Annotated in this window: 45 protein-coding genes (1 of these 45 running past the window's edge); 33 read left to right on the top strand and 12 right to left on the bottom strand. The window is 58.4% G+C overall.

What is annotated here, in order from left to right:
* The 8 genes from Q0K10_RS07550 to Q0K10_RS07515 form a co-directional block, all read left to right on the top strand.
* Window positions 1–259 carry the end of a radical SAM protein gene (locus Q0K10_RS07550; RefSeq protein WP_294505361.1) on the top strand. It extends 1094 nt beyond the left edge of the window, so only the last 259 of its 1353 coding nucleotides appear in the window; the start codon falls outside the window, past its left edge; the stop codon is at window positions 257–259.
* A 101-nt stretch (window positions 260–360) separates the two neighbouring features.
* Entirely contained in the window at window positions 361–1131 is a 771-nt protein-coding gene (locus Q0K10_RS07545; RefSeq protein ID WP_294505358.1) for an IclR family transcriptional regulator, read from the top strand.
* 2 nt (window positions 1132–1133) lie between these two features.
* Window positions 1134–3041, top strand: coding sequence for an FAD-dependent oxidoreductase (locus tag Q0K10_RS07540; RefSeq protein WP_294505355.1), 1908 nt, complete (start codon window positions 1134–1136; stop codon window positions 3039–3041).
* Between the two features lie 86 nt (window positions 3042–3127).
* Window positions 3128–4957, top strand: a complete 1830-nt coding sequence (locus Q0K10_RS07535; RefSeq protein ID WP_294505353.1) for a hypothetical protein — start codon at window positions 3128–3130, stop codon at window positions 4955–4957.
* 106 nt (window positions 4958–5063) lie between these two features.
* Window positions 5064–5924, top strand: a complete 861-nt coding sequence (locus Q0K10_RS07530) for a hypothetical protein (RefSeq protein WP_294505350.1) — start codon at window positions 5064–5066, stop codon at window positions 5922–5924.
* 21 nt (window positions 5925–5945) lie between these two features.
* The gene (locus tag Q0K10_RS07525; RefSeq protein ID WP_294505325.1) at window positions 5946–6347 is read left to right on the top strand and encodes a secondary thiamine-phosphate synthase enzyme YjbQ; all 402 of its coding nucleotides are present in this window, start codon (window positions 5946–5948) and stop codon (window positions 6345–6347) included.
* Window positions 6348–6439: 92 nt separating this feature from the next.
* Window positions 6440–9511: a hypothetical protein gene (locus tag Q0K10_RS07520; RefSeq protein WP_294505322.1), complete on the top strand. Its 3072-nt coding sequence runs from the start codon at window positions 6440–6442 to the stop codon at window positions 9509–9511.
* A 90-nt stretch (window positions 9512–9601) separates the two neighbouring features.
* On the top strand, window positions 9602–12322 hold the full coding sequence (locus Q0K10_RS07515; protein WP_294505319.1) for a glycosyl hydrolase-related protein: 2721 nt from the start codon (window positions 9602–9604) through the stop codon (window positions 12320–12322).
* Window positions 12323–12325: 3 nt separating this feature from the next.
* On the opposite strand, the gene Q0K10_RS07510 is transcribed toward Q0K10_RS07515, so the two are convergent.
* The gene (locus Q0K10_RS07510) at window positions 12326–12550 is read right to left on the bottom strand and encodes a hypothetical protein (protein ID WP_294505317.1); all 225 of its coding nucleotides are present in this window, start codon (window positions 12548–12550) and stop codon (window positions 12326–12328) included.
* A gap of 190 nt (window positions 12551–12740) precedes the next feature.
* Here Q0K10_RS07510 and Q0K10_RS07505 point away from each other — a divergent pair, with 190 nt between their 5' ends.
* From Q0K10_RS07505 to dgoD, 5 genes are read left to right on the top strand one after another with little or no spacing between them, the layout of a single operon-like run.
* Window positions 12741–13478, top strand: coding sequence for a helix-turn-helix domain-containing protein (locus Q0K10_RS07505; RefSeq protein WP_294505314.1), 738 nt, complete (start codon window positions 12741–12743; stop codon window positions 13476–13478).
* Between the two features lie 4 nt (window positions 13479–13482).
* Window positions 13483–14235 (top strand): SDR family NAD(P)-dependent oxidoreductase, encoded by a 753-nt coding sequence (locus Q0K10_RS07500; RefSeq protein ID WP_294505310.1) that lies wholly within the window; start codon window positions 13483–13485, stop codon window positions 14233–14235.
* A 22-nt stretch (window positions 14236–14257) separates the two neighbouring features.
* A complete protein-coding gene (locus Q0K10_RS07495) occupies window positions 14258–15670 on the top strand; it encodes a beta-galactosidase (protein ID WP_294505308.1) in 1413 nt (470 codons plus the stop codon).
* 18 nt (window positions 15671–15688) lie between these two features.
* Entirely contained in the window at window positions 15689–17857 is a 2169-nt protein-coding gene (locus Q0K10_RS07490) for a beta-galactosidase (protein WP_294505305.1), read from the top strand.
* A complete protein-coding gene (gene dgoD / locus Q0K10_RS07485) occupies window positions 17854–19023 on the top strand; it encodes a galactonate dehydratase (RefSeq protein WP_294505302.1) in 1170 nt (389 codons plus the stop codon). Before Q0K10_RS07490 ends, dgoD begins: the two co-directional genes overlap by 4 nt.
* Window positions 19024–19097: 74 nt before the next feature.
* Here dgoD and Q0K10_RS07480 read toward each other — a convergent pair whose 3' ends face one another.
* A complete protein-coding gene (locus tag Q0K10_RS07480) occupies window positions 19098–20240 on the bottom strand; it encodes a GntR family transcriptional regulator (RefSeq protein ID WP_294505296.1) in 1143 nt (380 codons plus the stop codon).
* A 170-nt stretch (window positions 20241–20410) separates the two neighbouring features.
* Here Q0K10_RS07480 and Q0K10_RS07475 point away from each other — a divergent pair, with 170 nt between their 5' ends.
* From Q0K10_RS07475 to Q0K10_RS07465, 3 genes are read left to right on the top strand one after another with little or no spacing between them, the layout of a single operon-like run.
* Window positions 20411–21133 carry a type II secretion system protein gene (locus Q0K10_RS07475; RefSeq protein WP_294505293.1) on the top strand — a complete coding sequence of 241 codons (723 nt, stop codon included), beginning with the start codon at window positions 20411–20413 and terminating at the stop codon, window positions 21131–21133.
* Window positions 21134–21138: 5 nt separating this feature from the next.
* Entirely contained in the window at window positions 21139–23553 is a 2415-nt protein-coding gene (locus Q0K10_RS07470) for a right-handed parallel beta-helix repeat-containing protein (protein WP_294505291.1), read from the top strand.
* The gene (locus Q0K10_RS07465; protein ID WP_294505288.1) at window positions 23550–27002 is read left to right on the top strand and encodes a hypothetical protein; all 3453 of its coding nucleotides are present in this window, start codon (window positions 23550–23552) and stop codon (window positions 27000–27002) included. The genes Q0K10_RS07470 and Q0K10_RS07465 overlap by 4 nt, the downstream gene beginning before the upstream one ends.
* Window positions 27003–27460: 458 nt before the next feature.
* On the opposite strand, the gene Q0K10_RS07460 is transcribed toward Q0K10_RS07465, so the two are convergent.
* A complete protein-coding gene (locus Q0K10_RS07460; protein WP_294505287.1) occupies window positions 27461–28882 on the bottom strand; it encodes a lipopolysaccharide assembly protein LapB in 1422 nt (473 codons plus the stop codon).
* Window positions 28883–29164: 282 nt separating this feature from the next.
* Between Q0K10_RS07460 and Q0K10_RS07455 the strand changes: the two genes are divergently transcribed.
* Window positions 29165–30160: a glycoside hydrolase family 130 protein gene (locus Q0K10_RS07455; RefSeq protein ID WP_294505286.1), complete on the top strand. Its 996-nt coding sequence runs from the start codon at window positions 29165–29167 to the stop codon at window positions 30158–30160.
* Window positions 30161–30843: 683 nt separating this feature from the next.
* A complete protein-coding gene (locus Q0K10_RS07450) occupies window positions 30844–31224 on the top strand; it encodes a hypothetical protein (RefSeq protein WP_294505284.1) in 381 nt (126 codons plus the stop codon).
* 49 nt (window positions 31225–31273) lie between these two features.
* On the opposite strand, the gene Q0K10_RS07445 is transcribed toward Q0K10_RS07450, so the two are convergent.
* The 5 genes from Q0K10_RS07445 to Q0K10_RS07425 all read right to left on the bottom strand — a co-directional run bounded on the left by Q0K10_RS07445 (window position 31274) and on the right by Q0K10_RS07425 (window position 33962).
* A complete protein-coding gene (locus tag Q0K10_RS07445) occupies window positions 31274–31642 on the bottom strand; it encodes a DUF3192 domain-containing protein (RefSeq protein ID WP_294505281.1) in 369 nt (122 codons plus the stop codon).
* Between the two features lie 26 nt (window positions 31643–31668).
* A complete protein-coding gene (gene rd, locus Q0K10_RS07440) occupies window positions 31669–31830 on the bottom strand; it encodes a rubredoxin (RefSeq protein WP_294480857.1) in 162 nt (53 codons plus the stop codon).
* A 25-nt stretch (window positions 31831–31855) separates the two neighbouring features.
* Window positions 31856–33067 (bottom strand): FprA family A-type flavoprotein, encoded by a 1212-nt coding sequence (locus Q0K10_RS07435; RefSeq protein ID WP_294505277.1) that lies wholly within the window; start codon window positions 33065–33067, stop codon window positions 31856–31858.
* 120 nt (window positions 33068–33187) lie between these two features.
* Window positions 33188–33565, bottom strand: a complete 378-nt coding sequence (locus Q0K10_RS07430; RefSeq protein WP_294505275.1) for a desulfoferrodoxin — start codon at window positions 33563–33565, stop codon at window positions 33188–33190.
* Complete coding sequence (locus tag Q0K10_RS07425) at window positions 33552–33962, bottom strand: transcriptional repressor (protein WP_294505272.1); 411 nt, start codon at window positions 33960–33962, stop codon at window positions 33552–33554. Before Q0K10_RS07425 ends, Q0K10_RS07430 begins: the two co-directional genes overlap by 14 nt.
* Before the next feature lie 190 nt (window positions 33963–34152).
* Between Q0K10_RS07425 and Q0K10_RS07420 the strand changes: the two genes are divergently transcribed.
* From Q0K10_RS07420 to Q0K10_RS07355, 14 genes are all read left to right on the top strand, one after another.
* Window positions 34153–35490: a hypothetical protein gene (locus tag Q0K10_RS07420; protein ID WP_294505269.1), complete on the top strand. Its 1338-nt coding sequence runs from the start codon at window positions 34153–34155 to the stop codon at window positions 35488–35490.
* A gap of 439 nt (window positions 35491–35929) precedes the next feature.
* A complete protein-coding gene (gene dnaA / locus Q0K10_RS07415; protein ID WP_294505267.1) occupies window positions 35930–37315 on the top strand; it encodes a chromosomal replication initiator protein DnaA in 1386 nt (461 codons plus the stop codon).
* A gap of 129 nt (window positions 37316–37444) precedes the next feature.
* Window positions 37445–38614 (top strand): aminotransferase class V-fold PLP-dependent enzyme, encoded by a 1170-nt coding sequence (locus Q0K10_RS07410; protein WP_294505264.1) that lies wholly within the window; start codon window positions 37445–37447, stop codon window positions 38612–38614.
* Between the two features lie 263 nt (window positions 38615–38877).
* Complete coding sequence (gene nusA, locus Q0K10_RS07405) at window positions 38878–40116, top strand: transcription termination factor NusA (protein WP_294505261.1); 1239 nt, start codon at window positions 38878–38880, stop codon at window positions 40114–40116.
* A 29-nt stretch (window positions 40117–40145) separates the two neighbouring features.
* Window positions 40146–42242 carry a translation initiation factor IF-2 gene (gene infB, locus Q0K10_RS07400; RefSeq protein ID WP_294505258.1) on the top strand — a complete coding sequence of 699 codons (2097 nt, stop codon included), beginning with the start codon at window positions 40146–40148 and terminating at the stop codon, window positions 42240–42242.
* Between the two features lies 1 nt (window position 42243).
* Window positions 42244–42615 carry a 30S ribosome-binding factor RbfA gene (gene rbfA, locus Q0K10_RS07395; protein WP_294505255.1) on the top strand — a complete coding sequence of 124 codons (372 nt, stop codon included), beginning with the start codon at window positions 42244–42246 and terminating at the stop codon, window positions 42613–42615.
* On the top strand, window positions 42608–43621 hold the full coding sequence (locus Q0K10_RS07390) for a DHH family phosphoesterase (protein ID WP_294505253.1): 1014 nt from the start codon (window positions 42608–42610) through the stop codon (window positions 43619–43621). Before rbfA ends, Q0K10_RS07390 begins: the two co-directional genes overlap by 8 nt.
* Before the next feature lie 6 nt (window positions 43622–43627).
* Window positions 43628–44389, top strand: coding sequence for a tRNA pseudouridine(55) synthase TruB (gene truB, locus Q0K10_RS07385; protein WP_294505251.1), 762 nt, complete (start codon window positions 43628–43630; stop codon window positions 44387–44389).
* On the top strand, window positions 44382–45869 hold the full coding sequence (locus tag Q0K10_RS07380; protein WP_294505248.1) for a hypothetical protein: 1488 nt from the start codon (window positions 44382–44384) through the stop codon (window positions 45867–45869). Before truB ends, Q0K10_RS07380 begins: the two co-directional genes overlap by 8 nt.
* A 29-nt stretch (window positions 45870–45898) precedes the next feature.
* Complete coding sequence (locus tag Q0K10_RS07375) at window positions 45899–47479, top strand: thiamine pyrophosphate-dependent enzyme (protein WP_294505246.1); 1581 nt, start codon at window positions 45899–45901, stop codon at window positions 47477–47479.
* Window position 47480: 1 nt separating this feature from the next.
* A complete protein-coding gene (locus Q0K10_RS07370; RefSeq protein WP_294505242.1) occupies window positions 47481–47954 on the top strand; it encodes an indolepyruvate oxidoreductase subunit beta in 474 nt (157 codons plus the stop codon).
* An 18-nt stretch (window positions 47955–47972) separates the two neighbouring features.
* Window positions 47973–48401, top strand: coding sequence for an ACT domain-containing protein (locus tag Q0K10_RS07365; protein WP_294505239.1), 429 nt, complete (start codon window positions 47973–47975; stop codon window positions 48399–48401).
* 24 nt (window positions 48402–48425) lie between these two features.
* Complete coding sequence (locus Q0K10_RS07360; RefSeq protein ID WP_294505236.1) at window positions 48426–49748, top strand: phenylacetate--CoA ligase family protein; 1323 nt, start codon at window positions 48426–48428, stop codon at window positions 49746–49748.
* 14 nt (window positions 49749–49762) lie between these two features.
* A complete protein-coding gene (locus Q0K10_RS07355) occupies window positions 49763–50569 on the top strand; it encodes a M48 family metallopeptidase (protein WP_294505234.1) in 807 nt (268 codons plus the stop codon).
* 151 nt (window positions 50570–50720) lie between these two features.
* On the opposite strand, the gene Q0K10_RS07350 is transcribed toward Q0K10_RS07355, so the two are convergent.
* Genes Q0K10_RS07350 through Q0K10_RS07340 form a run of 3 tightly spaced genes read right to left on the bottom strand, consistent with a single transcriptional unit; the run spans window position 50721 to window position 54655 of the window.
* The gene (locus Q0K10_RS07350) at window positions 50721–51296 is read right to left on the bottom strand and encodes an rRNA adenine N-6-methyltransferase family protein (RefSeq protein WP_294505231.1); all 576 of its coding nucleotides are present in this window, start codon (window positions 51294–51296) and stop codon (window positions 50721–50723) included.
* 15 nt (window positions 51297–51311) lie between these two features.
* Window positions 51312–52994 carry a phospholipid carrier-dependent glycosyltransferase gene (locus Q0K10_RS07345; RefSeq protein WP_294505229.1) on the bottom strand — a complete coding sequence of 561 codons (1683 nt, stop codon included), beginning with the start codon at window positions 52992–52994 and terminating at the stop codon, window positions 51312–51314.
* Window positions 52991–54655, bottom strand: coding sequence for a glycosyltransferase family 39 protein (locus Q0K10_RS07340; protein WP_294505226.1), 1665 nt, complete (start codon window positions 54653–54655; stop codon window positions 52991–52993). The genes Q0K10_RS07345 and Q0K10_RS07340 overlap by 4 nt, the downstream gene beginning before the upstream one ends.
* A gap of 301 nt (window positions 54656–54956) precedes the next feature.
* On the opposite strand from Q0K10_RS07340, the gene Q0K10_RS07335 reads away from it, so the two are divergent.
* The gene (locus Q0K10_RS07335) at window positions 54957–56228 is read left to right on the top strand and encodes a phosphatidylserine decarboxylase family protein (protein ID WP_294505224.1); all 1272 of its coding nucleotides are present in this window, start codon (window positions 54957–54959) and stop codon (window positions 56226–56228) included.
* Window positions 56229–56959: 731 nt separating this feature from the next.
* Here Q0K10_RS07335 and Q0K10_RS07330 read toward each other — a convergent pair.
* Window positions 56960–57671: hypothetical protein (locus tag Q0K10_RS07330; protein WP_294505221.1), on the bottom strand; the 712-nt coding region annotated here is incomplete at its 5' end.

Raw genomic sequence — 57671 nt, 5'->3', positions numbered from 1 at the left:
CACGCGCCACGCGGTGATCCGCCACGACCACCTGTCTCCGGAAGAGCTCGAAGCGGGATACTGGCGGAGCTACCGGGAGTTCTACCGCTGGCGCAACATTCTGCGCGGCGCGTCGCACCAGCCGTCGTGGCTGAAAGCGCTGCGCCACGCGGGCTACTCCGCCGCCTGGAAAAAGGTCGATCCGCTCTGGAATCTGCTGATCCGCCTCCATCGGCTCGCGCCCGCCTCCCGGCTGCTCGAAAAAGTGCTCGACCTCTAACGGGGAAAGCGGATTTTTTCGCCTTTCTCTCGTTTTCACTATTGATATTGCACTTCATATGTGATATCTTAAAACAAAACATTTCCGGCAAGGAGAAAACGATGTCTTCGGAAACACCCTATCTGGTTCCGGCGCTCGAACGCGGATTACGGCTTCTGGAATATCTGGCGGCCCATCCGGGCGGAGTCACGACAGCGGAACTGGGAACGCTTCAACTTCCGTCTGCGAGTCTCTACCGGCTGCTCTCGACGCTCGTGCATCTCCACTACGTGGAAAGAGAAGAGGGTGACCGCTACCGGCTGAGCCGCAAACTGCTTTCTCTCGGCTACCGTTCGATCGACGAAGCGGGACTGACGCAACAGGCTTCCGGGCAGCTGCGCAAACTGCGCGACCGGACCGGAGAAACAGCGTTTCTGGCCGTACTTTACGGGCGGGAGGGAGTCGTGATCGATGAAGTGGTGTCGACGCAACCGGTCAAGGTGACGGTGCAGATCGGCCACCATTTTCCGCTGCACACGGCGGCGCCGGGCAAAGCGATTCTCGCATTTCTGCCGGAACGCGAACGGGAAGAACTCCTGCGCGATTATCCGTTCACGCGATTCACCGCCGCGACTCTTGACAACGCGACCGCTTTCGCACATGAACTGGAAACCGTGCGGGCAAACGGAGTCGCCTTCGACCGGGGCGAGGAGCTCGAGGAAATCCGCTGTGCCGGAGCTCCGGTTTTCGACCGCAACGGCCGCCCGGTCGCGGCGATCTGGATCAGCGCCCCCCGGTCCCGGCTCGGGGATGAGAAACTCGAACAAACCGGCAGAGAGGTTCGCCGCGCGGCGGACGCGATCACCCGGAATTTGGTCACGGAAGGAGTGTGAGTATGGCGGAAATTTTTCTGGAAGCGGAAGAGTTCGAAGAACCTGGCGGCTGGGTCGTCGATCCGCAGTCGTATGCGCAGGTCGGATCGGCCTATCTCATGGCGCATGGAATGGGCGTGCCGGTCGCAGATGCGCGCACGCGCTGCCGCATCCCGGAATCGGGACTCTGGCACATCTGGGCACGCACACGCAACTGGGTGGCGGTCTGGAAGCCGGACAAGGCGGCGGGGCTCTTCCGGGTGGCCGTCAACGGGATGGAACTGCCGGCGACGCTCGGGGACGGCTCCCCGGACTGGAGCTGGCGGAAAGCCGGTTCACTGCGGCTCGACGCCGGGGAGATCGAACTCTCGCTGCACGACCTGAACGGCTTCAACGGCCGCTGTGACGCACTTTACCTGACGACGGCGGAAACCGTTCCGCCGGACGAGCCGGAGGAGCTCGCGGTTTTCCGGCGCCGTCTCTGCGGGACGGTCGTTGCGGATGCGCCGGAGGAGTATGATCTCATCGTCGTCGGCGGCGGCATCGCGGGAATCTGCTGCGCCATCGCGGCGGCGCGCACCGATTCGCGTGTGCTCCTGATCCAGGATCGTCCGGTTCCGGGCGGCTGCAACAGCTCCGAGATCCGGGTCGGCATGGGCGGATTCGCCAGACTCGAACCGTATCCGGAAATCGGCTGGATCGTCTCCCAGATCGAACCGGTCGCGGGTTCGGGCGCAACCTATCCGGCCGAGTGGTACGAGGATGCGCGCAAGACGATTGCGATTTCACACCTGAGCTGGAACAAGTGCAGACTGCTGCTCAACACCAGGGTCGTCGGGCTGGAGATGGATCCGGAACACCCGAAGCGGATCGCCGCAGTCATCGCGCGCGACCTGCGCAGCGGAACGGAGACCCGTTACCGGGCGCCTCTCTTCGCAGACTGTACGGGAGACGCCGAACTTGCGCGCCGGGCCGGGTGCGAGGTCATGTACGGCCGTGAGGCGAAAAGCCGGTTTCACGAATCGCTCGCGCCGGAACAGGCCGACCGGCTCGTGATGGGTCACTCGGTGCTCTGGTACTCGGAAAAGCGAAAGGAGGAAGCCCCCTTCCCCGAACTCGACTGGGCGCTCGATTTCGATGAATCGAAAGTGCTCTATGTCCGCGGCGGCGACTGGGAGCAGGAGACCGGATTCCGGCGCGACCAGATCGAGGAGATCGAACGGATCCGCGACTACGGGCTGCTCGCAATCTACTCGAACTGGAGTTATCTCAAGAACCGCTCGAAGCGGAGCGCCGAATGGTCGCGGGAAGCGCTCGCGTGGGTTTCCTCCTGCGGCGGCAAGCGTGAGAGCTGCCGGGTGATCGGCGACCTCGTACTGACTCAGAACGACATCGAGAATCACGTGCCCTACCCGGATGCGACCGCCGCGATGAGCTGGAATCTCGATCTGCATCTGCCGGAACCGGCGAACGAGGAACAGTTTCCGGAACCGTTCCGCTCGTGCGCATACCATCGCGGCATCGAAGCGCCCTACCCGGTACCGTACCGTTGTCTTTACGCGCGCGATGCGGAAAACCTCTTTCTCGGAGGGCGCCACATCAGCGTCTCGCACGTGGCGTTTTCCTGTGTCCGGGTCATGCGGACGCTCGGAGCGCTCGGCGAGGTGATCGGCCTGGCCGCGACGCTCTGCCGTGAAACAGGTTCGCTGCCGCGCGGGATTTACGAGCATCACTTTTCCGAGCTTCAGGAGAAGATGCGGCGCGGACTCCAGCCATGGCCGTACCACGCCTACCGGTGCGACGATGTCGAGCAGTACCACTTCAAGGAGATCGGTTTCGTGCAGGTGTGGCCGCGCGACGACCGGCCGACGGCGGATCCCGCCGCAGTGGAGAAGATCCGCCGCCTCGGCATCCCGCACCGCCACGAGTGAAAATCTGAAGAGGGAAGTTTGACAACCCCTTCCCCGCATGCTATCTTATCCTCGGGAAATACATAACAGCGGCAGGGAGGTGGAAGATGAAGTTCCTGAAAGAGATCCTCGAAGTCTGGAAACGCAATCTCATTCCGGTGATCGTCGGCCTTGTGCCGCTGCTGGTGATAGTCATCCTGCTCCTCGCGTGGAATCCATCCCTGAACGTCCGTACCAATCTTCTCATTCCCGGGCTCGGAGTCGCGGCGTGGGTGTTCGGCGTATTCTTCTCCCGGGAGGCGCCGGAGCGGAGCACGGCGAAATGTCTTGCCGCACTTCTTCCGCCGGTGGTCCTCGCCATCGGGCTCGGAATCTGGTGTACCCATGTCCCGAACGATTACCGTTTGCTTTGCACCCTGGAGGGATATGGAGAGTTCCTGCGGCTTTATCACCTGGTCTACATCGGCTGCCTCCTGGCAATCACGCTCTACTTCTATCTGTCGGGCCTGGCGGGGCGCGCGATCGGAAAAACCACCGGGCGTTCGCTGCTCGCGGGCTTTCTCGTATGGCTGTTCACCGCCCCGGCGCTCAGCGGACTTTCGGCGGCGATCGCGCTGGCGCTGCCCGTCCCGGAAACGCTGCTGTACATCCGGCCCGGGCTCGCCTACTGCTGCGGTTTTCTCCCGGCGATTCCGCTGCTCGCTGGCTGGATCGTGATTCTCCGGCGGCGCGGCGAACGCAATACACCGCTGCGGGCGCTGCGCGACTTCGCCGTCGGAACGGCGGGTTCGTTCCTGCTCTTCGGCATCGCCTGCGGAGTGACGCTCCTCCGCGCGAACGGAGCGCTCGAACTCGCGAAACAGACGGGTCGTCCGCTCGAGTTCCAGGCTCCATACGATCCAGCCGGAGCCGAAGCGTTCCAGACGCTGCTGCGGAATTCGGAAGCGTGGTATCAGCACTACGACAAACACGAGCCGCGGATCGAACTGCCGCTGGAATCGATCTATTCCTGGACCGCGCCGGACTCCCCGGTCACGCCGGAAATGCGGAACATGGCCGCGGCGGAACTCGATTCTCAGGAGGCGAAAGCGTATTTCGCGGCGGCGGCGGCATTGAAGCCGCACAGCAGCTTCTTCCCGGAACAGTATGACCTGCGGGGTTTTCTCCCCATGTTGAACACTCTGCGCAGCGCGGCACGCCAGCTCGGCGGCACTGCGGCGGTCTATCACTGGCAGGGGAAACACGACCGGATTCTGCCGTTCCTGCGGCTCGAACAGGAGGTGGGGCGAACGCTCGATTCCGCGCCGAAGCTCACGCTCAGCGGGCTCGTGCGCATTGCCATCGACAGCGTACTGGCAAAAAATCTCGTCCAGCTCGGGCCGGACGGCCCGCAGTACGCGGAGGAGTATCGCCGCTATCTCGATTATTTCCGCAACACCGATTACACGGTTTCGGACGAACTGGAGTTCACGGCGAATTATCTCGCCCAGGCGCTCCGGTGGCCGAAAGAGCTCGGCTATCCGTTCCACAACCAGCCGCTGCCGTTTTTCCAGCGGATCTTCGTCATCTCGCTGGTGTCAAATCAGGTGCGGGAGCGGGTCGCGGCACAGCCTTTGATCGCGGAACTCCGCGCCGCCGCGAAGATCGGTGAGACGAAACAATCCGATCACTTCCCGGGAAACTATCTGCCCAGCCTCAAGCGGGAGAAGGTCGCACACACTCTGTTCCCGACGCTGCTCGCGCTGAAGCTGTACCGGTCGCTTGAAGGAAGCTATCCGGAGACGCTCGAAGCGCTCGTGCCCGGGCTGCTGCCCGCGCTGCCGATCGATCCGGAGACCGGCGAGGTGTTCCCTTACACGCGGACACCGGATGGATTCACGCTCACCTACCGCAACGGGAAACACACGATCACCACCGGGAGCAAACCGGATTATTGACGGGAAATCCCCGGTTTTTCCGGGGAAGGCCTTGCTTTTCCTCCGTTCCGGGGTATTGTATCCCGAAAACAATGGTGCGGAACATTCCGGAGAAAAGGAGGAGAGTATGTCATACGGGCTGATTCTGGCCGTCGTCGGGGGATTCTTTTTTCTGATCTTCCTGCTCGTCCTCGTACTGGCGGCGATGACGCGGCGGCGCGACCTCGGCGGCGACTATTACCGTCCCGAAATGCCCGATGCAAAACACCCGACGCTGCCGCCGATGCCGACTCTCGGAGACGCCTCGGTCAAAATTCCGGCGAAAAAACCCCGCTTCGAAGAGCCGCCACCCGAGCCGCCGAGCCCGGCAATTCCCTCTCGGATCGAACCCGTGCCCGACACCCCGATCCCGCCGCCGGCTCCTGTGGAGAGAACAGAAACGCCGCAGAAGCCGCGCCCGATCGAACCCGTACCGGACACCCCGATCCTTCAGCCGACTCCGGACAAATCCCGTCCCGCGCCGCGTCCGTGGGCGCCCGGCCGGGTCGCCGATCAGAAACGCCCGCGCCCGCCGGAACCGGAAGAACCGCTCTACGAACTTAAGCCGCGCAGGCCGAAACACGAGACCGTGAAAGCACCGGATGAGAATGACGCGGCATTCCGCTACGCCGAAATTCCCGACGGGGTGTTGAACTCCGCCGCGCGCGAAATGGCTTCCACCGGAATCCATTACGACGTATCGAAGCGGATCCTTGAAATCTTCTGCCGGATCGAAAGTACCCATGAGATTCCGCCGCCGATGCTTCAGGCGTTCGGGCGGGCCGGCATGACCCCGGAGGTCATGGCCGAACTACTCTCGATCGCGCGGGCCGCACGGGAAGGCTCCGCGTTCAACTTTTCGAAACTTCAGACACTCAAGCCGCAGACCGGATTCACGGTCTACCGTTCGATGCAGAAGGTCATCAACGCCATGAAAGAAGAATCATAACCGATTCAGGAAGAAAACATCATGCCTCAACTGACCGTAACAACCCGAAACCGCTGCGAACTCGTCGACATCAGCGGCATGGTCGCGCGTCTCGTGCCCGCGAATTTAAAGTGCGGAATCTGTCATCTGCACAGTCTGCACACCACCGCGGCGCTGACCGTGAACGAGAACGCCGATCCGGACGTCAGGCACGACCTGCTCGCAAAACTCGCCGCGCTCATCCCGCACGACGAGAGTTTCTATCGCCACATGGAGGGGAACAGCGACGCGCATTTGAAGGCGTCGCTCATGGGCTTTTCGCTGACCGTTCCGGTGCGGAACGGCGAACTGCGCCTCGGCACATGGCAGGGGATTTATCTGTGCGAATTCGACGGGCCGCGCACACGAAGAATCGAAGTCTGTTTTCAGGAGGCGTTCGAATAAACGCTCTTTTTTACGACTGTCCGCTAAGAAAACAGCTCTCCGGATCGTCTTATCCGGCAAACGACATTCCACATCGACTCGGGGAGAGTATCATGATTGTTTCAGTTGCCGGAACGGTGCGGTTCCGGTTTTTCGCACTCCTCTGCACTCTGGTCACCGGACTGCTCTGCATGGGGAAGGAACCGGCCTTCGCCATTTTCGCGGAGGACCACGCCTCGCGCCATTTCTGCGAGCTGCTTCTCGCCGACCGGAGCGGAGAGTATCTCTTCCTCGAACGTGAGGAGATCAACCGTATCCTCCGGGAACGGAAACTGCAGGGGGGCGACCTCGCCAACCGGAACACGCTCGCGCGGCTGACCCGGGCAGATCTCTTCATCATTGTCGAAAGCGGTCTCACGCAGCAAACGAAGAAACGGTATCCGTCCAGACTCGTCATCTTCAACCAGATCAACGGGTTCCGCCTGCTGAACCGTTCGCTTCCGGAAAAATCGGACGAAGCGCTGAAAGTCGCGGGAAATGCGCTGGAAGAGGCGGTTCGCGCGGTGAAGGCTCCGGAAAAGCGGCGCACGCTCGCGTTTCTCGCCGCGCGCAATGACGACGTGCGCCCGGAATTCTCCCGCGAGCTCAAGCACCTCGTCGCACGGCTCGAACTCGAACTGCACCATCTGCCGGACACGACGGTGATGGAGCGGGAGTTTCTGAACCGGCGGCTCGACGAGGAGCGTCTCACCGGCCCGGAAGCGCCGCTGCCTCCGAGCAGCACACTCATCCGGCTCGAATTCACCCCGGTCTACGGGGAGAAACCCGGCTACACCACAACATTGCGGCTGACCGACACGGCCGACAAGATCCTCTTCACGCGCACCTTCGAAGGGAAGGAACGCAATGATACGCAGGCGATTGTGCGCGCAATCGGTGAATTTCTGAAGCTCCCTCCCCCGGAGAAGCTCCCCGACGTGAAGGAGGAGGCGCGCCGCTGCTACAACGAGTTTTTCTACCTGAAGCGGTACGGCGACCCGCGTGCGGCCATGCGGCGCGTCTACGCAGCAATCGCGCTCGATCCGGGCAACGTCCTCTACCAGACCTGGGCGCTCGACACGATGCGGTTTGAACTCTCGAAAGACGCATCCGTCCAGATGCAGTTCGCACTCGTTCATGAGGCGCTCGCGCTCATGGAACGCGGGGTCGACACCTACTATTTCAAACACTTCGCCTCCTACACAATCCTCTGTCTGCTCGACAACCTCGATTTCGAAAAACTTCCCCCCGAACTGCAGGAGGCGGCCCGCCGCCTGGTCAGTGAATACCGCCCCAAACTGATTCCGTACCTGACGGAAGCCAAACCGAAAGATCCCCCGACCAATGAAAAGGAACTCATCGTCTACGCCCAAAGCGCAAACTTCCGCTGTGCACCATCCCTTTACTTCGACCGGAGACTGCAATTGTCGATGCTTGAACCCACGCTCGACCTGCTGCAGAATTACGCGGCACAGTATCCTCACACCAATCTCTGTTTGCTGACGGGTCTGCCGGAACCCGACGAGCCGAATGAGCGGGCTTGTTATCAGAGACTCGCCGACCGGCTGGTTCGCTCCCCGAATTTATTTCAGGAGGCGCAGGGGCGGGCGATGCTCTCTCGCCTTCAATACAAAGTCATCAGCACTCCCGAAGAACGGCGTATCCCCAACCTTCAATATGCAAAGTGGGTGGTCGAACAACCGGAAAAGTACCGCAAGAAACTGCGGGAGATCGGACGATTCATCTCTCAAAGGGATGAAATCCAGCAGCTGATCGAAGAGCTCGAAGATACCCGGCGACCAGCCGATGATCCGCGTGCGGCGGCAAATGCCTCCCCGGAACGCCTCTTTGAGCTGTTGAAAAAACAGAATGTCGATGCGCTGACCATGCACACCCCCGGGTGGGCCGTCCCGCTCTCGCGGCAATTCTGGCTGCTCGACCCGCCGGAACTGGCGAAATGGAATCCCGACTACGTGATCCGGCCGATTCACACCGGCTGGCGCAGCCGTGAAGATTCTTTTTCCTATGCCAGCCCGAGTTCGGACTCTCCCTGCCCGCCGGAGACTCCCGTTCCCTGGTACAAAGACAAACTGATCGCGGTCGCCTCCGACGCCGATGGCGGCAAAGACGGCTGTCTTCTCCGGTTCTCGGGAGACACTCGCGTTCACACGCTCGAACACTGGGACGGCACCCGGCAGCGGCTCCGCAAGATCCGGACGTTCATGAGAAAGGAACTTCATCTTACAGAATATCGCCGCAAGACCTACGGCGGGGCGGCGCTCTACTGCGACCGGGATGTGATTCTCATCGGCACCGACGACCAGATCATCGTCATCAACCGCCACAGCGAAGCAATGACCGTTCACTCCGATTTCGTCTCGGGGCGCGTCCATTCGCTGCTGCGGCACAAGGGGAGGATCTACGCATTTCTCGGGGCGGGAGAATACTTCGGAGCGGAGTTCACGCGTCTCATCTCGTTCCGGCCCGACGGCAGGGACGTCCGCACCCACATCTCGACGCTGCGCGACGGAACGGAAAGTCCGCTCGAAAAGGTCGCCAAACCCTATTACGTCTGGGGGGTCGCCGCGAATGGCGAGAATCTCTTTTTCCCTGCCATCACGAACGGGTACGGCATGTCAGCCTTCTGGAAATTCAATCTCAAAACCGCTGCGCCGGAGAAACTTCTGAATCTCGCAGAAGGACGCTGGCCTATCATGAATTGCATCCTGAATAAAAACTTTTTCCATCAAAGCGGCTCCATTGTCGACTTCTGCATCAACGGGAGTGTCCGGAGGGGCGACCGCCAAATGCCTCCGCTCGTCCTTTTCTTCCGTCTCAATACCGCCACCGGTAAGATCGAAGTGATGGGGTGGGGAAATGCGGAAGGAGCCAAGCCATTCAATCTGAAGCAGTACTGGGGGGAACATCTGAATTTTTCCGGTCCCTTCCTCGTTGAAAACGGCAACTTCTGGTGTGCGGGCGGAACCGACAGATACGGAATGATGACCCATCTCCGGCTCGACGCGCCGGAAAAATCTCCACGCCTGATTTTTCCGAAAGTGCGGGCTCTTCTGCCGGGACGGACTCCGAACTCCGTCATCGCGGTTCACGACCTCTGGATGGCCGAGATCCGTTGGCGGAAATGACAAAACAATATCATTTTTCTCGTTTTCTCCGTTTTCGATTGGAAAAACGGTTGTCCCGGAGCTATCTTTCTCAAAACCACGGAGGAAGCGATGAAGTTCTACTATTTCAATTCGACCCACTGGGATCGGGAATGGTACCAGCCGTTTGAGGAGTTCCGCAAATACCTGATCGACGCCACGCGCGAACTGTTGAAAATCTATGACACAACGCCGGAGTTCCGGAAATTCACCTTCGACGGGCAGACCGTCGTACTCGAAGACATCTGCGAGATCCGCCCGGACTGGAGACCACGGCTCGAACAACTGATCCGCACAGGAAAACTCAACGTCGGCCCGTGGTACGTCATGCCGGACGAGTTTCTCGTCTCCGGAGAGGCGTTGATCCGCAACCTTCTGACCGGAAGGAAGATCGCAGCGGAGTTCGGCGGGAAAGCGTGGCCGGTCGGTTACGTCTGCGACATCTTCGGACACATCGCACAGCTGCCGCAGATTCTCGCGGGATTCGGCCTCAAGGGCGCAGTCGTCTGGCGCGGTTTCACCGGAGGAGCGGGCAGCCACATGATCTTCTGGGAATCTCCGGACGGGACCAGGATCAAGACGCTGAATCTCTCGAAGCGTTCCGGTTACGGCGACTTCACGATGAACGTCCGCGGCATCCTGCCGCTGCCGCTCGACGCGGAGGCGTTCAAGCGGAAATTCCACGAATGGGTGGAGGAGGATTACGACCAGTGGGGAGAGTGCTTCGTTCTCTCCGACGGCTTCGATCATGCCACACCGTTCGGCGAAACGGAGAAGATGTTCCAGTGCATCCGCGAGCTCTATCCGGATGCTGAAATCATCCATACTGACTACACGGAACTATTTGATAAAGAATACAGTGCGCCTTTTCTTCCTGTCGTAACCGGGGAGCAGATTCATCCCGCCGACGGTCCGAAGAACGGCGCCTGGCAGATCAGCGCGACGTTGAGTTCCCGCGCCGACGTGAAACGTGCGAACGATCTCTGCCAGAACCTGTTGGAGCTTCTCATCGAGCCGCAAGCCGCGATCCGTGCCGCCTCGGGCGATGTCGAATCGCTGCCGCTGCTGCGCTACACGTGGAAACACCTGCTCAAAAACCACGCGCACGACTCGATCTGCGGCTGTTCGATCGATCAGGTCCACCGCGCGGTGCTCGGCCGTATGGAAGAGGTCGGCAACCTCGCGCGCACACTCGACGAGGAATTCAGAATTCTCGACCGCACCCGCGTTACCGGCAAACCGTTCATTGACAGCATCCGCCAGAGTTTCACCGACAACAAGGAGCGCGAAGCGGTCGCCGCGGACGGGCGTTACACTATGCGTCTCTTCAATCCGCTGCCGCATCCGGTTACACGCACGGGGGAGATCGAGATTCTCTTCCCCGCCCGCGATATCGGCGCCTACCCGAAACTTCAGTACGAGCCGTTCGGCTACGAATTTCTGAACAGTTTCCGCCTCTACGGTCCCGATGGGACCGAGATTCCGTACCAGCTCAAGTCACTTATCCGCAACCAGAACCGATCCTACTACCGGCAGGACAACCGTCGCTACGACCTCTATACCGTCGTCTGCAAACAACAGCTTCCGCCAACTGGATGGGGAACGCTGGAAATCCGCCCGTCAGAGGATTTTGTCCGGAGCTTTGAGACCATGACGACCTCGCAGACTTCCGCCTCAAACGGAATTCTTTCGCTTGTGATCCGGCCGGATGGAACGTTCGACGTAACCGATCTGCGAAGCAATCGTAAGTACTCCGGACTGAATGATTTCCGCATCGACAGGGAGATCGGGGACGGCTGGAATCACGTCCGGCCGACCGGCAACCGCCGCATCTGCGGAAGTTCCTCCGCCCAGGTCACGCTCGTTCAGGACGGGCCGGTCAGAACCGAGTTTGAAATCCTTCGCCGTTATGAGGTTCCGCGTGAACTTTGCTTCAACGGAACGCTGGACGAACAGTATGCGGGCATCACCGAAAGCAAAGAACCCGTCACACTCGAAATCGTCACCTCCGTCTCCCTCGACCGTGGCAGTGAAGTTTTGAACTGCCGCACCGTCGTGCACAACAATGTTCGCGACTACCGGCTTCAAATGGTGCTGCCGACCGGTATCGGCGGAAATTGTTTCGCCAGTCAGGCATTCACGTTCCTCGAACGTCCCGCCGGACGTACGCGGGGTCGGGAAACGGAGTCCTTCCCGGAACCGGAGATGATTGAGAAAAACTTCGACGGCATCCTCGGCAAACGGGATGAAAAAGGCGGGATCGCCCTTCTCACCCGGGCGGGAATCCATGAGGGAGGAGCACTCGATGACGAACAGAACTCTCTTGTGGTCACACTATTGCGTGCATTCCGCCGAACGGTTCAGACCAATGGGGAAACGGAAGGGCAGCTCCCGGGCGAACGGCCGTTCGAGTATGCACTCGCATTCTTCCCGGCAGAACGCAGCCGGACGGATCTTTATGAAAAACTCCAGGAGCTGCGCGCGCCCGTCTCGTTTCATCTGGTCAAAACATCCGATGTTTCGGAAATCGCTTCGGCAAGCTTCCTGCGCATCACCGGGCCGTTGGCCGTAACGGCGCTCAAACCCGCCGACAACGGGGAACCGGGCAGCGTCATTCTCCGTCTTGTAAACCTTGAGGAGTCAAGCTCTTCCGCTGTCATCCGCACGGACAGGCCGCTGAAGCGGGCAGTCAAATGCCGCCTCGATGAGACCGAACGCGAAGCGCTCGACCCGGCTGATCTGAACATCGCGGCACGGCCGCAGGAGATCGTGACCATCAAACTTGTCTTCTGAAAATCAACACCACCGGTTAAGCCGGTGGTGTTCACCTCCCTTCCGGGCGATACTGCCGGCAGCCCAGCCCGGCACGGGCTCTGAAAAAATTCGCCAATTGCAGCAGAAAATCACACCGTCACCGGAGCGTGGATCGATGTACCCGGGAACGTTTCCCGTTTCCGGTTCAAGATGGGCGGGCAGCAGCGACAGTCGCCGTTCGATCTGCGTCCGCTGAATTTTGTTCAAATACGGCGAGCTCTCTCCTGGCCGGAAAAAGACGGCAGGCTCCCGTCATTCGCCGTAAAACTTCATGAAAATTTCAAGTTGATTTCCCATCCGATTTTTTTGCAAATTCAGCATTTCCCCACTTGAATCATTCATAATAGCATAGTATAGTTTTATATAACGAAATATTAATTTCATAATGTGAAATAATATGATCAAAGTTCTCGACAAAACATTTGCTATTCTGGAAAAACTGGCACTGGAGTCTCCGCATCCGTGCCGGATCGGGGAACTGGCGGAAGCGTTCGGCCTCAATGACGCGACCTGCGCACGCATCCTGAAGGAGCTTGTCGATGCCGGATACGCAATCCGGATATCGCGCCGCGACGGTTACGCGGCCGGTCCCCGGGCGTGGACGCTCGCCTCGCATGTCCGCTACCGGGAGAAACTCATTCGAGCCGCCGAGCCGGTCATCCGGCACGCTTCCGCCGAATTCGAGGCCTCCGTCCTGCTCGCGGAACGACTTGGAACGGAACGGTATATCCTTCTGCACCACAACGGGTGTCGCAAACTCGACATCGTTCTGGGACAGCTTTCGTTCCACGACCTCATCGATACTGCGACCGGACTGCTGCTCACCGCCTTCGCCCCGGAGGCGGAACAGAAAGCGATCATCGAACGGTACCGGGCAGAGGGATTCGATCAGCTGCCCGCCGACGCCCCTTCTCTCGCGGAAATCCGTCGCAGGGAGCGGTGCGTATTCCGGAAATCCAACCAGGGAGTCATCGCCTTTCCGATCCGGCAGAACCGGGAAGTCACCGCCGTTCTCGGAGCCTCCGTTGCGGTCGACGATTTCACGGAGCCGTTTGAGAGCCGTCTGATCGAAGGCATCAATCGTGCGGCACGGCAGATTTCGCAATCCATATCCACCATACAAACAGCAGGGTGAAATCATGACAGATCTCAAGAACAAAATCGCACTCGTCACCGGCGGGTCCCAGGGAATCGGCCGGGCAATCGCACATGCGCTGGCCGGCTCCGGCTGCCGGGTCATCGTCAACTGCGCTCACAATTCGGCCAACGCCGAGCGGGTTGTCGCAGAAATTCATGACAATGGCGGCCTTGCCGAGCCGCTGCTCTGCGACGTCTCCGATGAAGCCGCTGTCGAGGCGATGTTCGATCATCTCGAATCACTCGGCGGCGCGGAAATCCTCATCAACAACGCCCGTCTCGATCCGTGGCAGAGACGCCCCGGCATGAGTGAGGGAGAATGGTTCGACCGGGTCATGGCGGTGAATCTCAAAGGGGCGTTCCTCTGCTCTGAGGCGTTTTTCCGCCGCGCAAAGGCACGCAAATGGGGGAGGATCGTGAACATCGCTTCCGTCCGCAGTTTCCGCCCTGCCGAACCGAATATGATCGCCTATGGCGTCTCGAAACTCGGCATGCACGCACTGACCCGCGCCTACGCCAACAACGGCGCCCCCTTCGGCATCACCGCCAATACGGTCTGCCCCGGCATGGTCATCACGGAAAACATCGGGAAAAGACTGACTCCGGAAAAGTATGCGGAAGAGTCCGCCGCAATCCCGCTCGGCCGCGGCGCAACCAGCGAAGAAATCGCCGATGCCGTCATGTTCCCCATCCGCAACGGCTACGTGACCGGCGAAACCATCAACATCAACGGCGGCATGTACTACGCACCGTAAGGCATCAACGGGGAAAATCATCATGGATAATTACAAAAGAATCGGCGAGGTCCCGCCCGTCTCAGCCAGGGAGGCCGGCAACACGGTCTGGGGACTCGGGTTTGAAAAACTGGATCGGGCTGTTTTCGATCCGGAAAAAGCATATGACAAGGTCGCAAAACTCGGAGTGCGCCATATCCGCATCCAGTCCGGCTGGGCCCGCTCCGAAAAAACCAAAGGCATTTACGAATTCGAGTGGCTCGACGAGATTGTCAATAACCTGATCCAGCGTGGCCTTCAACCATGGATTTGCCTCTGCTACGGAAATGGACTCTACGATGAAGCGGCCCGAAAAGTTTTTGGTGCGGTCGGCTGTCCGCCCATTCAGACGGAACAGCAGCGGCAGGCATGGAGCAATTACGTTACGGCACTGACTGCACACTTTCGCGGCCAAGTATCCCGGTATGAAATCTGGAATGAACCGGACGGCCGCTGGTGCTGGAAACACGGCGTTTCCGGTACAGAATACGGCGAATTTGCCAAGGCGACCGCCGCCGCAATCCGCAAAGGCGATCCGGATGCCGAGGTGATCGGAGGAGCCGTCTGCCTCTACGATTTCGACTGGTTGACCGAAATGTTCGAGACCGGAGCTGCGGAGAGCCTCGACGCGATCAGTTATCACGGCTATACGCCGGACGAATTCCGTGGAATCGCCAACGTCCGTAGTTTGAAATCTCTCTCGCTGCGCTATAATCCGAAGTTGCGTTTCATTCAGGGTGAGACAGGCACACAATCTCGGGAAGGAGGCGCCGGAGCCCTGAACGAAGGCGCCTGGACGCCGGAGAAACAGGCAAAATTTCTGGCGAGAATGCTGCTCGTCCACTTTTCGGAAGGGGTCGAAATCAACTCCTACTTCTCCTGTCTGGACATGATTGAGGCACTCAATGGCAAAGTGGGAGAAAAAGCAAGTTACCAGGACTACGGCTATTTTGGGGTACTTGGAGCCGAGTTCGACGCAGATGGCAGGTCGACAGGGGAATACCGTCCCAAACCAGCCTACCGGACCCTGCAGACCCTGGCTGCGATCTTCCGCGGAGAACTGATTGCGGAAGAGCTGCCGGTAAGGCTCCTCTGCGACCTGCCTTCCCCCCGGCTTATGCGAAATGACGATTCGGAAAAAAACGAGCTTCTGACTTTCGGATACCGAAAAAAACAGGGAGCTGGATTCGTCTACTGGAAACCGGTCGAACTGCTGACCACCACCTACGCATCGACCATTTCTCTGGAAGTCGCAGGGGTGGAGGGGGAACCGCGTCTGGTCGATCTGCTGGACGGTTCCATCTATGCGATTCCGGAATCCGCAATCGAAATCACCGGAAAAAACAGTCGCCGCTTCCTTCATTTGCCGCTCCGGGACTACCCCCTGCTGCTGAGTTTTGGAAACTTCATCGGATAATCATAAGGAACAATCAGTATGATGCAAGAAATCTTTCCGGTCGGCGCGACCTATGCGCCGCTGCCCAAAGCGACGGAAGTCGACTCATCCGAATGGCCGCGTGATCTCGAAAACTTTGCGAAACTCGGACTCAACACGTTCCGGCTCTTCCTCTGCTGGGACCGGATCGAGCGCGAACCCGGGAAACGCGATTTCTCCCGCGTCGACCTCGCGTTTGAACTGGCGAAAAAAAACAAGCTGCGCGTGATCGTCAACGTCGGCGGAACATTCACGAATCTGCAGGCGATCTACCCGCCGCGTCATCTGGTCTACGACGAACACTGCACGCTGCTCAAACCGAAACCGGATTCCGACGAGGAGCTCCGCTTCAACCGGTTCAAGCTCTGTTATGACGATCCGCGCTATCAGGAACTCGCCCGGGAATTTCTGCACGAGGCGATCGCCCGGTACAAGGACCGGCCGGAACTTCTCGCCTGGTCCGGCTGGAACGAACCGCGCCTCGCGGAGTGTTACTGCCGCCACACCGTCGCACTTTACCGAAAATGGCTTGAACGCAAATACGGCGACCTCGAAACCCTCGCAAAAGCGTGGAGCACCGAGTTTCCGGTCCGCTTCCGCACATGGGAGGACGTCAATCCGCAGCCGGAGGCAAGTTTTGAAGCGGGCGGATACGCGCCGTTTCTGGATTGGCAGAAATTTCTCGCAGAGAACCGCACCGCCAAATTCAACCTCGTGCGGAGCTGGATCCGCGAAGTCGATCCGGTCACGCCCGTCATCTCCCACCTCTGCGGTCCGTACGATGCGGATATTTTCGGCGAGGAAGAGATCCTCGGAACGAGCGTCTACACGATCCATGCACAGGGAAAAAGTTCCACGGGATTCACCCCTTACGAATTTGTCACACGTCATAATCTCCCGCTCATTGCCGAAGGACGTCGCCGGGAACGCCGCGATCCGGAAGGATTCTGGGTTGTCGAAACCGAGGCAGGTCCGGTCAGCTGGGTGCATGATCTCGTGCCGCGCAGCTACTCCCCGCGACAGATGAATGCACGCGACCTCTTTTTCACGGCTCACGGCGCACGCGCCATTCTGCGCTGGCTCTACCGCAGCCGGATCTCCGACGCGCAGGCGGGGGAATTCAACCTCGTCGGCTGGGACGGGCGGATCACGAAACGTGCGGAGGAGTTCGGTCGACTCGCCCGGTTCCTGCAGGAAAACAGTGCGATTTTCTCCACCCATACGGCGGAGTTTTCCGGAGTCGCAATCCTCGATCCGCGCGACTGCGACGCCATCGCGTTCGCCGAGGGTTACCGCGGACGGTACAACGATGCCATCTTGAGACTTTACAACGCGCTGCTCCACATCGGGATACGCGCGGAGTACCGCAATGTGCGTCAGCTCCGGGAAGACGCCCTGGAGCGCGACGGAATCCGTGTGCTCTTCCTCCCGTTCCGTCCCTGCGTCGACCCGTGGATGGCGGAGAAGCTGCGCGCATTCGTCGAAGCCGGCGGCGTCGTGATCGCCGAATCGCCGTTCGCCCTCAAAAATACAACCGGGATCCACTATGAAGTCACGCCGGGACTCATGACCGACCTCTTCGGAGTCCAGGTGTTCGACCTCGAAAAGCTCAAGGAATCCACCTGCGGGGCGTTGCCGGCCTATGATTTCAAAGCCGTTGCCGAACCCAAAGGCGGGAATGTCGAAGCCACATTCGCAGACGGAACTCCGGCGATCATCACCAATCGGTACGGCAAAGGGGGAACCGTGCTCTACCTCTCGCAGGTATCGGCCGCATACCAGATCGAAAAGCCGTTCTACCCGAACGACATACCGGTCATCTCGTACGAGGATGGGCAGACGTTCCGGAACGAACTGTCGCGCCGACTCTCCGCCGCCGGAATCGCTCCCGGCTGGGAATTCGAGGAAATCGACCGGGAGGAGACCCGGAAATACCTGCAGATTTTCCGGCGAAACCTCCCGGACGGTCGCAAACTCCTCTTCATTCTCAACATGGATGAAAATCCGCATCAGTTCACATTGCAATTCCCTGGAATCGAATGCTTTGAAACCATTGGTGCCTCCTCTCCCGAAGAGCAGCCCGTCACCGGAAACCGGGTGGAATGCGCCCTTGCCCCCTGGGGCTGGGCGGTTCTGACCGGAGTTGCCGCGACAGGAGGAGAAAAATGAAAATCACTGCCGTTAAGACCTTTCTCTGCAACTGTTACCGCACCAACTGGGTTTTCGTGAAAGTCGAAACCGACACCGGCCCGTGCGGCTGGGGGGAAGCGACGCTCGAATATCGCGAACCGACTGTCGCCGCCGCGATTCACGACCTTGAATCATGGCTGATCGGCAAAGACCCCGCCAACATCGAACTCTTCCGCCACGACTGCTACCGGGACGCATACTGGCGCGGCGGCCCCGTGCTCATGAGCGCTCTTGCCGGCGTCGAAATCGCCCTCTGGGACATCAAGGGGAAAACGCTCGGCGTTCCCGTCTGGCAGCTTCTCGGCGGCAAGGTCCGCGATGCGATTCCGGTCTACGTGAACGGCTGGTTCGCCCCGGCGAAAACGCCGGACGAATTCGCGGAAAAAGCCGCCGCCATCCGCGATCTCGGGTATCCCGGCTGCAAGTGGGACCCGTTCGGCAAAGCGTGGCAGGAACTCGGGAAACGGGAACTTGACCAGGCCATGGAGTGCGTCCGCAAAGTCGCCGCCGCCGTCGGAAACGATATGAAACTCATGATCGAGGGGCACGGCCGGTTTGACATCCCGACCGCCGTCCGCATCGCGCAGCATCTCGAAGAGTTTGACATCCACTGGTTTGAGGAGCCCCTGCCCCCGGACGATCTGCCCGGCATGCGCGAAGTCCGCGAACGCACGCGGGTGCCTCTCTCGGCAGGCGAACGTCTGTACAACCGCTACGAGTTCCGGAGATTCTTCGAACTTGGTTGCGCGGACTATGTCCAGCCGGATGTCTCACACGCCGGAGGGTTGCTCGAAATGCGTTTTCTCGCCTCCGAGGCGGAAACGCGTCACCTCGGCTTCTGCCCGCACAATCCTTCCGGCCCGGTCGCAAACGCCGCAACGCTTCAGCTTGCGGCCTGCGTGCCGAACTTCCGCATCCTCGAAATGATGATGACAGATGTTCCTTATCGCGCCGAAATCTGTGACGAAAAACTCGTCCTGCGCAACGGATGCATGGAAATTCCCGACCGCCCCGGCATCGGCGTCGAACTGGATGAACGCGAACTGCTCAAACATCCGTTCATCCCGACTCAGTTGCGTCACTATCGCGGCGACCTCACCGACATCCGTCCCGTCGATGCGGTTCGCTACTACAAACTCGTTTGACCGGCGCAGGATCACGGGAGGCGACGGACGTGTCCGCCGCCCCCCGGAATCCTGTGCGAGAACCAACTGGATCGTCATTGCAGGCGGCGGACGGTCGCCCCCGGTTTGATGTCCATGGAAATCAGAAGCCGATAAGTCCGCTTTGCCACATCCGGAATCATCAGCCGCCGCACCATCGCTACCGTCTCCCGCGCCAGAACCGAAATCGGAATGGAGGCCACAGCCGTATCGGTCCGGCTTGAAACGATCATCCGTTCCTGAAACGAGATGAAGCTGAAAATATCGGAAAGATCCCCGACTCCAAACTGTTCACGGGCAAAGCGGCACATCTCTTCGGCCATATTCAGGCTGCCGATGCCGACAGCGGTCGGGCCATTCTGTGGAGCAGCCAGAAGCGCGGCAATATCGGCGCGTCCGTTTTTCTCCCGCACATCCCAGCGGTAGATCGCCGGAGGAGGCAATCCCCGGAAGGAACAATAGTCCGCAAAGCCGGCCACCCGCTCCTGAAAGTGCTGATCGAACAAAACCGATTTTCGCGGAAAACCGGTGACGAATCCGAGTTGCGAATGTCCGTAACTGTGCAGAAATTCCGCACACTCCCAGCCTCCGCGGTAGTTGTCCGGGCTGATGACATTCACACCCGGCTGAATCTCATCCATGCTCAGCAGCAGAAACGGCAACGGCAGCTCCAGCGGAAAATAACGATGATCCGCCGGCTGTTCAAATACGAGCGCCGCGCCGTCGCTGACCGCGTCGCGGATGGCCTGATCCAGCATTTCAGAACTGGTCAGAGCTACGCTTTTTGCCTTCATGCCGCAGAGCGACGCTTCGAACTGAAGCCCGCAGAAAAGTTCGATGTAATAACGCAGTCTGGCCTGTGTCTCATCTTTCGGATTGAAAAAGAAATAGATGGTATCCCGGGCGCCCGGCGGGAAAACCGGGGACGCCATTTCCCCCGCCGCACGTGTCTCCTCCTCACCCGGACCGGAAAACTGGCGTGCGACAAAACTCCCGCTCCCGCGAATCGACTTCACAAAGCCGTTCTCCGCAAGCAGTTTTACCGCCTGCGCCGCAGTTGACAACGAAACCTGATACAACGAGGCGATCTCCCGGATTGTCGGAAGCTGTTCCCCCGGCATCAACTCTCCGGAATGAATTTTAGCACAGAAAATGCCGTACAATTTCTGCGGCAATCGATAATCAATTTTCCGGGTCATGATTCGCCTTTTTCTGATGAGCCCATATCTAATATAGCTTGATTGTTATGAAAAACAATACAATCAACATTATTTTCATAGTTTTTCTCACCGGCAACTATTGTCTTGCTGCTTCTATCTTGCTATAATTATCAGAGAAAATCAACCAAGCCAATGGAAAGGAGGCCCGTATGCCCTGCCGGCAATTTCAATGCCACACTTCCGAGATCCGCGCAAAATTCACTCTTATCGAGCTCCTGGTGGTGATTGCGATCATCGCGATTCTGGCGTCGATGCTGCTGCCGGCGCTGAATCAGGCGCGGGACCGGGCACGCACAACCGGCTGTCTGTCGAATTTGAAGCAGTATCATCTGGGAACCGTCGCGTATCAGGCGGACAATGATGATTTTCTGCCGTGCCAATGGCGCTGGCCCGATGATTTCACTCTCGGGACATGGGTTCCCCATGACTTCATCAATACCACAACTTATCGACGTCAGCACGGTTCTCATGGAGCCAAATGTCCGACTGCAGACGGAGCCTTTGCCGGTTTGTGGAACAACTCGAACAACGATGATATGTTCGCCTGTTATGTTCCGAACATCAAAAATCTGGTGGAGCGATCGGTCGGCCTTAAAAACGGCGCGGCCGCACGGGAACGTTCGGGCGATGTGAAATTTGCCTACGCCATTCGCGTCATGCGGCTGAGGAAGCCCGGCACAGCCATTCTTCTGCATGAATCCTGGATACAGAAAGTCACCTGGAACGAAGCAAACGTCTCATTTCCCGACGCGGTGGGAACCCATGCAAGAGGACGAAACATGGTATTCGCCGACGGCCACGGCAAACTGGGTTCTTTCACGGAATATTCTTATGCTCAACGCACCGCCTGGCTGCGTACGAATGTGGAGTAATCATCATGTTGAAATCGTTTCCCCTCTTCAGCGCCTTCGCGGCGTATGCACTGCTGTTGTTCCCGGCGAAATCGGCAGATCTGCCGCTCCCGGACCGGGCGATTCCGGAAAATCCGCCGCTGCGCCCCTCCGTCGTAACCTGCGGCGGAGAGAGGCTGCTGCTCGGACACGTGAAACACCTTGTGAAGGTCGAGTACCGCAACGGGAAACTGAACTGCCGACCCGCCGGATGGAGGCTGATCAACTATCCGCTGGAACAGATCTCCGGTTTTCCGGATGCCGCGACAGCGGCGAAAACCCTCTTCGGTTCGGATGCGCCGAACGTGAAGAACTACTTCTTCCACACCCCCGGAAACTCACCGGAGCCGCAGATTCCGGAGCGCCCCGAACCACTGACCAACACCCCCTCCCCCGCCCTGCGGGTCGGACACAAGGAGACCTTCACAACCATCGGCGCCGCGCTCAAACAGGCGAAACCGGGAGACACCGTCGCCGTCGCGCCGGGGATTTACCGCGAAAAGATTTCCATTCCGGAAGGGGTTGCGCTGGAAGGAGTTTCCGACAGCAAGGGCAATCTGCCGATCCTCTCCGGCGACGCTCTTCTGCCGCCGGGATCGTTTCAGAAAACCCCGGAGGGATTCTGGCGGGCCAATACTCCCGGGCCCCGAAGCGGAAGACTCTCCTGTGACGGGACCGTGCTGCGTGAGGTCGGCAGTCTGGATGAGCTCGACGAAAACTGCTTTTACCTCAGCCGTTCCGGTCGTCATTTCGCCCGCCGCGCAAAACCGGGCGAAACGCTCAGTTACCATAAAATCACGGCGGATGAAAACGGCATGCTGGAGATCGGTTCCCTCGGAAACGCCATCTATTATGCGAAGTGCTGGATCTACGTTCCCCCGAAGAAACGCTCCGGCAAAGTCGTCTGGGACCCCCGCAATCCGGAGCCGATCACAGGGAGACTCGACCTCGGCGGAAAATTCCGCATCGCCCGCCAGACCGGGTCCGGCGACGGCTCGCAGGTGAATCGCTTCCGAATCTGCGTGAACGGAGAATATGTGCCGGTTCTGTTCCTGCCCGGGCGTCCGGTTCCAAGCCTGAACTACGGAAAAAGTGAACGAATCGAGAACTTTGTACTGAACGAAGGCTGGAATGAACTTTTCTTCGAATTCGACTGCTGCACCCTTCCGGAAGAACGGAAATTCAAATTTGGACTTCCGAAAGGAATCACCGGTTACTACGCCACCGCCGACAAGCCGGAGAATTTTCTGGAACCACCGGAAGCCGCCTGCAATATGAAATTTGTCCCCGAACTTCTTGTGAGCGACCCGCTGCCGACGGAAATGGATCGCGCCATCTATGTGCGGCTCGCCGGGGATGTCGACCCGAACGAACGGCTCATGGAACTCGGCGTACACGATTTTCTCGTCAAACTCGACGCTCCGCGCGGCGCATTGCGCGGGTTCGAACTGCGTGGAGGAACGCAGTTCCAGCAGCGCGCCCAGCTTTCGGTATCCGCGCCCGGCTGTCTGGTGGAAGGGTGTCTCTTCTCCTCGCCGGAAGTGCGCGGAATTTCGGTCAATCTCGGAAACTTCAATCAGGACGATCCGCCGATCGTAATCCGCGGCAACCTGATCCGCGACCCCGGCGGCATCGGCATCGGCGCCTCCGGCCGGAGCGAAAAACTGACCGCGGCGAACCAGAACAGCTCCGCCCCCGGCCGCGGGCGCATGGTCGTCGAATACAACACGGTTACCGGCAACAACCGCAACGGTTACAACCGTTACTGGGAATCCGGATCGTTCAAGTTCTTCCGCCTGACCGGCTGCGTGATCCGCTACAACCGCTTTGTCGGCGGCTTCGGCCCCGGACTGTGGATGGACTGGGAACACTACGGGAACCGCATTGAGGGCAACCTCGCGGAAAAAGTCAACTCCTTCGGCATCGGCATCGAAGCGAGCCCCGGCGCGAATCTGGTCTGCAACAACGTCATTCTCGACACCGTTCCGGGCGAGGTCTGGTTCCGCTTCGGAATCCTCGCCTGGAGCGCCGACCGGGTCTGGGCCGTCAACAACACCGTTGATGGACGCGACAACCCCGCTCCCGCCTGGAAAAATCTGACCGGAACCGGCGGCATCTATCTTTCGGAAGGGCCGCTCAACCGCCGAACGCGCTGGGGTGAAACTCCGAAAAACGGCGCGGCATTCAACAACCTCCTCTCCGGCAACCGCCCGGATCTGGCCGGAAAATTCGCGGTGCAGGGCGGCAACGACGGAAAACCGGTTGAACTCCCGCCGGAAATGAGCGTCACGCAGGACTTTTACGGTCTGCCACGGACCGAACCCGGATGCGGCGCATTTCGCGCGCAGCAGGACTTCAATTTTGAAATCGAACTCGACAACGGGAAAATCATCCAGAAATGAAACTTCTTCTCCTTATGACGACGGCGGCTCTGGCCCTCTTTGCACCGGCGGCGGAACCCGACTGGGAACTGCCGGAAGAGTATACCCGCGACAACGGTTTCCGCGGAGACACCATTCTCAACGGCTTCTGGATCGCCGACGGCAAACCGGAACGAATTCCGGCTCTTCCGGTAAAAGGGAAAGGTGTCCGGACCTTCCGACGGGAATTCAAACTGCCCGAAGCGTGGCGCAACCGGCAGCTGTTCCTCGAAATAAACTATGCCAAAGGCGAACTGCGGATCGACGGCATCCCGGCGGGAACCCTCGACGGGAAGGAGTTCTGCGAACTCCCCATCACGCCCCGGACGGACGGCCCCGCCACAATCGAAATCACCGCCCCGTCGATCGAAGGAGATGTGATTTTGCGTTCCCGACCGCAGGGTGTGCATATCGCCGACAGCTATCTGCGCACCTCCTTCCGCAAAATGAGCGTGACGCTCGACGTGGAACTTTCGGCTCCGACCGGAGGAACAGTCGAAGCCGTCATCAGCTCGAAACCGGACGGTTCTGAGCCGGCGCTGACTTTCACGCTGCCGATTCCCGCCTCGGGACGCGGCAGCATCACCGTCCCGTGGAAGGATCCGCAGCTCTGGAGCCGCCACAATCCCCGACTCTACTACTACACGCTGACGCTGCGCGACCCGAAAGGGAACATCATCGACCGCCGTCTGCCGCGCAGTTTCGGATTCCGGGAGGTGTGGGTCGAAAACGGCTCCTTCATGGTAAACGGCATTCCCACCGCGATCTGCGATGACGCGTGGGAGGGGTCTGCGGGGATGCGGAACATCTGTATTCCGCAGGCGGAACGTCTCTTTGCCAAACTCAAGGAAGCCGGCATCTCCGGCGGCATCCGCTGCAACAATGAAAATGCGATCCGGATGGCCGACAAGCACGGATTGCATCTGCTGCAGAACTGCGGCAGTTTCATCCGGGTCAACATCTGGGATCCGAAAAGCGGCCTGACCCCGATGAACGGCGAGGAGAGCCGCGAAGACGTGATCCGCCGTGTGAAACGTCTGCGGGAACACCCCTCCATCCTCGCCTGGAGCTCCAACACCGCCTACGCGCTGGCTTCCATGCATCCGGAATACGCCGGACAATACTACAACTCCTGGGAATATTTTCCGCTCAGCCGCTCCTCCGCCGAAGCAAAGACCGCCCAGGAGCTCTTCCGGGAACTGGCGGAACTCGTCCGCACCGTCGATCCGGAACGGCCGATCGCCTCCCACAACGGCCCGTACAGCTCCATCGAAACTGCGACCCGCTACCTCTGCGACAACCTCGATGTGCAGGAACGGGAGGAGTTCTTCGACTTCTGGTCGCGTTCCGGAAAAAAACGCAAGGCCATCTGGCTGACGGAATTCGGCATCCCCTTCGCGGGTCATCAATATATCCGCTACATCGATCACCAGATGCCGCATGGCGGAATCTGGCCGAAAATTCACCTTGAAAATGCCGCCCGGTACTATGGACCGTCGATCTACCGGGAGGAGAACGAGGCTGATTTTGAACGCTATCCCCGCGACAACTACTATCGTCACATGCTCTATCCGGTCATGCAGCGCCTCACCGCCGACAATGTGCGGCGGATCTGGCGCGCGTGGCGCACATACGGCGTCAGCGCAAGCGCACACCATATTCTCAACGAAGGGTGCTTCGGCCCACTCGCCAATCCATCACCGCAGCATCGGTTCGGGTTCCGGGAACTCGACGACCCGCGCTGCCCGGGATTCAGTGTCGCGATGCGCGGAACCTTCCCGATGCCGGGCATCGATCCCGAGACTCCGGCGGCGCGCGCCTGTCTCGATGCGACGGCTTTCGCAACCGGATACATCGGCGGCCCGGACGGACGTTTCACCTCGAAGGACCATCTCTTCTACTCCGGTGCCTTGATCCGCAAGAACTTCATCGTCATCAACGACCTCGACCGCCCGGTGGAAGTCGAAGGACGCTGGGAGCTGCGCCGGCGGGGAACGACCGTCCGCAAAGGAGATCTGCGCGGAAGCGTCGATGCCGGAATGCGGGAAAAACTCCGGTTCATCATGGAATTCCCCGCCCCGGAAGTGTCGGAACGCACCGATTTCGAACTCATCGCCGATGTATCGATCGACGGCTGCAAGGTTTCAGACCGTTTTATGCTGACGGTATTCCCGCCGCACCGCGTCCCGGAACGAAACTTCGCAGATAAAACCGTCTGGTACGCCAACATCAGCGACGATCTCACGCACGAAACCCCGCATCTGGTCATCAACCGCGACAATGCCGAACTCCTCAAAGCGGCCGGACTGGACGCGCGGCTGCTCGGCGGACTCAAGAGCTACTCCTGGCGGGGGCTCGGCCCTGACGCGGCGATGGCCCTCCACCGCACCCGGAAAGAGGTCTCCGGCACCCCGCGCCCCGGCGATCTGCTGATCATTCCGGCTCGAACGCTGACCGTTTCGCCGGACGGGTATCAGCATCTGCTGCGCCTCCTCGAAAAAATCAAACTCGACGATCTCGTAGCCGACGGCGTGAATCTGCTGGTCATGGAGCAGGATCTTGACAATCTCTTCGGGATGACCACGGAGGAGACCCGTCCCCGGCAGGCGTTCATTGCGGCGGAGGGGCATCCGGCTTTCAAGGGGTTGAAGGACTCCGATCTGAGCAACTGGTCCGGGGAATCGCGGCTGCGTCCCGCCATCACCCCGATGGGCCCCGGCGAAGAACGTTTTCCGGAACGGCTCTGGCACGTGTCGAATACCAATGCGGTCGCGACCCGAACCCTGGTTCGCCCGCAGCGTGGCGCAGTCCGCGCTCTCGCAGTCAGCGGCTTCGACCTTCAGGAGAGCCCGCTGCTCGAAGTCGCCCACGGTCGCGGCAGAATGATTTTCTGTCAGTTCGACATTTCCGGACGTTACGAGTCCGATCCGGCGGCGACCCGGCTGTTCGACAATCTGATCGATTACCTTCTTTCCGCTCCCGCTCCCGATCCGACTCGAAGTGAACTGGCTGCGGCTCCGCGGGAGAGTCTCGAAAAACGTTCCCGGCTCTTCCACGCCGACCGTCCGGAAGGCAGCGAAAAATGGGGGATCACCAATGGAGAGCTTTTCAACCGCGAAGCGATCTATCCGGACAACCGCCCCGTCAAGTCCCTGCCGGACACCCGCTTCCCCGTCTTCTCCGGCAACGGCGCGGAGATCATCCGGCGTCAGCCCGGCGGAACTCTCCTCATGTGCGCCTGGACGCCCGATGATTTCGCCACCGGCTGGATGAAGCGCAAGGTCGCCTGGATTCGCGCAGCTTTGCTTGTCAATCAGAACGGCAGCCGCACCGACGGCCCTTCCCTCTCCCGTCAGGGAAATCCGACCAACCTTTATCCATTCGTCTGGATCGAGGGATTCGTCCACCCATACACGACTGATATCTGGTAACCACCTGACGGAACGACACATGACCATTCCGGAATCTGTCAACTCGAACGAAAATCGGGCAGCGCCAATCGCAGAACCGCGGGAAACGTCCAGCTCATTCCGCCAGGAGAAAAGACTCCGACGCCGAAGTTGAAAACCGCATCCGTTTGCATAACCAAGCCATCGGCAAGGGGAAGCCTCGGCCCCAAAGGGCTTGATGGGCCGGTAAGAACTTCGATGCAAAATCGCTCTTCTTCCCCCCGGTCTCCCCGGCAAAGGCCGGAAAATCTTTCATCTGCGAGTCCCCCGTTCGTCGCCATCCACATTTAGCTCCTCTATTGAAGCCGTTCAGCTGCATCCGGCACATTCGGCAGATTTACACATGCGTCACAAAACAATGCCCTCTTCCGGTCGGAAAACCGGAGAGGGCGCAGGCAACGCCTGAAACAAGACAGGCGATTGTTTCCACATTCCGCCGCTTATTGCGCAGCATCAGACGGGGCTGTTTCGGCGGAACCTCCTTCCAGCATGGCAATCTTCTCCTTGACGTCGCGGAAGCGCGGTTCGAGCTCATACAGCTCCTTGTAGTATTCCAGCGCGCGGGCTTTGTCGCCGGTCTTCTCCATGATGCGCGCAAGTGAATAGGCCGTCGTCAACCGGTCCTTGTCGAGACGCGGAATGATCGAAAGAACCGTTTCGAGCTCATCCACGGCCTCCTTGTACTTCCCCTGCTGCTCGTAACAGTCCGCCAGAGCAATGCGCGACATGACTTCGCAGCGCGCAGACTGGCGGGAGATCATGAACTGTTCAATGGCCAGATCATACTCGCCACGCTCATAACGGAGTTTGCCGAGATCGTAGACCAGCCCGATATCGTTCGGATAGTGTTCGATGCGGCTCAGCGCATGATCGAGCTTAAGCTGTTCCCGCATCGCCTCAAGTTCGGCGATACGGGCCGCAGGATCGGCCAGGTCCTTCGGCGGACGACGTTTGATCTGCGCGATCTCCTTGTCGATCTTGCCGATTTCCGCCTCTTCGAGATTCTTGTCGAGCTGCGGATCGTATGCGGCCGAAGCGGCAATGACCTTGTTGATCTCCGCGATCGCCTTGTCGAAGTCGCCCATGATGATATAGGCGGAAGCGAGTTTGCGGCGGACATCCATCGATTCACCCATGGCCAGAACCTTCAGCAACTCATTCACGACCAGCTTCGCCTGAGCCGCGTCGTGAATCGTGTTCTCCAGCAGCTGAAGGATCGCGGCGGACTTGCTGCCGATCGCATTCGAACCGGCCCCCTGCTCCACAGAGGCCATCGCCACATTCTTGGCCTGTTCGCGCTGCTTTGCATCAATGTTGATCGCCTGGCGGTAGGCGTCCTGAATCTCCTTGTTGTCCGGATTGTTGGTCGCCAGCGCGGTCAGCCGTTTCAACGCCTCACCGGCCTGCCCGGCATTCTGAAGATAGGTGGCCATTTTCAAAATGAAGCTGAAATCGTTCTGCCGGAGCTCCGAAGCACGCTCCATGGCTTCAGCGGAGATGAATGGCGCCCCAGCCTTGTCCGCGGCTTCCGCCAGCAGCTCGAGAACCGGAATGTTGTCCAGCGTCTTGGCCAGCGTATCCTCGCACAATGCCATCGCCTGCGTCGGACTTGTGCGGATCAATCCCTTGATTTTTCCGGTAGGAGAGCCGAGCCGGGCGAAAAAACGACCAATCGGAGAAACGCTCATCACCTTTTTGCGTTCCAGATCACGCAATTTCATGCGCGCTTCAACAAAAGCCGGCTCCTGATTCAAAAGATCCTTGAGTGCGAGCAACCGGTCGGATTCTTTCATGATCCGCAAAGCCTTGTGGTAGGCTTCCCGGAGTTCCGGAGTGACATTGGCAGCGGTCTTTTTTTGCATAGCTCATCCTTGCAGCGTTCCGGCAGACGATGATGATCCGTCCCCCGAAACCACACGCTCCTTCTATGGGTTGATTGTTTCTTTCGATTCCATCTGGAAACTTACTACCGAAATCGTTAATTGTCAAGTCGGGAACCATCCCGATTTGAAACTTTCATCTTCTCTTTCCGGAAAATCTCCCTTTTCATGATTGAAATTTCCTCTCTCCGGAGTATAGTAATATCCGGAACTGTGAAACGGTTTCACAAACCAGAAACAACCACAATAAAAGGAGTCGACAAAATGGCGCTTGTCCGCTGTGGTTCGAACCCGATTCTGTCGGCACGGGACATTCCGTTCGACGCGTCGCTGATTTTCAATGCGGGAGTCTGCAAATTCAACGGGAAATACGTGATGGTGTTCCGCAATGATGTCGGCTTTTCGCCGACTGGATGGACGAAGACTTACACGAATCTCGGAATCGCCTGGAGCGACGACGGCATAAAGTGGAGCGTTCAGACCGAACCGTGGAAAGTTGCCGCGGAAATCATTGAATCCGATCCGGAAATCGTCCGCTTCTACGATCCGCGTCTGACAGTGGTTGACGGCCGCTGCTACCTCTGTTTCGCCGTGGACACCCGGCACGGGGTGCGCGGCGGCATCGCCGTAACGGATGACTTCGACAACTTTGAAGTACTCTCGATGTCGGCGCCGGACAACCGCAACATGGTGCTTTTCCCGGAGAAGATCGACGGCATGTTCCTGCGGCTTGAGCGTCCGTTTCCGGAGTACAGTCGCGGTTACCAGGAGAAATTCGACATCTGGTCGTCGAAGTCGCCGGACTGCCGCTTCTGGGGGGAGACCCGTCTCGTCCTCGGGATGGAGGACGTCCCCTACGCAAATGCGAAGATCGGCCCTGCCGCTCCGCCCGTCAAAACCGACCGGGGCTGGCTCTGCATTTTCCACGCCACATACAAGGATATGAACCGCAATCTTTTCGGCTGGGAAACCGCGAACAATCCGAAGGCGACCTGGAACAAGGAGTACTTTGCCGGCCTCATGCTGCTTGATCTCGATGATCCGCAGACAGTCATCGGCCTTGCTCCCGAACCGCTCATCCGGGCGACCGAAAAGTATGAACTTGAAGGATTCCGCGGCAGCGTGATCTTCCCCGGCGGCATGATCCTCGAAGACGACGGCGAAGTGAAAATCTACTACGGTGCGGCCGACACGGTCGAATGCCTTGCCACAGCCCACGTCGACGATCTGCTCGCGATGATTAAACCGTTCCGCCGCTGATTGTTCCGCGGGAGCGACGACCGGCCGGGGAATTCGTTCCGCCGGCCGGTCTGTGTTTTGCGGAATCACTCTCTGGAACGGAAGGAATAGAGCTGCGCGCCGATCTCCCGTGCGGCCTCGACCATCTCCGGGTAAGGTCGGTCGCGTCGGGAATTCCTGTATGTCGATTCTGGAGGGGAAGGGATAATTCGCAGAGCTGGCGGGAAAAAGCGCATGGGAACGCCGGGATGAGGAGTTCCCGCACTGTTATCCGGAAGCAAAGAATACACCAGGCTTTTTCGTGACGACAGCGGATTGCATTCATCGGAGGCTTATTCCTGCGTCGGTCAATTTGATCTATGACTCAGAAATTCTGATTTGCAATCAGAATTTCCCATGCGATCTTAACTCGTATTGGCAGAATATGATGCAATGTTGCATCATATTGACTGTCAATTTATTAACAGGGAGAAAAGTGTCAGTTGTTTTTTTACTGAAAAACAGAACCATTTATTCCCGCACATGACAGTTGATAAAATAAAATGTAAAAAGAAAATGGCGCCAGTCGATAATGTCCGGAAAATTGCGCACATTTTCCGGACGTTGTCATCTTTTTGAAATTGGCTCAAGTTAAGCAACATACCGATTCGTGTTGACAAACTCCGAACCGGGTGGTATAGTAAGGGAAAAGGGAGGATGTTCCGATGACGCAAATGACCTCAATCACGCTCTGGGTTCTCTCTGGAATCCCGTTTCTGGCCGGAAGCGCGGCATTTCTCTGGGGAGTCTTCTGCTTTCTGGGCGGTCCGGACGGGCGTTCGTGGTCACCATCCGCGTTGATCGCATGGGGCGTTTCCTGGGGGATCGCCGCCGCATGCGCCGGACTCTATCTCCTGCTGAACCGGGGATCGACAAGGGCACGGCGGCTGCTACTCATCGCGTGGACGGCGCTTCTCGGCGCAGCCGGTGTCATCGGACTTCTCACCGCAGTTTTTCAAGGAGTGCCGGCGGCGTTCGCCCCGGCCGTGCTGCTGATTCTCGACGGGCTGGTGACGGCAACGCTCTTCCGCCGGAAACGACCATAAAAAAGGCGGCCCGCAAAGACCGCCTTCGGATTCCCTTTCGAAAGAGGAATTACAGTTCGAGTTTCTGCCCGCCCATTTTCTTTTCGATCCGGTATTTCGTGTAGAACGGATTCCCCCATCCGACGAGTTTGCCCTCCTCGAATACGAGCGGCATGCACTCATCGCGGGTCGTGAGTCCGTCCATCCAGACTGACTGAACAAAATAATACCAGACGTCCGGCGTCGAAAACGTCTCATCCGAGACCGGATCACCCATCACTTCGAGCACCTCCGCCTTGGTCATGCCGACCCGGAGACGCTTCGAATTCTCGATGTTCCGCTCCGCTTCGTTCCACGGCATCGACGCGCAGCCGGAAACCGCCGCCCCGATCAGGAACGCAGCGGCAAACACCAGAATCATCCTGCGGAATTCACCCATGCAAAACCTCCTCGAACCCGGGCGGCTCACTCCATCGGAGAGAACTCGCTCTTGCCGGCGCCGCACTCCGGGCAGACCCAATCCTCGGGCAGCGCCTCAAACGCGGTTCCCGCCGCGATTCCGTTATCCGGATCGCCGACCGCCGGGTCATACACATAGCCGCAGACATCACACACATACTTCTTCATTTGCATTTCTCCTACCTTGAGTCTCTTATTTCACCCGGTCCAGCAAAGACCGGCCGAGGCTTTCCCCGATTTCGTGAATCTTCTTCAGATCCTCCGAAGTCGGCATATACTTGACCTGGAACAGCTCCTGCGGCTGCTCGGCGCCGATCTCATCGAGCACCGCCTTGATCTGTTTGCCGCCCTCCCCGCTCCAGCCGTAAGAACCGAACGCAAAGCCGAGCTTGTTCTTCGGACGCAACCCTTTCACATAGCAGAGCGTGTCCGCCATCGCCGGGAACATCTGATTGTTCATGGTCGGCGCGCCGAACGCCATGAGCCCGCTGTTCGCAACTTCGGTCATGACCGCGCTGCGGTCGTTCACCTGCAGATCCATGAGCTTGACCTCAACACCTGCGGAACGGATTCCGTCCGCCAGCGCCTCGGCGAGACGCTCGGTCGAGTGCCACATCGAGGCGTACGCCACAACCGCGTGCGCCTTCGGCGCCTGCAGCGCGCACTCACGGTAAAGGTTGATGATCCATGCGATATCCTCCGGACGGCGCCACACCGGGCCGTGGTCCGGAGCAACGATCTGAATGTCGAGATTCAACCCCGGCAGCGCATCCAGCAGATCGAGCACCTTCGGCGACAGATGGTTCAGGATGTTCGCAAAATACTTCCGAGCCTCGTAATCGAGCACGTAGGCCGGATAATCCTCTCCGAACCGGCCGCTGCCTGCGAGGTGCATCCCGAAGGCGTCCTGCGAGAAGAGCAGCTTTTCCGTATCGAGGTAGGATACCATGCTGTCCGGCCAGTGCAGCATCTTCGTTTCAACAAAGGCGAGATTGCTTTTGCCGAGACTGATCGCCTCACCGTTCTTCACCGGAATCACGCCGAGGTCGCCGTAATAAGCCATGAGCGTCTTGTGGCCGACCGCCGAAGCGAACACCTTTTCCGGCTTGATCGCCGCAACCGTCGCAGGAAGACCGCCGGAGTGATCCGGTTCCGCGTGGTTCGAAACCACATAATCGACCTTCGTGACATCTCCGATCACGGAACGGATCCGGGCGAGAAGTTCAGGGACGAACGGCGCCTTGACCGTATCGATCAGCGTGATCTTCTCATCCAGGACGAGAAACGCGTTGTAGGTGGACCCCCGTCCCGTCTCATAGCCGTGGAAATTCCGGACCGACCAGTCGATCGCCCCGACCCAGTAAACTTTTTCGGTTATTTTTACCGCTTTGAAAAACTCTTCCATCTTCAACCCCGTTCCGCCAATGGCGTGATTAGTGACAAATTGATCCGCATTCTATAGAAATATAACGCCGGAAACAGCCGTTTCCAGCCCTTTCCGGCGTTGAAGGTCGGTTTTTTCCGATTATTTCTTCCAGAGGCCGTGCAGATTGCAGTATTCACGCGCCACAAGACCCGGCTGATTCGGCACGTAAAACGCGGCCTGCGGCTTGTCGCCCGGCTTGAGGAAGTAACGGTTCACATAGTTCCCGTTGTCGACTTCAATCCATTCGATATAATGCTTCTCCTCCATCGGATGCGGAATTTCTCCGACCTTCACGAGGATGCCGTCGCCCTGCTCCTCGATCACGGGAACGTGCTTCTCCCGCGCGCCGTCGACACTGCCGGCAACGAGCAACTTCATCTCTTCGCCGCAGCAGTGCGGAGCCGCACCGCAACCGGTGTCAAGCACTTCGATGACCATCCCGCACTTCGCGCACTTGTACAATTCACGTTTCTGCATTTTCCCCTCCTTGATCTTTATTCCTGCTGCAAACGCGGCATTTGCCGCTGAGTTCAAGATAAAACGAGTCGCACTGCAGATCACGCATCAGAACCCGGATCTCTCGATCGATCCTGTCGAACGTCCCGGGAGAAACATCCCGCACGGCACCACAGACCGGACAACGAACATGATGATGCTCGGACAAATCCCCGTCAAACCGCTTCTGTTTCCCCGCGGTTTCCAGTTTCCGGACAATACCGGCCTGGGACATCTGCTCCAGATTCCGGTAAACCGTGCCCAGACTGATGGTCGGCATCTTCACGCGCAACATCGTATAGAGCTCATCCGCGGTCGGATGACTCTTCACCGATCGCAGCTCCTTCAGGATCGCCTCTCTCTGTGCTGTTCTGTTCATGCTCCTCCCGAATGAGATATTTTTGATAATCATTATCCAATTGAATAATATACTGCGTTCCCGGCAGGTTGCAAGTAATATTTTGCAAAAAATACCCGATTTTACCATTGAAACCCCCGGCGGATTCGTTATATTACCCTTGAGAGATGTTTTCGCAAAGCAACCCAGTCACGATGCCAAGGAGGTGCCGATGATCAGCAGAGAGGAGCTCAAGCCACTGGAACAGGAACTCAACAGCCCCGACCGTGCCATTCGCCGGAACGCGCTGGCGGAAATCGCCTCGCTCTGGCGGAACCGGCAACTTCCGGCGGATCCGCCGGGGCTGCTGCACAATCTGCACTGTCACACCTGTTACAGCTACAACGGCTACGGCTTCACTCCGGCGCAGATCGCGTATCTTGCGCGGAAATCGGGCTGGCTCGCGGCAGGGATCATCGATTTCGACGTGCTTGACGCGGTCGATGAGTTCCGGTCATGTGCGGAACAGCTCGACATGAACTACTCATGCGGCATCGAAACGCGCGTCTTTGTCAGGGAACTCGCAGACGCGGCGATCAACTCGCCCGGAGAACCGGGCATAGCCTATCACCTCGGGCTCGGCTTCCCGACCGGGACGATTCCTCCCTGCGCGAAGGAATTCGCCAACAAACTTCGAGCAACCGCGGGCGCGCGCGTAAGGAAAATGGTTGAGCTGGTCAATGCCGCGCTCGATCCGGTCCGGCTTGATTTCGACCACGACGTCCTGCCGCTGACCCCGGCCGGCAATGCGACGGAACGCCATCTCTGCCGGGCCTATCGGGAAAAGGCCGAAAAGCAGTTCTCCGACCGGGAAGCCAGGGCGGAATTCTGGGCCGGAAAACTTAAAATCTCAACGGATGACGGCGCGAAACTGCTCGACGACCCCGTCAAACTCGAAGCGAAAATCCGCTCTGTGACGATGAAACAGGGCGGAGCCGGCTACATCGCCCCGACTCCGACCTCGTTCCCCGCGCTTGAGGAGTTCAATCAGTTCATCATCAGCTGCGGCGCGATTCCGACGATCGCCTGGCTGCACGGCCTCTCCGCGGGGGAAGCGGATGTGGACCGTCTGCTCGATCTTCACATGGAAAAGGGTGCGGCCATGCTGAACCTCATCCCGGACCGCAACCTCGGCAGCGCACGCTGCATCGCGGAACTCGATCGCGTCATCGCGGCCTGCAATGAACGCGACCTGCCGGTAATCATCGGCACGGAGATGAATGCGCCGGGGCAGAAACTCGTCGACGACATCAACGCCGAACCGCTGCGGAAGCATGTTGCAACCTTCGTCCACGGCGCGCGGATCCTCGCGGGTCATACGCTCTTCTCGAAACTCGGACGCGGCTATCTCAGCGACTGGGCGCAGCAGGAGCTGCCGGGACGGCTCAAGCGAAACGCATTTTACGCGCAACTCGGAGAACGGTTCACTCCCGCCCGTTTCGAGAACGTCAGCGACTGGCCGGAGGAGGTGGGAAAGATAAGAATGATTATTGATTCCACTAATTTCTGAGTCGCTTTTCCGTAACTCGTTCATAGGCCGGAGACTGTCGTTTTCCGGCCGTTTTTTTGTCTGGAAACGATGCTCCATTTCCCGGTTTTGTCAAGTCAAAAAATCAACTTTTTTTCTAGAAAAGATCGCAAAAATCATTTGAATTATCAGAAGAACGCAACTACATTGTCCAGTGTTGTCCCCCGGGAGAAACGGGGGGGCTGTTAATAACTTGTTAATGGATTGTCAACACATTTCGTCCGACGGTCGGAACGGATCAGGCGGAGCGGAGACGGAGAGATCCGGCATCCGGCTTTCCCAAAATCCGGGAAGCGGAGCAGAAATTGTCGGACAGTCACGGGGAAAAGGATTGAGCCCATTTGAAAGGCGGTCGCGAACGAATCCGGGCGCGGATGTTTTTGAAATGGGTTTAAGGGAAAGAGAACAGGTAGAAGGACTTATGGATTCGCAAGAGAGCTGCGCAGCAGACATCTGGTCGATTGCGGCAGACCGTCTGAAGGAACAGAATGAGCATCTGTACCGTCAGTGGTTTCGCAAGATGACCCCGCTGACGCTGGAAGACGGGACGTTGAAACTCGGTGTGTCGGACGACTTTTTCGCGAGCATTATCGAAGAGCAATACGATGATCTCATCCAGGGGGCGCTCTCCGGAATCGACGGAATCAATTACCGCTACCGGCTTGAGCCGGGCCACGAGCCGGTGCTCGACGAGCCCGTTCCGGCAACCGCAATTGCAACTTCCGGAACAGCGCAGAAAAAAAGCGCCCCCATCCGTAAAATCATAAATTCACAAAGTCCGCTTGGAGAGCATACGTTCGAGAGCTTCATCGTGGATGCGGAAAACGGTTGCGGCTACGCTGCGGCACGCGCGGTTGCGGACGCCCCGGGGAAACGTTACAACCCGCTCTTCCTGTATGGAGTAAGCGGAACGGGGAAGACGCATCTGCTGCATGCGATCGCCTCGGAAGTGCGGCGAAATTCGAACAAGACCGAAGTGTGTCTCATGACCTGCGACGAAATGCTCAACGAGTTCTACTACAATCTGCTTGAAAAGAAGAATTTGAGCCCCTTCCGGTCACGTCTGCGCAATGTCGACGTGCTTCTGGTTGACGATGTGCAGATGCTCTCCGGGAAAAAACAGATGCAGGCCGAATTCTTCAATGTTTTCAATCTCTTCTACAACCGGAACAAGCAGATCGTGCTCACCTCCGACCGGCAGCCGTGCGAAATCGAGAAGCTCGACAAGCAGCTCGAAACCCGGTTCGAACAGGGGATGGTCGCGGAACTCTGTCCGCCCGAATACGAGGCGCGTCTTTCGATTCTGCGGCAGATGCGCAGCGAAACACTCGTGCAGAACACCATGGATGATACGCTGCTTGAGTTCCTCGCGAAAAACATCTCGTCGAATGTGCGCAGACTGCGCGGAGCGTTCATCCGCCTCGCCTCCTACGCGTCGTTCAGCGGAAAGGGGCTGCTCAACATTGAACAGGCCGAGGAGCTTCTCCAGAGCCAGCTTGCACAGGAGTCCTCGGCGCGGGATCTCTCGATCGATCAGATCCAGCAGACGGTGGCGGATCACTTCGGCATCCAGCTCTCGGATCTTCTCGGGGAACGGCGCAGCCGCGGCATCGCCGAGCCGCGCATGATCGCGATGTATCTTTCGCGGGAACTGACGCAGAACTCCTCGAACGAGGTCGGCTCCGCCTTCCGCCGCAACCATGCGACCGTGCTGCACGCGGAGAAGAAGGTTCCTCAGCTGGCCAGTTCCGATGAAAATATCCGCCGTGCGATCTCCCAGATCAAGCGGCAGCTTCAGAAAAAGTAACCGGATCACGCCGAATTTACGCGGGGAGAGCGCAGAAATGCCCCTCCCCGCTTTTCTTTCCGGTTGCTTTTCCGCTGAAACATGGTATAGTAATGCTTTTCGCTGCAAAAGAAGGACAGGTGGGATGAAATGAAAGATGTGACGTTGCAGAAGATGCCGGACGAAGCGGTGCTCCGCCGTCTGACCGCGGCTGCGAAGGAACTGGTTTCCCGGCGGGATCTTCAGGCCGGTTATCCGTTTGACCAGGAGACGAATCTCTCGGGATTTTATGAGTGGCTGCTCGAAACCGGACTGTGCAATACGACGCTCATCAGTGTCGGCAGTCCCTACAAGGAGGCCTGGGATATGCTGCACGTCGACGAATTCGAACGCGAAGTCGTCGACTTCATCGCCGGCACATTCGGTTTCCACGACAACCACTGGGGGGTTGTGACCAACGGCGGAACCGACGGGAATCTGCACGGACTCTATTTCGGCCGCAAGACACTTGAGGCGCAGTCGGACCGACCGCCGATTCTCTACGTCTCGGCGGAGGCGCACTACTCGGTGCAGAAACTCGGCGACATCCTGCGGATTGAAACCCGGATCATCGGCGTGGAGCCGTCAGGCCGGATGGATGTGGAAGATCTGCGCCGCCAGCTCGATCCAGAACGGCCCGCGCTCGTGGCGATTGCGGTCGGGGGGACCTTCAAGGGGGCGATCGACGACCAGCGCGCGATCGACCGGGTGCTGAAGGAGGTCAACCCTCCGGCATGTTACCGCCATCTTGACGTGGCACTGTTCGGCGGGTATCTGCCGTGGCTGGACGATCCTGCGGCGCGCGAACTGGTCGACCAGCGGGTGATGGGCTTCGATTCGCTCGCGGTATCCGGGCACAAGTTCTTTGCGCTGAACGAGCCGGCGGGGGTGTTTGTCTGCCGGAAGGAGATTTTGCAATATTTGAACAAGCTCACGATTCCCTATCTCGGCGGAATCATGATGCCGACGATCAGCTGCTCGCGCAGCGGTTTTGACGTGCTGAAACTCTTCTGGCGGATCATGACGACGAAACCGGAGGGATTCCGGGCCGAGGCGAAACACATGCTCGAAATGACGGGGAAACTCTCCGCCGCCCTCCGTGAACGCGGCGTGGAGGCGCATGTGAATCCCTGGTCGAACACCGTCTATTTTCCCCGGCCGAAGGACGAAGTTGTCCATCGCTGGTGCATGGCCTGCTCGGGAGAATTTTCACACGTGGTGGTCATGCAGTATTTCAACGACGGACTCGTGCGGAAACTCGCCGACGACATCGCCCGCTGACCCGATCCGTACACAACGGCAGCTTCCGGCCCGCGTTCGCGCGCGGGGACGGGCGATTTTGCGTTTTTTCTGCGGATGAGGCGGTTAAAAATACTTGATTATCTGATAAAATCAGCTATATTACCATCGTAAATTAATAGTCTGGTACCGGTAAGTGTCAAGTGGGTGCAGCTCTACCCGCTTTTTTATTTTGCGGAACAAGACTCAAGGCGGCTTGGAGAGAGAATATTCCCCGTGGTGGGGATCATGCAACGGAGGATGAAATGGGCAACGAATTACTTCAGATTCTCGACTACATCGAGCAGGAGCGCGGGATCAGCCGCGACAGCTTGATTCGTGCTTTGGAAAACGCAATTCTCATCGGCTCGCGCAAAAGCATTCATCCGGCCAATGAGCTGAAGGTGAAAATTGATCCGGCGACCGGAGCGATCCGCGCCTGGGCGATGCTTGAGGTGGTCAAGGAGAATCCGACCTGCGATCAGCTTGTGATCACCCGCGCGCAGGAGCGCTTTCCTGATGTGAAGCTCGGCGACATCGTCGAGTGGGAGGTGACGCCGCACAACTTCGGCCGGATCGCGGCGCAGACCGCGCGCCAGGCGATGATCCAGCAGCTGCGCAAGGCGGAGAAGGAGAACGTGCAGGAGGAGTTCGCCGACCGGGTCGGCACGATTCTGAACGGGACGGTGCGCCGTTTCGATGCGGGGAGCATCATCATCGACTTCCAGCGCGCTGAAGGGATCATGCCGTCGAAAGAGAAGGTTCACGGCGAACAGTACCAGCCGGGCGAGCGGATCAACGCCTATCTGCAGAAGATCGACATCAACACCTCCGGACCGAGCCTGATCGTTTCGCGCGCCTGTCCGGAATTCGTGCAGAAACTTTTCGAGCGCGAGGTCAGTGAAATCCACGACGGCGTCGTGGTCATCAAGGGAATTGCGCGTGAGGCGGGCAACCGCACGAAGGTGGCGGTCATGAGCACGGATCCGCGCGTCGACCCGGTGGGTTCGTGCGTCGGCGTCCGCGGCAACCGCGTGCGCAACATCACGGCCGAGCTCGGAATGGAACGGATCGACATCGTCCCCTGGGACGCGGACATCCGGAAATATGCGACCAACGCGCTGCTCCCGGCCAAAGTGCAGTCCGTCGAAGTGAACGAGGCGAAACATGAACTCATCGTCCATGTGACGGAAGAGCAGTCGAAAATCGCTTTCGGCAAAAAGGCGCAGAATGTCCGCCTCTGCTCGAAGCTGATCGGCTGGAACATCACGATTCAGAACGAGGAGCCGAAAGCCGACCGGGGGTCGTTCCGCGACCAGCTGCATCAGGCGGCGGTCCGGCTCTCATCCGAACTCGGGATTTCGGAAGGGACGGCGGATCTGCTGATCAGCAACGGCTACGTGACTGTGGACGGCGTCCGGGAGGCCGGGCGCGACACACTGCTTGAGCTTGACGGAATCAACGCAGATGAAATCAACCGCGCATTTGACCGCCTCGATGCGTGAGATTCCGCGGCATACCGGAGGGACAGAAATTGAGTAAAATATTGAAAGTAAAGGATATTGCAAAACAGTACGGGGTCTCGGCAAAATCAGTTATGGAGGAGCTTGCCGGCCAGGGAATTGAAACGCCCGATGCGGAAAACAGCGTCATTCCGGACGATATGGTCGAGCTCGTCGAAATGTTTTTTGCCGACCTCTATGAACAGGACGAGCCGGTGGCCGACAAGAAATCCGGCAAAAAAGGCGGGAAAAAACCGGCCGGCCGACGCGAAGAGAACGATCGCGGGCGCAACAACAATGCGCACGGGAAAGGCAACCGTGGATCTCAGCACGGCGGCGCGGCAGCTTCCGGCGCTCCCCGCGGTGGAAAGGTGACGCTCCCCTCCCCGATCATCGTAAAAGCTCTGGCCGAGGCGGTGGGCAAAAAGCCGAATGAGCTCATCACCGATCTCATCAAGCTCGGTGAACTCGCAGGAATCAACCAGCCGATCAGTGAAGCGAATGCGAGAAAGCTCTGCACATCATACGGTTACGAACTTGAAATCGGCGCCGCTCCGAAACCGGCTCCGGCTCCGGTCGCTCCGGCGAAGCCGAAGCAGGAAGAGAATCCGGCTGATCTGAAGGAGCGTCCGCCCGTAGTCACCTTCATGGGACACGTCGACCACGGGAAAACCTCGCTTCAGGATGCGGTGCGCCATACGCACGTAACCGATACCGAGGCGGGAGCGATCACACAGCACATCGGCGCATCGACGGTCACTCACAACGGCAAGCCGATCACCTTCATCGACACCCCGGGACACGCGGCGTTCACGAATATGCGGGCCCGCGGAGCGAATCTGACCGACCTGGTCGTGCTGGTTGTGAGCGCGACCGAGGGATTCAAGCCGCAGACGATCGAAGCGATGAACCATGCGAAAGCGGCAAAGGTTCCGATCATCGTGGCGATCAACAAAATGGATCTTCCGGAAGCGGATCCGGACAAGATTCTTCTGCACATGCAGCAGAACGGTCTGACCAGCGAAGACTGGGGCGGCAACGTCGGAACCGTGCGGGTTTCAGCCAAGACCGGACAGGGCTTGACCGATCTGCTCGACCGCATTCTGCTGGAGGCGGAAATCCTCGAGCTCAAGGCCAACCCGAAACGGCGTGCCTCGGGGGCGGTTCTCGAAGCGCAGATGGAAGCCGGGCTCGGGCCGACCGCGAGCGTTCTTGTGCAGGACGGCACATTGCATGTCGGCGACACGATTCTCTGCGGCGAGCACTACGGGCGCATCCGCATGCTGATCAACGACAAGGGCGAGCGGGTGAAGACGGCCGGGCCGAGCGTTCCGGTGAAAGTGGTCGGGCTTTCGGGAGTTCCGGAGGCGGGCGACCGCATTGAGATCTTCGACACGGAAAAAGCCGCGCGCAACGAGGCGCAGGAACGCATTGCCGCCAAACGCGGAAGCATGCTCGCCACAAGTGCGATCGCCACGGCGGAGGATTTGTTCAGCAAACTCAACAGCGAACATCAGAATGTTCTGAACATCATCATTAAATCGGACGTGAAGGGTTCCGGCGAAGCGATCGAGCATTCCCTTGCGGAGCTCCCTCACGAGAAGATCAAGGCCGAAGTCATTGCAAACGCCGTCGGTCCGATCAGCGAAAACGACATTGCGCTTGCGGCGGCGACGAATTCGATCGTCATCGGATTTCATGTCCGGGTCAATCCGGGTGTGAATGAAATGGCCAAAAAGCAGAAAGTCGAGATCCGGCTTTACAGCATCATCTATGAACTGCTTGAGGATATCACGGATGCGCTTGCCGGAAAACTTGAGCCGGAAAAACGGGAAAAGCCGCTCGGCAAAGCGAAGATTCTTCAGGTTATCGAGCTTTCGAAAGGGCCGAAGATCTGCGGCTGCATCGTCGAATCCGGCGTGGTCAAAGTTGGAGCCAAAGCGCGGGTGCGGCGCGGCGGCGACCTGATCTACAACGGAGAGGTGGCGAGCCTGCGCCGCTTCAAGGATGATGTGAAGGAGGTCAAGGCGGGTCTTGAGTGCGGCATCCGGCTTGACAATTTCATGGACTTCCAGGTCGACGATGAAATCGAAATCTATGAAATCGAACTGAAGAAAGCGACCCTTTGATATGGCGGAAAAAGTAGACCGGCTGGCCCGGGTCAATGCTCTGATGAAACGCGAACTGGCCGAGACGTTCGAGCGGGATCTTCTCGTTCCTCCGGGGATGCTTGTTTCGGTGACGGAGGTGAAGGCCAGCGTCGACCTCCGCAACGCGACGGTGTATGTGAGCATCTTCGGCGGCAAAGCGTCGGACCGGGAGGCGATCATGCACGAGTTGTCCGTCGACCGGGCCGGGATTCAGGCCCGGGTCGGACGCAATCTTGCATTTAAACACACGCCGGTGCTGGACTTCCGGCTCGATACGCGAACGGAAAAGGGGGATCGCGTGCTTGAGCTGCTCCAGCAGGCCGAAGAGGAAGAAAAGAAACGCAATGAGTGAAGCGCTCTCCATTCCGGAAGCGGCCGCGCTGCTGCTCGAACAGAAACGGATCCTGATTCTGACCCATGAAAGGCCGGACGGAGACGCCATCGGTTCCTCGTTCGGGATGCGGGAATTTCTGCGCGAAAGTTGCGGCTGCGAGGTGGATGTGGTACTTCCCACGCCTCCCCCGACCCGTTATCTGGAGTTGATCGGCGACTATAAGACGACGCTCACACCGGAAGAAGTTGCCGGTTACAATCTGATTTTGCTGCTCGACTGCGCGAACCGCGAACGCATTGCCTGCGGGCCGGCGGTGGATCCGGTTTTGCTTCCGGAGCTTTCCGGGACACCGATGTTGAACGTCGACCATCACGGCGGGAACAATGTGAATGCGCGCTGGAATCTCGTTGTGCCGCGGGCGGCCGCGGCAAGCCAGCTTGCCGCGCAAATCGCAATCGCCACGGAGTTGCAGATTCCGAAGCGGGCCGCGACGCTCTGGCTGCTCGGGATCGTGACCGACACAGGGGCGTTCCGCTTTTCGAACACGCTCGGCAACACGTTGCGGGTAACGGCGGATCTGCTCGACAACGGCGCGGATCTGGAACGGGTGGTGAACGCCGCCTACTACTCCAAACCGTTGAACCAGCAGCATTTTGAAACGGAACTGCTTGAGACGCAGGAAAAACTGGCATTCGACGGGCGTTATATTTACGCGTATATTCCGGATGAGCTGTTTGCGAAACACAATTTCGACATGCGCGACGGAGAAGGTGTCATCGATCTGCTGCGGGAAGTGGCCGGGACAAAAGTCGTCGCCCTCTATTATCGCAAGGGGGACAGCTTCAAGGTTTCGTTGCGCAGCAAGGATCAGCGGTATCCGGTCGGTCCGCTGGCCCGGAGTCTCGGCGGCGGCGGTCACGAAATGGCGGCCGGAATCACGCTGCGGGAAATGGATCACAACCAGGTCGAAGCGCTGCTGCTGGAGAAAGTCGCCGCGCTGCTTGGCGACCGAGAACAGGATTGATATTTCATGCGATACAACCCATCCAGACACCGGCTGCCCCCGTTTCATACGAGCGGGGTTCTGCTGGTCGACAAGCCGTTGGAGTGGACCAGTTTCGATGTGGTGAACTTCGTGCGGGCGCGATTCAATGTGCCGAAGGTCGGCCATTGTGGAACGCTCGACCCCGCCGCGACGGGGCTGCTGGTGCTCGTGCTCGGCAAATTTACGCAGCTCTCATCGAAATTCAGCGGGGAGGACAAGGTGTATGAGGCGAAACTTCAGCTCGGGCTGGAGACCGACTCCTGCGACCTTGATGGCGAAGTGACGGCCACACACGACTGGTCGGCGGTCACGCCGGAGCTGCTGCGCAAAACACTGGCCGGATTTGTCGGCGAACAGATGCAGACGCCGCCGATGGTCTCGGCGGTCAAGAAGGACGGAAAAAAACTTTACGAACTCGCCCGGAAAGGCGTTGAAGTGGAACGGGAGGCGAAACCGATTACGATCTTCTCGATCGATGTAACGAAAATCGAATTGCCGTTCTGTGAATTTACAATGCACTGTTCAAAAGGGACTTACGTCCGGACGCTCTGTTCCGACGCCGGCAAAAGGCTCGGCTGTGGCGGCACCCTTGCGGCACTGCGACGAACCGTCAGCGGACAGTTCAGCATCGCAGATGCGATCACGGTCGAGCAGCTCAAAAGTTTTGAGCAGGCGGATCTGGAGATCCACATCCGGAAGTTTCTGTTTGAACGGCTCTCGAAAATTGCGGGGGTGAGTCATGAGTGATGCGAAGGAGCCGGAATTTTCGATCCGGCAGATTGAGGATGCGATTGACGCCTGGATCGCAACGGGGAGCGGCAGGGAGCTCTCCGCCGCGCAACTGATTCGACAGTTGGGCGGAAAAAAACTGCGGGCGCTTGTCGACCGGGTCGACCGCACGCTGGCGGGGGACGACCGTTTCTTTGACGACGGCAAGGGGAAGTACACGCTGCGGGCCGACTTCTTCCGCGGCTATGAGTTCCTCATCACGCCCGACGCATGGGAGATTGAACAGGGGTTTCTCTTTCCGGGACATCGCTTTTCCGCTTATGTGAATCCGGAAATCTTCCCCTCGGAGATCAGACTCGAGACGCAGGACGGAACGGCCGTGGAACTCGAGACGATTCATCTGCCGGTATCTCAGGCGTTTCACCATCATCTGCTGCTGGGTTCCGAGCAGATCTTCGACTTCTTCACGGCGGAATCCGCAGCCAACGCCCACCTTTCGCGCCGCCCGGACCCCGATGGGCTCGTGACGCTGAACGTTTTCGATCTGAAGGAGTTCTATCGAAAAAACCACTTCCGGGAGGGCGATGCTCTGCTCTGCCGGGTCGAAGATTGGAATACAGGGAGGATTCGTTTCCGGGCGCTTCCCGGAGACGCGCGCAAAGAGAGTGATCTCAAGAGCTGGATCGCGGCTTACGAAAAGGCGCTGGAGAGTGTCTTCGATCGCTTTGAATCCTACCCGGAAATTCCGGAACAGCTTGCCTACGCCTGCTTTATCGGCAAAGAGACGCTGCCGGAAGCCGCAAAATCCGCATCGCTGGACGAGTTTGTACGGCGCACGAACGAAGTGGAAATCAATTTTGAGACCGACCACACGGTGCTCGCGAAACGCGCGGAACATTCGGACGAGTATCCGCTCGATCTCCCGGAGGGAATCAGTGTCTCGCGCGGGGAAACCGGCGAAATCGGAACATTGCTGCGCGAAGTCGGCTCCCCGCTGACGCCGGTCGAGGTGGACAGCTACATTCTCGACTGCTGTTATGCGCGCGAACTTGATTTCGAAGAGTTCTTCGCACGCGCGTTCGGACGGGAGAAACTGCATTTCGCCGACGAGGGACAGCAGGCGGTTTTCTACAATTATGTCGAAGATCGTTTCGAAGAGCTGACGGAGAATTACAACCGGGTTGACGACGAACCCAAGGGACCGGTGCGTTCATCGATTCTCGAACTGGTCGACGACCGGCTCGAATTCTTCGACTTTCTCGCCTCGATCGGAGAGAAGATCGATCAACTGCCGCACGAAAATATGCACAAACTTGCGGCGGTCGCCATGCAGCTCGACGAAATTCTGAAGATACTGAACGATCCGGGCTATACGCCTGACGCGGCGGAGCTCGATCACCTCGCCGAAACCGTGGAAATGCGAACCGATGAACATGAAACGCTGATCTCCGAACTGACCGGAATCGCCGGAAAGGACGCTCAGGAGCAGGAGCAGTAACAGCAACAATCTCAAGGAGAAGATACGATATGAATCAAAGATTGCTCGCAAGCGGCAACGAAGCCATGGCGATGGCCGCACTCGACTGCGGCGTGCATCTCGGGGTGGGATACCCGGGCACGCCCTCATCGGAAATCCTGGAAAATTTCAGTGCGCTCGGCGGCCGCGCCGAATGGGCGCCGAATGAGAAATGCGCGCTCGAAGTCGGAATCGGCGTGGCGTTCGCGAACGGCCGGTCGCTTGTCACGATGAAGCATGTCGGTGTGAACGTCGCGGCGGATCCGCTGTTCACGATCGCCTACTCCGGCACGCCGGGCGGACTCGTGCTCGTGAGCGCGGACGATCCGGGCATGGCTTCAAGCCAGAATGAACAGGACAACCGACGCTATGCGATCGCCGCGGGCGTGCCGATGTTCGAACCGGCCGACTCGCAGGAGTGCTATGACTTCCTGATCCGCGCGTTTGAAATCTCCGAGGCGTACCGTCGCCCGGTGCTGTTCCGCGTCACGATGCGGGTCTGCCACTCGAAGTGCATCCTCGAACGGCGCGGCCGGGTCGAACCGCGTGCGACCCGCTTCGACAAGGATCCGAAGAGCAACGTCATGATCCCCGCCTACGCCCGGATCGCCCACCGCAAACTGCGCGCATCGCTCCATGAACTCGAAGCGTTGAATGAAAAAGGCGAATTCACGAAGGAGATCCGCAAGTCGAACGAACTCGGCGTCATCACCTCCGGAATCAGCTTCCAGCATGTGCGCGACGCGGCGCCGGAAGCGTCGATTCTGAAGATCGGCATGACCTACCCGCTGCCGCTGGAGACGATTCGCCGCTTCGCCGGTTCAGTCAAACGGTGCGTGGTCGTTGAAGAGGGCGATCCGGTTCTTGAGGATGCGGTCAAGGCAGCCGGGATCCCGGTCGAAGGCAAGGCGGAGATGTTCCGCTTCGGGGAACTCAATGTCAACCGAGTGCGCAAACTGCTCGCAAACGATCTGACGCCGGAAGCACAGCCGCCAGCCGGCAAGCCGCCGCAACTCTGCGTCGGCTGTCCGCACCGCAAATCTTATGAGGTGCTGCGCGACATGAACTGCATTGTCTCGGGCGACATCGGCTGCTACACGCTCGGCGTGCTGCCGCCGTTCGAAGCAGTCGACACCTGCGTCTGCATGGGCGCTTCGATCACGGTCGGACTCGGACTGCGCAAGGCGTTGCCGGAGGCGGAAGCGCGCCGCGTGGTCAGTGTGATCGGCGACTCGACCTTTCTGCACACCGGAATCAACGGCATCGTCGAGATGGTCTACAACCGCCCGGCGACGGGCCATGTGGTGCTGATTCTCGACAACAGCACGACCGCCATGACGGGACTTCAGGAGCATCCCGGAACCGGCCGGCTGCTCGACCACACCCCCTGCCCTCATCCGGTTTCGATCGAAGAGACGCTCCGGGGAATCGGGGTGGACAACGTCGATGTCGTCGACGCGGTGCTCGATCAGGAGGGATTCAAGGAGCTGCTGAAGAAACGGCTCGCATCGAATGACACGAGTGTCATCATCTGCCGCCGCCCCTGCATTCTGGCCGCGGTCAAGATCAAATCGTATGAGGAGAACAAGTGACATGGCGAACGTAACGAACATCACCGTCTCGGGCCTCGGCGGCCAGGGCGTGCTCAAAGTGACGGATATCCTTGCGGAAGTGCTGTTCCGTGCGGGATACGACGTGAAAAAGAGCGAGGTTCACGGCATGAGTCAGCGCGGAGGCTCGGTTTCGAGCGAAGTGCGTTTCGGCGACGAAGTGGCCAGCCCGATGGTGCCGGAGGGAGAGAGCGATTTCCTCGTGGTACTTGATCCGACCCAGATCGAGGTGAATCTGCACAAGCTCAAGCAGGGAGGGACGCTCATTACGACCGACGATGTACCGATGGATAAGCTCAAGAGCCCGAAGGCGTTGAACATTATGATGCTCGGCGCGCTTTCGGACAAGTTCCCCGCGATCGGGGAAGAGCTGTGGCTCGAAGTCATAAAGGCATTCCTGCCGCAGAAGCTGCATGAGATGAACATCGAAATGTTCCGGCTCGGCCGGAAAAAATAAACCAGCAGGGAGGAGATTATGCCGATCAAACAGTTGTCATTGTTCGTGGAAAATCGTCCGGGCAGCCTCAGCGCGGTTTGCAAGGTATTGAAAGACAACAATCTGTCGATTCGGACGCTGTCGCTGGCCGATACGCAGCAGTTCGGGATTCTGCGGCTGCTGCTCGCGGAACATGAACAGGCGCGCGAAGCGCTTGAGAAAGCCGGTTTCATCGTGAAGGTGACGGATGTGCTCGCGCTGGAAGTGCCCGACCGTCCGGGCGGACTGGCGGACATTCTCGCGATTCTCGACCGCCACCAGCTCTCGGTGGAGTATATGTACGCGTTCACGTTCGGCATGGACGACAAAGCGGTCATCGTCTTCCGTTTCGAAGATCCGCTCCATGCGATTGAACTGTTGAAGGATGAACCGATCAAACTGGTCAAGGCGTCGGAACTGTTCCGATAATGATGGATTGAAGAAGAAGTTAAAATGTCAGAGTTTGTAGTACCCAACCGGATTTTCGATCCGGCGGCGGAGTGTATGGCGCGTGACGAACGCGTGAAGCTCCAGGCCGCCGGGCTGCGCCGCACCGTGGAACGCGCGGGAAAAATTCCGTTTTACAGCCGGAAATTCGAGGAGCTGAAAATCACTCCGGAGTCGATCCGTTCGGTCGACGATCTGCGGCGGCTGCCGTTCACGACCAAGCAGGATTTGCGCGATGCGTATCCGTTCGGATTCTTCGCGGTGCCGCGCGCGGAGCTCGCGCGCATCCACGCATCAAGCGGAACCACCGGCAAGCCGACCTTTGTCGGTTACACCCGGAACGACCTGAATCTCTGGGCGGATCTGTGCGCGCGTTTCCTCGTGGCGGGCGGACTTACGCCGGATCAGCTCGTGCAGGTGTCATTCGGGTACGGGCTCTTCACGGGGGGGTTCGGACTCCATGCGGGAATCGAACGGGTCGGTGCGGCAGTGCTGCCGGCATCGAGCGGAAACACACAGCGGCAGATCCTGCTGCTGGAGGATGCGGGGATCAATACGCTGATCTGCACACCATCCTACGCGCTGAATCTCGCGGAAACGATCACCGCAATGGGCAAGAAAAACAAGCTCGCGCTGCGCTACGCGCACCTCGGCGGGGAACCGTGGACCGAGGAGATGCGCGCCGGAATTGAGGAAGAGCTCGGAATCCGGGCGTTCAACAACTACGGACTTTCTGAAATCATCGGTCCCGGCGTCTCCGGAGAGTGCGCGGCACGCCGCGGCATGCACATCCAGGAGGATCAGTTCCTTGTGGAGTGCCTCAATCCCGAAACCCTTGAACCGGTCGCGGAAGGCGAACAGGGCGAGCTGGTCATCACGAGCCTCAACAAGGAGGCGTGCCCGATCATCCGTTACCGTACGCGCGACCTCGCACGGATCGAGAGCGGTCCGTGCCCGTGCGGGCGCACGACCCGGCGCATGAGCCGCATCCGCGGCCGGTCGGACGACATGATGATCATCCGCGGAGTGAACGTCTTTCCGACTCAGATCGAGGAGGCGCTGCTGCGCGTGGACGGAACCGCGCCGCACTTCATGATCGAGCTTTCGCGTCCGGGCAACCTCGATGAAGCGTCGATCAAGGTGGAGATCCGGCAGCAGGACTTCTCCGACAAGATGGAGGCGATGCACAAGCTGCGCGACCGGATCGGCCGCGAAGTCACCGCCATCACGGGGCTTCACTTCAATATCGAACTTGTCGAGCCCAACACGCTCGAACGGTTCACCGGCAAGGCGAAGCGCGTGATCGACAACCGCAAACTTAATGACTGAGGAGACACATCGTCATGCGGAACCTCACGACAGGTCTGATACGGTTCTGTGCATCGCTGGTTTCCGCCGCGGGTCTGATTCTTCTCGCCGCGGGTTGTGTCTCCGCCCCCCGAACGGGGCGGACGCAGCTCATGTTCTATGACGAAAGCACCGACATCAGTTCGGGCGCGGAGGCCTGGCAGCAGGTCAAGGCTCAGGAAAAGGTGTCGACGAATGCGACGTACAACGCTGCATTGCAGCGGGTCGGCCGCAATATCGCCGCAGCTGCAAACAAACCCTCCTACGATTGGGAGTTCGTTGTTTTTGAGTCGAACGAGGCGAACGCTTTTGCGCTGCCCGGCGGCAAGGTGGCAGTCTACTCAAGTTTGTTCCAGCTTTTCGACAATGACGCGGAGCTTGCGACCGTGGCAGGCCATGAGGTTGCGCACGCGCTCGCCCGGCACGGGATGGAACGCAGCAGCCAATCGGTCATCCAGGCGTGCGGCGGCGTGATGGTGGAACTCGCACTCGGGCAGGACTGGACGCCTGCCTATCAGACGACCAGCAATCTGCTTGCGATGCTGCCGTACAGCCGCACACAGGAGCTCGAAGCCGATTACCTCGGACTGATACTGATGGCGCAGGCGGGATACGATCCGCAGGCGGCGCTGACCTTCTGGGAAAAATTCAGCAAGCTCAATCAGGTCGGCGTGGTCGGGGAGTTTCTGTCAACCCATCCGGACGGCGAAAAACGGCTTGAACGACTGCGTGAATCTCTTGCGGAGGCACAGGCCGAATATCGAAAATCCAAGCAGCTCGGCACCGGTCAAAGCTATCGCTGAACAATACGTTCCGAGCCGGCAGCCCGGTCGGCGGAGAGATCCGCGGCCGGGTTGTTATCATGTTGTGAACAAGTTGTTGATAACTCCGCTGAAAAAACGGAATTTCCGGAAAGTTATCAACAAAGAACGCCGACTTATCAACAGCTTATCATCATTTCCGGCAGCGATAGACGAAGGCGGGGGGGAGGTTTTTCCAGATGACGGGGCTGGTTTCCACCTCGGAAAAGACTTCTCCAAGCAGTTTGCGGAACCGCTGCCCGGTCGGAAACATCAGCCCCTGCAGGTAGGCGAAAGTCGCAAAATAGCCGCCGGGCGCGATGTGTTCCGCGACGGAGCAGAGGATGCTGCGCTGGAGTTTCGGAGTAAAATTCGCCCACGGCAGTCCGGAAATCACAACGTTCGGATTCGGCAGAGAGTAGCGTTTGAGGATTTCCCCGATCCCGGCGGCGGAGTCATTGCATACGGTGATCTCCGGAAACTGCTGCCGCAGGAGGTTGCACAATGCCCCATCAAGTTCGATGGCGATGAATTTCGCATTTTCCGGCATTTTCCGGACGATCTCCCGGGTGATGACGCCGGTGCCGGGCCCGAGTTCGACGATCACTCCGGCCGACTCCATCCCCACGTGCGACACCATCATGCGGCAGAGTCCCCGCGACGAAGGACAGAGCGCCCCCACCTGCACCGGATTCCTCAAAAACCGCCTGAATAAAACATTTTTGCTCATTTACGATCCTTCTTATCAGTTCTCATTCTCCGCCGGAGCAGGCGGGAACACAAATGCACGAACATCGTTGACGACAGCAGAACGGGGTTTCATATCGACGGGGAACTGCCGGTCTCTTTCGCCGCGATAGATGATGACCACCTCCGGCCTGTTCGACCGCATCAGCAGATCAACAAGCTCATCGCGGTCCATCCGGATCGGGGTCTCCCCCGCCTCAATCGCACGGTCTACGCCATACCAGAACTCTCCCTCCGAGCTGTACAGCCTCGCGTCAGGCCGGTGATAAACCCATCCGATTGCATGAATCATACTCGGATGCGTCAACAAAACAGCTGTCGCGGGATCGTAGTTGAGCTCGCCCGCGAGAGCCTTCAGCGCAGACTCCGGCGTTTTGCTGTCGAGCAGTTCCGGGGTGACCGTCCAGCCGCCGACCATCAGAATCAGTCCGAGTCCGGCGAAGAAAAGGTAGAAGCGCGTCCGCCACATATACTTGCGGCTGAACAGCAGAAGCCCCCCGGAGGCCGCTCCGCAAATACCGAGCAATCCAACGATGATCCGGACCGACGAAAACTGCGGAATCAGATTCCCGATCGCAATCACAAGCACCCCGATTCCCGCGATCGCCAGCAGCGCCCCCCAGATCGACATCACCAGGTGAAACGCGCGGTAAGGACCGCCGGTTCGGAAATAAGCCGCCACTCCGCCCGCTCCGAGAACCGCAAGAAACGGAAAACACGGCAGAATGTAAGTCGCAAGTTTTCCGCTTGAAATGGAAAAAAACACGAACGGCAGAACGACTGCGCACAGCGCGAACCGGTAGAGCGGCTGCCGGAAAAATGTCTTGCGTTCGGCCCGGATTCCCGGAATCGCCGCGGAAAGCAGAAACGCCGCCGGGAACGCCCCTCCAACCAGATACGGAATCAGAAACCAGAACGGTTCCGGATGCTGCTCGCCGCTGTCGGAGAAAAACCGCTGGAGATGCTCCACTACCACGAAATATCTCCAGTAATCCCCGTCCGCCCGGTGCACGGCAATCGCCCACGGAGCGATGAGGATCAGTGCGGTCACCAGCGGAATCCACGGCAGAATGAGGAACTCTTTCCAGCGCCGTTCCCACACCAGGAAACCGAACATCGCCAGCCCCGGCACGACAAACGCGAGAAACCCCTTCGTCATGAACGCGAGCGCGGCAAACACTCCGCAGATCACCAGCAGCGCCACCTTGCGGCGGGTGAACTTCGGCTCCATCGCCGCAAGGAACGCCGCACACGAAACCCCGGTCACAAACCCGGTCAACTGGCTGTCCAGCACCGCGAACGTGCCGATTCCGTAGACGAGTCCACAGGTCAGAAACAGCAGTGCGCCAAGAGCGGCGGTCTTGTCATCCCGCAATGTCTGACGGATCAGCAGCGCAATGAGCAGCGCCGCAAGCCCCGCACCGAGCGCGGAGGGAAGCCGCAGAGCAAACGCATTCTGCCCGAACACCTTGAAACTCCCCGCCGTCAGCCAGTATCCCATGACCGGCTTTTCGAAGTACCGCATGTTCATCAGGTGCGGAAGCACATAATTCCCCGAATCGATCATCTCGCGCGGAATTTCCGCGTAACGAAATTCATCCGGCGACACAAGCGGCCTGCCGCCGAGTGGAATCAGATAGGCAACGACGAAAAAGAGCGCAACAAGAGCATAGTACTTCACAGATTGGGTTCTCCCGGTTTCTGATAATGAACAATAAACAACCCGCCGCGACGGCGGTAGGATTTTCCCGAAGTCGCGGGCATTTCCCGCACGAGTTTCTCCGAGTCTGTAACGATGAGTACGGGCTGCGTGCCGTTTTCAATGATGCCGGCGACCCGATCCGGAGAATAAACTCGCCCCGGCCCCTGCGGCTCCATCCCGGCGGCCAACTCCCCGGGATTCCCGTAAATGCCGATGTCGGCCCTCCGCAATGCCCAGGCGACAGCGGAGGTCATGGACTCATCGGCAAGAACAAGCGTCTCCGGCGTCAGAGTTCTCCGCGACTCGCGAACGATGAAATCCACCGGCGTCCTGTCGACAATCAGATGCGGCGGCAGCAGTGCCGGAAATGCGAAAAAAACAAATCCGACCGCAACGCAGAAACAGGCGAATTTCGCCCCGGCTTCCTTCGCGCCCAACGCCATCCCGACCCAGATCAGAAACACCAGCGCGGCGAAAACCGGGAAGTAGAAATTCTCCCCCGAACGGTAGAGCAGCAGTTCCGCCGGGACCCGCCCCGGCAACCAGCGGTTGATCACCTGAATCGCAAACAGCACGGCAAGAGCGGGAATGCCGCCGAACAGAATCATGCGCAATACACGATCGGTCTCGCGATAGAGCTTTCCGCTCTGCGCATAACGAACCAGCCCCCACGCGAGCAGAATCGCGAATGCCGGAAAACACGGCAGCAGCATCGAAGCCGTCCCCCACCCCGTCACGGAGAAGGAGAGCAGAACCAGCCCCGCTCCCCCCATGCAGACCGCAAATCGCAGCAGCGGCATGCGGAACGCCTCCCCGCACCGCCCCCGGTATCCGGCGATCACTCCCGGCAGGAACAGAATCCACGGCAGCATCCCGGCGATCACGATCGGCAGCGCCAGCCAGAATGACGCATTTGCCACGGGGGAATGGATCATGAGAAACTCCAGCAACGCCCCGGAGTTCCGGAGGGAAACCGCCCCTCCGGTCGGTCCGGCAATCACGAAAGCCCAAACCAGCGGAATCCACGGCAGAGAGAAGATCCGTTTCCACTCGTTCTGCCAGAGGAGAAACAGCACCAGTGCCGCCAACGGCAGAACGACACCGGGAAATCCCCCGGCGAGAATCGCCATCCCCATACCGATCCCGGCAAAAGCGAGCAGGGCGAACCGCCTCAGGAGCAACTTCTCCCGGCAGGCGAAAAAGAACATCGTCATCGTCAGCAGAAAGGAAAAACTGAACAGCGCACCGGATGTCCCCCATGTCCCCCCCAGGAACACCAGCCCGGAGAGCAGAAAAATCACCGCGGCGATCCGGCCGACCCGTTCCTCACCGGAACGGCGGCAGAGACAGTAGAGCAGTCCGGCCGAAGCGAGCGTCACCAGCGCCCCCGGCAGACGGGCCGCCCCGGGCGTCTCGCCGAACCATTTCATGAACAATCCGTTGATCAGAGCACCGAGGAGCGGCGTTTCATGACAGGAAAATCCGTTCAGGCGCGGGATCCAGTCGTTGCCGGAAGCGATTTCGCGCGCGATTTCGAATTCGCGCGTCTCCCCGGGGTGGAACGGTGGACGCAGCCAGATCGACCCGAGGTAGAGCAGCACCAGACAGAGTACAGCCAGAAACGGATAATATTTTTTCATCAATTTCAAATTTCTCCGTTCCATCGTCCCATCCCTGGAACGCTCAGCATCCCCGCCGAAGTCCAATGTTTCCGTTTTCATTGTGCAATTGATCAAATCAGTTGATAAATATACACCCTGATATATTTTTTTTCAATTCGGCCTTGTATTTTCATTTCCCGGTGCTATAGTCTTTTCCAGAAGAAGGAGAGGAAGGGTCCGAATGCCTCGGATCTGCAAAAGGAAACCTGGACGGCGCGGCTGCAGTTCGGCATGTTCCTGTGGTGTGCGCCGCCCGAGAAAACAAGGGAGGAGCCGTATCATGAGCAGCGCAGTCAAACCCATCGACAAGACGTTTGCCGCCGGAAAATGGATGCCGCGCGACCGGGAGACTCTCGTCGCCTGGATGAAGAAAATCATGGCCAGGGCGGAGAAAGACACCGGACCACTGCTCCCGGTCGTGGAAAACCTCAAGAACTTCATCGAAAATGACGCCAAGGCCTACATGTTCTTCAACCAGATGTTCGACGAAGTTCCGGCGAACAAGAGCAAGGCGCTGCCGGATCTGCCGCAGGTGCGGGATTACCAGCATATGCTGCGGCTGTTCAACGTCATTCTGACGCATGCGCCGAGTTTCGATGAGACCGGCTTTGTCGGCTTCCCGTTCAATGCGATTCTGAACTGGTCGATGGCGACCTCCGGCGGCTGGGCCGGATTCATCGACGACAAGGTCAACGTCCACATCAAGGCGATTCTCGACGCATGGGGGACTTTCCTGCGTTCTCCGGAAAGCACTTATGTTCTGAACGACGACCCGAAAAACGGCTGGTTCGGAGAGGATGCGAAAAAAATGCTGCCGAATTTTGCCGATGAGTTCGTCTGTGACCCGTCGAAACCCCATTACGGCTTTCGTTCCTGGGACGACTTCTTTGTGCGCGAATTCCGGGAGGGAATCCGTCCCGTTGCCGAACCGGACAACGACGCGGTGGTTGTCAATGCCTGTGAGTCGGCACCGTTCGCGATCGCCCGCAATGTCCAGTTGCTTGACCGTTTCTGGATCAAAGCACAGCCTTACGCGCTGAGATTCATGCTCAACGACGACCCGTGGGCCAGGCGGTTCGTCGGCGGGACGGTCTATCAGGCGTTTCTGAGCGCGCTGACCTACCACCGCTGGCATGCGCCGGTCTCCGGGCGCGTGGTCAAAACCTGCGTGATTCCCGGCACTTACTATTCGGAAACCCGCAGTGTCGGCTATGATCCGCTCGCCCCGAATGATTCGCAGGGGTATATTTCTGAAATCGCCACGCGCGCGGTCATCTATATTGAAGCGGACAACCCGGACATCGGACTCATGTGTTTCGTCGCCATCGGAATGGCGGAGGTCTCGACCTGTGAAATCACCGTATACGAGGGGCAGCATATCAAGAAGGGACAGGAGACCGGCATGTTCCATTTCGGCGGTTCGACTCACTGCCTGATCTTCGGGCCGCATGTCGACATCGAATTCGATTTGAACGGGCAGACTCCGGGGCTTGAAAGTTCGAACATCAACATCAACGCCCGCATCGCGACGGTAAAACCGCGAAAGAAGTAACCCACCGCACGTCCGGGCCGGAACGTCTCAAAGGCGTCCGGCCCGTTTTTTCTCATCTCTCAACGGCCCCTCTGTTCTGCGCCGGAAACAACCGCAAAACGGGAAAAAAACGGAAGCTCGAAAAGGCTGTCGATTGCAAAACCAGGTCAACCTCCGCCACTGCGGCGTCATGGGATGAGCGTTCGTTCCATGGAGACAAACCCCATCCCCGGCTCGAAGATGCTTCAAGAGCCTCTGCTCAACCACAAAGCAACTTTGATTCATGATTCAAACCGGAGAAAAAGCGAAAGATTTGACATACATATTTTACGCAAACGCAAAAAAATCCCCAACAAATCATTCCAATTTGAGGGGGAACAGGAGTTTAAAGCTGGTACCCGGGACGGTAAGAAAATTCGCCTGAAAAACGGGCGTAAAAGCTACCTCTCCCGCCCGAAACAACGCCTCCGGCATCGCCCGTAGCCAATCTCAAACGATACCAATGAATATATTTCAATGGTACTTGATGGTACTTTGCCCGGATGAAAATATTGAATGTGTTGTGAATTTCAGGAAGCAACAGGTGGATATCAAGTTTCTGTGCAATGAAACTTTGTTCCATATAATTCCAAATGATTTCCAATGGTACTCGGTGGTACTTCCAGATACCTCTTCTGGCGTGGATGTGGTACCTCGGTAGAGAACGGAAGTACCTTGAAATCTCCTTGATAAGTGACGTATAAAACCTTTAATTAATGCTCCAATCCCACGTTCAAACAGGATTTTTCTGTACTCACAGCATAAGCTTTCATAAAATCCCGCAGTAGGGGATTGTCAATGATCATATAATCTAAAACAATTTCTGATTTCACAAAGATTAACTCTTCATTAGAGATATCATCACATTGTTGGCCTATAGAGTCCTCTTTGACGCTTTTCAACAAAGCTAAAATCTTACGCGCTGTAGAATTTGAGCTTTGCTTGCGTGAAAATATTCTGAAAACACGTTCTCGGATATCCAAAGCTTTCCCTATATATAAGATATCCTCCATAGCATCAGAGATAATCTCAAGCTGTTTTTCTTTCTGCGAACTATATCCATAAGAAACATGGATAATGGCTTGCCGAGGGAACTTAAGAGCTGAATTTCTTGCCCAGCGAATTCGCAGTAATCCTCCAGCTGTTGGTAATCCTGACGTTATTTTTGTCTTCTCTGCGATGGATAGATTTCCGACCCAAACTAGATCAGGAAGAGTGTCGTTTAGATTAATTTCATCCTTTCTGTCGCGGAAACTAATTCTGGTCATGATTTGCTTTCTGTGTTGATAAAATTTATGGAGTAAGTATACCATGAATTTTTGTTTTTTCAACCAAGAAGAGCAAAAAGTTATTGATATTCTTAGGCTAAGCAGCCCTCGCGTGTGTGATGGAAACCGAAACTGAAATAACTCAAAATCCTCTTGA

It is taken from the genome of uncultured Victivallis sp. (genome assembly GCF_944391105.1).
Classification (GTDB): domain Bacteria; phylum Verrucomicrobiota; class Lentisphaeria; order Victivallales; family Victivallaceae; genus Victivallis.
The sequence above is the reverse complement of the archived record's forward strand: the minus strand, read 5'-3'. Positions and strand labels throughout refer to the sequence as shown.

Coding starts and splice junctions, on each gene's coding strand:
- Q0K10_RS07545 (WP_294505358.1), top strand. CDS start 361: ATGTCTTCGGAAACACCCTATCTGGTTCCGGCGCTCGAACGCGGATTA.
- Q0K10_RS07540 (WP_294505355.1), top strand. CDS start 1,134: ATGGCGGAAATTTTTCTGGAAGCGGAAGAGTTCGAAGAACCTGGCGGC.
- Q0K10_RS07535 (WP_294505353.1), top strand. CDS start 3,128: ATGAAGTTCCTGAAAGAGATCCTCGAAGTCTGGAAACGCAATCTCATT.
- Q0K10_RS07530 (WP_294505350.1), top strand. CDS start 5,064: ATGTCATACGGGCTGATTCTGGCCGTCGTCGGGGGATTCTTTTTTCTG.
- Q0K10_RS07525 (WP_294505325.1), top strand. CDS start 5,946: ATGCCTCAACTGACCGTAACAACCCGAAACCGCTGCGAACTCGTCGAC.
- Q0K10_RS07520 (WP_294505322.1), top strand. CDS start 6,440: ATGATTGTTTCAGTTGCCGGAACGGTGCGGTTCCGGTTTTTCGCACTC.
- Q0K10_RS07515 (WP_294505319.1), top strand. CDS start 9,602: ATGAAGTTCTACTATTTCAATTCGACCCACTGGGATCGGGAATGGTAC.
- Q0K10_RS07505 (WP_294505314.1), top strand. CDS start 12,741: ATGATCAAAGTTCTCGACAAAACATTTGCTATTCTGGAAAAACTGGCA.
- Q0K10_RS07500 (WP_294505310.1), top strand. CDS start 13,483: ATGACAGATCTCAAGAACAAAATCGCACTCGTCACCGGCGGGTCCCAG.
- Q0K10_RS07495 (WP_294505308.1), top strand. CDS start 14,258: ATGGATAATTACAAAAGAATCGGCGAGGTCCCGCCCGTCTCAGCCAGG.
- Q0K10_RS07490 (WP_294505305.1), top strand. CDS start 15,689: ATGATGCAAGAAATCTTTCCGGTCGGCGCGACCTATGCGCCGCTGCCC.
- dgoD (WP_294505302.1), top strand. CDS start 17,854: ATGAAAATCACTGCCGTTAAGACCTTTCTCTGCAACTGTTACCGCACC.
- Q0K10_RS07480 (WP_294505296.1), bottom strand. CDS start 20,240: ATGACCCGGAAAATTGATTATCGATTGCCGCAGAAATTGTACGGCATT.
- Q0K10_RS07475 (WP_294505293.1), top strand. CDS start 20,411: ATGCCCTGCCGGCAATTTCAATGCCACACTTCCGAGATCCGCGCAAAA.
- Q0K10_RS07470 (WP_294505291.1), top strand. CDS start 21,139: ATGTTGAAATCGTTTCCCCTCTTCAGCGCCTTCGCGGCGTATGCACTG.
- Q0K10_RS07465 (WP_294505288.1), top strand. CDS start 23,550: ATGAAACTTCTTCTCCTTATGACGACGGCGGCTCTGGCCCTCTTTGCA.
- Q0K10_RS07460 (WP_294505287.1), bottom strand. CDS start 28,882: ATGCAAAAAAAGACCGCTGCCAATGTCACTCCGGAACTCCGGGAAGCC.
- Q0K10_RS07455 (WP_294505286.1), top strand. CDS start 29,165: ATGGCGCTTGTCCGCTGTGGTTCGAACCCGATTCTGTCGGCACGGGAC.
- Q0K10_RS07450 (WP_294505284.1), top strand. CDS start 30,844: ATGACGCAAATGACCTCAATCACGCTCTGGGTTCTCTCTGGAATCCCG.
- Q0K10_RS07445 (WP_294505281.1), bottom strand. CDS start 31,642: ATGGGTGAATTCCGCAGGATGATTCTGGTGTTTGCCGCTGCGTTCCTG.
- rd (WP_294480857.1), bottom strand. CDS start 31,830: ATGAAGAAGTATGTGTGTGATGTCTGCGGCTATGTGTATGACCCGGCG.
- Q0K10_RS07435 (WP_294505277.1), bottom strand. CDS start 33,067: ATGGAAGAGTTTTTCAAAGCGGTAAAAATAACCGAAAAAGTTTACTGG.
- Q0K10_RS07430 (WP_294505275.1), bottom strand. CDS start 33,565: ATGCAGAAACGTGAATTGTACAAGTGCGCGAAGTGCGGGATGGTCATC.
- Q0K10_RS07425 (WP_294505272.1), bottom strand. CDS start 33,962: ATGAACAGAACAGCACAGAGAGAGGCGATCCTGAAGGAGCTGCGATCG.
- Q0K10_RS07420 (WP_294505269.1), top strand. CDS start 34,153: ATGATCAGCAGAGAGGAGCTCAAGCCACTGGAACAGGAACTCAACAGC.
- dnaA (WP_294505267.1), top strand. CDS start 35,930: ATGGATTCGCAAGAGAGCTGCGCAGCAGACATCTGGTCGATTGCGGCA.
- Q0K10_RS07410 (WP_294505264.1), top strand. CDS start 37,445: ATGAAAGATGTGACGTTGCAGAAGATGCCGGACGAAGCGGTGCTCCGC.
- nusA (WP_294505261.1), top strand. CDS start 38,878: ATGGGCAACGAATTACTTCAGATTCTCGACTACATCGAGCAGGAGCGC.
- rbfA (WP_294505255.1), top strand. CDS start 42,244: ATGGCGGAAAAAGTAGACCGGCTGGCCCGGGTCAATGCTCTGATGAAA.
- Q0K10_RS07390 (WP_294505253.1), top strand. CDS start 42,608: ATGAGTGAAGCGCTCTCCATTCCGGAAGCGGCCGCGCTGCTGCTCGAA.
- truB (WP_294505251.1), top strand. CDS start 43,628: ATGCGATACAACCCATCCAGACACCGGCTGCCCCCGTTTCATACGAGC.
- Q0K10_RS07380 (WP_294505248.1), top strand. CDS start 44,382: ATGAGTGATGCGAAGGAGCCGGAATTTTCGATCCGGCAGATTGAGGAT.
- Q0K10_RS07375 (WP_294505246.1), top strand. CDS start 45,899: ATGAATCAAAGATTGCTCGCAAGCGGCAACGAAGCCATGGCGATGGCC.
- Q0K10_RS07370 (WP_294505242.1), top strand. CDS start 47,481: ATGGCGAACGTAACGAACATCACCGTCTCGGGCCTCGGCGGCCAGGGC.
- Q0K10_RS07365 (WP_294505239.1), top strand. CDS start 47,973: ATGCCGATCAAACAGTTGTCATTGTTCGTGGAAAATCGTCCGGGCAGC.
- Q0K10_RS07360 (WP_294505236.1), top strand. CDS start 48,426: ATGTCAGAGTTTGTAGTACCCAACCGGATTTTCGATCCGGCGGCGGAG.
- Q0K10_RS07355 (WP_294505234.1), top strand. CDS start 49,763: ATGCGGAACCTCACGACAGGTCTGATACGGTTCTGTGCATCGCTGGTT.
- Q0K10_RS07350 (WP_294505231.1), bottom strand. CDS start 51,296: ATGAGCAAAAATGTTTTATTCAGGCGGTTTTTGAGGAATCCGGTGCAG.
- Q0K10_RS07340 (WP_294505226.1), bottom strand. CDS start 54,655: ATGAAAAAATATTATCCGTTTCTGGCTGTACTCTGTCTGGTGCTGCTC.
- Q0K10_RS07335 (WP_294505224.1), top strand. CDS start 54,957: ATGAGCAGCGCAGTCAAACCCATCGACAAGACGTTTGCCGCCGGAAAA.